At 49.9% G+C, this 57,671-nt stretch carries 27 protein-coding genes, 11 tRNA genes, 1 rRNA gene and 2 pseudogenes (1 of these 41 running past the window's edge); 6 read left to right on the top strand and 35 right to left on the bottom strand.

Going from position 1 to position 57,671, the window contains the following annotated elements; all coding sequences use genetic code 11:
• The 10 genes and pseudogenes from OIU26_RS18190 to OIU26_RS18145 all read right to left on the bottom strand — a co-directional run.
• Window positions 1–8,399, bottom strand: the 5' end (the start) of a protein-coding gene (locus tag OIU26_RS18190) for a non-ribosomal peptide synthetase (protein ID WP_264217589.1). It extends 10,540 nt beyond the left edge of the window; the window shows 8,399 of its 18,939 coding nt (coding positions 1–8,399); the start codon lies at window positions 8,397–8,399; its stop codon lies beyond the left edge, outside the window.
• A gap of 230 nt (window positions 8,400–8,629) precedes the next feature.
• Window positions 8,630–10,363: an ABC transporter ATP-binding protein gene (locus OIU26_RS18185; protein WP_264217588.1), complete on the bottom strand. Its 1,734-nt coding sequence runs from the start codon at window positions 10,361–10,363 to the stop codon at window positions 8,630–8,632.
• Entirely contained in the window at window positions 10,360–12,186 is a 1,827-nt protein-coding gene (locus OIU26_RS18180; RefSeq protein ID WP_264217587.1) for an ABC transporter ATP-binding protein, read from the bottom strand. The genes OIU26_RS18185 and OIU26_RS18180 overlap by 4 nt, the downstream gene beginning before the upstream one ends.
• Window positions 12,176–15,484, bottom strand: coding sequence for a non-ribosomal peptide synthetase (locus OIU26_RS18175; RefSeq protein WP_264217586.1), 3,309 nt, complete (start codon window positions 15,482–15,484; stop codon window positions 12,176–12,178). The genes OIU26_RS18180 and OIU26_RS18175 overlap by 11 nt, the downstream gene beginning before the upstream one ends.
• A gap of 154 nt (window positions 15,485–15,638) precedes the next feature.
• Complete coding sequence (locus tag OIU26_RS18170) at window positions 15,639–30,635, bottom strand: non-ribosomal peptide synthetase (protein WP_264217585.1); 14,997 nt, start codon at window positions 30,633–30,635, stop codon at window positions 15,639–15,641.
• Window positions 30,636–31,187: 552 nt separating this feature from the next.
• Window positions 31,188–31,382 (bottom strand): hypothetical protein, encoded by a 195-nt coding sequence (locus tag OIU26_RS18165; protein WP_025675942.1) that lies wholly within the window; start codon window positions 31,380–31,382, stop codon window positions 31,188–31,190.
• Between the two features lie 271 nt (window positions 31,383–31,653).
• Window positions 31,654–32,139: a TnsA endonuclease N-terminal domain-containing protein gene (locus OIU26_RS18160; protein ID WP_264217584.1), complete on the bottom strand. Its 486-nt coding sequence runs from the start codon at window positions 32,137–32,139 to the stop codon at window positions 31,654–31,656.
• A gap of 716 nt (window positions 32,140–32,855) precedes the next feature.
• Window positions 32,856–33,029, bottom strand: a pseudogene (locus OIU26_RS18155) (helix-turn-helix domain-containing protein); the annotation flags it as partial.
• Between the two features lie 381 nt (window positions 33,030–33,410).
• Window positions 33,411–34,742 (bottom strand): erythromycin esterase family protein, encoded by a 1,332-nt coding sequence (locus OIU26_RS18150; protein ID WP_165084616.1) that lies wholly within the window; start codon window positions 34,740–34,742, stop codon window positions 33,411–33,413.
• A 222-nt stretch (window positions 34,743–34,964) separates the two neighbouring features.
• Window positions 34,965–36,122, bottom strand: a complete 1,158-nt coding sequence (locus OIU26_RS18145) for a serine hydrolase domain-containing protein (RefSeq protein WP_264217583.1) — start codon at window positions 36,120–36,122, stop codon at window positions 34,965–34,967.
• 755 nt (window positions 36,123–36,877) lie between these two features.
• On the opposite strand from OIU26_RS18145, the gene OIU26_RS18140 reads away from it, so the two are divergent.
• Both OIU26_RS18140 and OIU26_RS18135 read left to right on the top strand, forming a co-directional pair.
• Entirely contained in the window at window positions 36,878–37,675 is a 798-nt protein-coding gene (locus OIU26_RS18140) for a radical SAM protein (RefSeq protein WP_264217582.1), read from the top strand.
• 170 nt (window positions 37,676–37,845) lie between these two features.
• Window positions 37,846–38,093: pseudogene (locus tag OIU26_RS18135) on the top strand (Tn3 family transposase); the annotation flags it as partial.
• Window positions 38,094–38,485: 392 nt separating this feature from the next.
• Here the strand turns inward: OIU26_RS18135 and OIU26_RS18130 are convergent.
• From OIU26_RS18130 to OIU26_RS18115, 4 genes are all read right to left on the bottom strand, one after another.
• The gene (locus OIU26_RS18130; protein ID WP_264217581.1) at window positions 38,486–38,923 is read right to left on the bottom strand and encodes a phosphatase domain-containing putative toxin; all 438 of its coding nucleotides are present in this window, start codon (window positions 38,921–38,923) and stop codon (window positions 38,486–38,488) included.
• 31 nt (window positions 38,924–38,954) lie between these two features.
• A complete protein-coding gene (arsC, locus tag OIU26_RS18125; protein WP_264217580.1) occupies window positions 38,955–39,374 on the bottom strand; it encodes an arsenate reductase (thioredoxin) in 420 nt (139 codons plus the stop codon).
• A gap of 25 nt (window positions 39,375–39,399) precedes the next feature.
• Window positions 39,400–40,689, bottom strand: coding sequence for an arsenic transporter (locus OIU26_RS18120; protein WP_165084441.1), 1,290 nt, complete (start codon window positions 40,687–40,689; stop codon window positions 39,400–39,402).
• 147 nt (window positions 40,690–40,836) lie between these two features.
• Window positions 40,837–41,187, bottom strand: a complete 351-nt coding sequence (locus OIU26_RS18115) for an ArsR/SmtB family transcription factor (RefSeq protein ID WP_165084439.1) — start codon at window positions 41,185–41,187, stop codon at window positions 40,837–40,839.
• A gap of 131 nt (window positions 41,188–41,318) precedes the next feature.
• Here OIU26_RS18115 and OIU26_RS18110 point away from each other — a divergent pair, with 131 nt between their 5' ends.
• The 4 genes from OIU26_RS18110 to OIU26_RS18095 all read left to right on the top strand — a co-directional run bounded on the left by OIU26_RS18110 (window position 41,319) and on the right by OIU26_RS18095 (window position 43,381).
• Window positions 41,319–41,768 carry a MarR family winged helix-turn-helix transcriptional regulator gene (locus OIU26_RS18110; RefSeq protein ID WP_058710339.1) on the top strand — a complete coding sequence of 150 codons (450 nt, stop codon included), beginning with the start codon at window positions 41,319–41,321 and terminating at the stop codon, window positions 41,766–41,768.
• Between the two features lie 61 nt (window positions 41,769–41,829).
• Entirely contained in the window at window positions 41,830–42,009 is a 180-nt protein-coding gene (locus OIU26_RS18105; protein ID WP_040103017.1) for a hypothetical protein, read from the top strand.
• A gap of 61 nt (window positions 42,010–42,070) precedes the next feature.
• Complete coding sequence (locus OIU26_RS18100) at window positions 42,071–42,862, top strand: arsenite methyltransferase (protein ID WP_165084436.1); 792 nt, start codon at window positions 42,071–42,073, stop codon at window positions 42,860–42,862.
• Between the two features lie 24 nt (window positions 42,863–42,886).
• Window positions 42,887–43,381 carry an arsinothricin resistance N-acetyltransferase ArsN1 family A gene (locus OIU26_RS18095; RefSeq protein ID WP_264217579.1) on the top strand — a complete coding sequence of 165 codons (495 nt, stop codon included), beginning with the start codon at window positions 42,887–42,889 and terminating at the stop codon, window positions 43,379–43,381.
• Between the two features lie 96 nt (window positions 43,382–43,477).
• Here the strand turns inward: OIU26_RS18095 and OIU26_RS18090 are convergent, their stop codons facing one another.
• The 21 genes from OIU26_RS18090 to rrf form a co-directional block, all read right to left on the bottom strand.
• On the bottom strand, window positions 43,478–44,212 hold the full coding sequence (locus OIU26_RS18090) for a hypothetical protein (protein WP_264217578.1): 735 nt from the start codon (window positions 44,210–44,212) through the stop codon (window positions 43,478–43,480).
• Between the two features lie 20 nt (window positions 44,213–44,232).
• Entirely contained in the window at window positions 44,233–44,796 is a 564-nt protein-coding gene (locus tag OIU26_RS18085; protein ID WP_264217577.1) for a hypothetical protein, read from the bottom strand.
• 292 nt (window positions 44,797–45,088) lie between these two features.
• The gene (glmS, locus tag OIU26_RS18080; protein WP_013373234.1) at window positions 45,089–46,921 is read right to left on the bottom strand and encodes a glutamine--fructose-6-phosphate transaminase (isomerizing); all 1,833 of its coding nucleotides are present in this window, start codon (window positions 46,919–46,921) and stop codon (window positions 45,089–45,091) included.
• 630 nt (window positions 46,922–47,551) lie between these two features.
• Window positions 47,552–48,892, bottom strand: a complete 1,341-nt coding sequence (glmM, locus tag OIU26_RS18075) for a phosphoglucosamine mutase (RefSeq protein ID WP_013373235.1) — start codon at window positions 48,890–48,892, stop codon at window positions 47,552–47,554.
• A 60-nt stretch (window positions 48,893–48,952) separates the two neighbouring features.
• Window positions 48,953–50,422, bottom strand: coding sequence for a CdaR family protein (locus tag OIU26_RS18070; RefSeq protein ID WP_264217576.1), 1,470 nt, complete (start codon window positions 50,420–50,422; stop codon window positions 48,953–48,955).
• Window positions 50,419–51,252, bottom strand: a complete 834-nt coding sequence (cdaA, locus tag OIU26_RS18065; protein WP_013373237.1) for a diadenylate cyclase CdaA — start codon at window positions 51,250–51,252, stop codon at window positions 50,419–50,421. The genes OIU26_RS18070 and cdaA overlap by 4 nt, the downstream gene beginning before the upstream one ends.
• 221 nt (window positions 51,253–51,473) lie before the next feature.
• Window positions 51,474–52,097, bottom strand: coding sequence for an anti-sigma factor (locus tag OIU26_RS18060; protein ID WP_013373238.1), 624 nt, complete (start codon window positions 52,095–52,097; stop codon window positions 51,474–51,476).
• Window positions 52,098–52,247: 150 nt separating this feature from the next.
• On the bottom strand, window positions 52,248–52,814 hold the full coding sequence (sigW, locus tag OIU26_RS18055) for an RNA polymerase sigma factor SigW (RefSeq protein ID WP_013373239.1): 567 nt from the start codon (window positions 52,812–52,814) through the stop codon (window positions 52,248–52,250).
• 190 nt (window positions 52,815–53,004) lie between these two features.
• Window positions 53,005–55,797 carry a phosphoenolpyruvate carboxylase gene (gene ppc / locus OIU26_RS18050; protein WP_025675905.1) on the bottom strand — a complete coding sequence of 931 codons (2,793 nt, stop codon included), beginning with the start codon at window positions 55,795–55,797 and terminating at the stop codon, window positions 53,005–53,007.
• A gap of 725 nt (window positions 55,798–56,522) precedes the next feature.
• Window positions 56,523–56,593: transfer RNA gene (locus OIU26_RS18045), tRNA-Gly, on the bottom strand.
• Between the two features lie 9 nt (window positions 56,594–56,602).
• A tRNA-Pro gene (locus OIU26_RS18040) sits at window positions 56,603–56,676 on the bottom strand.
• Between the two features lie 22 nt (window positions 56,677–56,698).
• Window positions 56,699–56,775: transfer RNA gene (locus tag OIU26_RS18035), tRNA-Arg, on the bottom strand.
• A gap of 5 nt (window positions 56,776–56,780) precedes the next feature.
• Window positions 56,781–56,855: transfer RNA gene (locus OIU26_RS18030), tRNA-Gly, on the bottom strand.
• A gap of 10 nt (window positions 56,856–56,865) precedes the next feature.
• Window positions 56,866–56,946: transfer RNA gene (locus tag OIU26_RS18025), tRNA-Leu, on the bottom strand.
• Between the two features lie 11 nt (window positions 56,947–56,957).
• Window positions 56,958–57,033: transfer RNA gene (locus OIU26_RS18020), tRNA-Lys, on the bottom strand.
• A 4-nt stretch (window positions 57,034–57,037) separates the two neighbouring features.
• Window positions 57,038–57,112 (bottom strand) — tRNA-Gln (locus tag OIU26_RS18015).
• A gap of 55 nt (window positions 57,113–57,167) precedes the next feature.
• Window positions 57,168–57,243 (bottom strand) — tRNA-Val (locus OIU26_RS18010).
• An 11-nt stretch (window positions 57,244–57,254) separates the two neighbouring features.
• Window positions 57,255–57,326 (bottom strand) — tRNA-Glu (locus tag OIU26_RS18005).
• Window positions 57,327–57,337: 11 nt separating this feature from the next.
• Window positions 57,338–57,410 (bottom strand) — tRNA-Thr (locus tag OIU26_RS18000).
• A gap of 3 nt (window positions 57,411–57,413) precedes the next feature.
• A tRNA-Asn gene (locus OIU26_RS17995) sits at window positions 57,414–57,489 on the bottom strand.
• 18 nt (window positions 57,490–57,507) lie between these two features.
• Window positions 57,508–57,624, bottom strand: a 5S ribosomal RNA gene (rrf, locus tag OIU26_RS17990).
• Window positions 57,625–57,671 lie beyond the last annotated feature (47 nt).

Below are 57,671 nucleotides of genomic sequence, written 5' to 3'. Positions count from 1 at the left end.
ACCAGGCTGCGGTGCTCGATCATCACGCCCTTCGGCTTGCCCGTCGTACCGGAGGTGTAGATGACGTAAGCCAAATCGCGCGGCTTGTTCACATTCGCCGGATTCGATGCGAGATCCGCCGCTAGTACGTTCTTCTCGGCTTCTGCCGTGGCGGACTTTTCGGCAGCAGCCGTTTCCGCTTGCGCCAAAGCCTCCGCCTCTGCGCCTGCTTCGCCCAAAGCTTGTACGCCCACAGCCGCTTCCGCCGCTCCGAGGCTGTACGTCGCGGCGTCGTCAAGCGCAAGCACCGTTTGCAGCACTAGAGCTCCGTCGCTGCGCCAAGCTTCCGCCTGCTCCAGCAGGCGGGTCTGCGTGAGCAGCACCGACGCCCCGCTGTCCGCGAGCATATACTCGATCCGCTCCGCCGGATAGTCCGGGTCGAGCGGCACATAAGCGCCACCCGCTTTCCATACGGCGAGCACCCCGATCAACAGCTCCGCCGAACGGCCGGCCAGAATGCCGACCACCTGCTCCGGCTTCACCCCGCGCTCCCGCAGTGCATACGCCAGACGATTCGCTTTGGCGTTCAGCTCCGCATACGTCAGCTTGCTGTCTTCGTAGACAACCGCCAGCGCTCCCGGAGTGCGCTCCGCCTGCTCCTCGAACAGCTCGTGGAACGTTCTCTCTCTCCACGACTCATCCGCTTCCAAACCTGTACCCTCTGCGGCGGGTTGCTTCGCAAAAGCCGAAGACGACACGTCAAACCCGACCAGCAAATCATGCTTTTCGCTGTCCGTCAAGATATCCAAATCCGAAATCCGCGCTCCCGGCTGAGCCAGGATCGACGCCAAAAGCTGCTCGTAATGACCCGCCAGCCGTACCATCGTTTCCTGTCTAAACAACGAGGTAGCGTACTCGATCTTGCAAACCAGCTTGTTATCGGCTTCCACGATATCAAGGCTAAGATCAAACTTTGCCGTCTTTTCCTCGATGTCGAACAGCGACCATTGCAAGCCTTCCAGGGTTAAATCCAAGCTTTCGTGCTTTTGCAAAGAAAACATGGTGTCAAACAGAGGATTCCGGCTTAAATCCCGGCTCACCTGAAGAGCTTCCACCAGCTCCTCGAACGGATAGTCCTGGTGCTCGTAAGCTCCAAGCGTCGTTTCCTTCACTTCCTGCAAGTAATCCAGGAACGTCCGCTCCGCCGCCGGACCAAAGCGAAGGGCCAGCGTATTGACGAACATGCCGATAATCGGCTGCAGGTCGGCGTGAGAACGGGCGGCAATCGGAGTGCCGACCACTATATCTTCCTGTCCCGCGTATTTATGAAGCAATACGGAGTACGCAGCCAGCAGAAGCATGTAGAGCGTCGCTCCCGAATCGCCGGCAAGCCGTTTCAGAGCTTCGCTTTTCTCCGCATCCAGCGTAAACGTGAGCGTTTGACCGTCAAACTGCTGAACGGCCGGGCGGGAGAAGTCGAGAGGCAGCTCAAGAACCGGAAGCTCGGAGCTGAATACCCCACGCCAGTATTCCTCCTGCCGTTTGATGCGCTGGCACTGCTCCTCGGATTGCTGCCAAACGGCGTAATCCTTGTATTGAATCCGCAGCTCCGGCAATTCCTCCCCATTGTAAAGCCGCACGAATTCGCGCAGCAGCACGTCCATGGAAAGGCCGTCGGAACCAATATGATGAATATCCAGCGCGAGCAGAAATTTCTCTTTCTCCAGTTCGATCAGCAGGGCGCGCAGCAAAGGCGGCTGGGTCAAGTCAAAAGGCTGAATGAAGCCTTCAAGAATGGCCGCAACCTGATCTTCGCTTGCTTGAAGCTTCTCGACTTTGAAAGCTACGAGCGGATGAATACGCTGAACCGGCTCCCCATTCACGATTTCAAAACCGGTGCGCAGCATATCGTGCCGGGCCACCAAAGTAGTCAGCGCCTTTTCCACTTTGGCCTCGTTCAAAGCCCCTTCCAATTGCAAGGCGCTTGGGAGGTTGTAATTCAGCTCCGAGCCATCCAGCTGGTGCAGGACGTACAGCCTTTTTTGCGCGGAGGAAACCGGATAGTACGCTTTCTCTTCCGCTTTCGGAATCGAGCTGTGCCGCGTTTCTTCCAAGCTGGCAATAGCCCCGGCCATCGACTCTACCGTCATACAGCGGAACACATCGCGCAACGGAAGTTCGACGTTCATTTCCTTCCGAATCTTGCTGACAAGGTTCGTCGCCCGCAAGGAGTGGCCGCCGAGCTCGAAGAAATTATCCAAGACTCCAATGCCGGAGTAGCCCAGCACTTCCTCCCAGATCTTCACAAGCTGGGACTCCGTCCGGTTACGCGGCGCTACGTATTCGACGCCCGTTTGTAAGCCACCTTGCGGCTCCGGCAGCGCTTTGCGGTCCACTTTGCCGTTGGTCGTCAGCGGCATGCGCTCCAACTGCACGAAGTACGAAGGGATCATGTATCCCGGCATTCCCTGGGCCAGCGAGGTTCTCATTTCACTGACCGTCAGCGTCCGGTCCGCCACAAAGTAGGCGACAAGCGCCTTCTCTCCCCCGCCGTCCTGACGGGCGAGCACCACCGCTTCTTCCACGCCCTCGACGTTCAGAAGCTGCGTCTCGATTTCGTCCAACTCGATCCGGTACCCGCGGATTTTCACCTGATGATCGATCCGGCCTAGGTATTCGATGTTGCCGTCCGGCAGCCAAGCTGCCAAGTCGCCCGAGCGGTACAGCTTCTCCCCCTCCGCAAACGGGGAATCGACGAACTTCTCCGCCGTCAGATCCGGACGGTTCAGGTATCCTCTCGCAAGGCCTTCCCCGGCCACGTACATTTCGCCCGCTACGCCAATCGGCACAGGGCGGCGGTTTTCATCAAGGACGTACACCCTCAGCGTCGGGATCGGCTTGCCGATATTGCTCTTCGCCGCCTCCATTTCGACCCACGTGATTTCCTTATACGTCACGTGAACCGTCGTCTCGGTAATGCCGTACATATTGATCAGCTTTGTCTCCGGGTACTTCGTCTTGAAGCCCTTGAGCAGCAGCGGACTCAGCGCTTCACCCCCGAAGATGACGTTGCGAATCCGCAGATCGTACGGATGGTCCGCCAAGACCTCACGCAGCAGCTGGTAGAAGTACGTTGGCGTCTGGTTCAAAATGGTAACCTGTTCGTGGCCCAGCAGCTCCAGGAAATCGGCTGGACTTTTTGCTATGAGCGGCGGTACGATGACCAGCTTGCCTCCGTACAGCAGTGCTCCGTACATTTCCCAGACGGAGAAATCGAAGCAGAACGAGTGGAACAGCGTCCACGTGTCGGACGGCCCGAAGTCGAACAGGTTCTTGTCATTGAACAGGAGCCGCACGACGTTCTTATGCTCGATCAGCGTTCCTTTCGGTCTGCCGGTCGTTCCCGACGTGTAGATGACATAGGCCAGATTGCCCGGCCCGGAAATCGGCTCCAGGTTCGAAGCGTCCAGTGCACCTTCGGAGTCCGCCCCTCTGTCGCCCCAAACGAAATCATCCAATTCGAGGCGCGTTCCTGCGAAGTCGGTCTTCTCGTGCAGATGCTTTTGAATCAGCAATAACGGCGCGCCCGAATCCTCGATCATGAAGCGAATGCGCTCCTCCGGGTAGTCGGGATCGACAGGCACGTATGCACCGCCCGCTTTGAGAATCGCCAGAATGCCGACAACCATATCGAGCGAGCGTTCGGCCAGAATCGCTACCAACTGGTCTGCTTCTACTCCCGTCTCCCGCAGCTTCCGCGCAAGGCGGTTGGATCGCTCGTTCAGCTCGCGGTAGGTCAGCTGCCGCTCGTTCATGACGGCAGCCACGTTGTCCGGGTAAAGCTCCGCCTGTTCTTCGAACAAGCCGTGAATCGTCTGCTGCCGCGGGTAGTCCGCCTCCGAATCGTTGAAACCGCCCACCAGCTCGCGGATTTCCTCCTCTGTGAGCATTTCCAGCGAGGCAATATCCCCGTCCGGCGCTGCTGCGATGGTTTCCAGCAGCTTGTCATAATGTCTGGCGAACCGCTCCGCGGTCTCCTGTTTATACAAAGCCGTAGCGTAATCCAACCGGCATTCGAGCTGACCGTCCAGCTCCGAAATGTCCAGGAGCAGCTCGAACTTGGATGTTCGGTTTTCCAGCGGATAAAACGATTGCTCCAGCCCCTCGATGACAATTTGCTCGTTTTCCGTGTTTTGCAGGGCGAAGAATGTATCAAAGAGCGGATTCCGGCCGGTCGCGCGTGGAATGTGAAGACTTTCCACCAAGTCTTCGAACAAATAATTTGGGTGTTCGAAAGCCCCGAGCGTGATGTCCTTGATTTCTTCCAGGTACGAAAGGTACGGCTTGGAACGCTCCGGACGGCTGCGAATGGCTAGCGTGTTGACAAACATCCCCACGATCGGCTGCACTTCTTCCTGCGTTCTTCCGGCAATCGGCGTTCCGACAATCAGATCTTCCTGACCCGAATATTTATGCATAAGGATGGAGTAAGCTGACAGCAGCACCATGTACAGGGTCGTTCCCGTCCGTGCCGCCAGCTCTTTCAGCTTCTCCGTCCGCTCTTTCCCGATATAAAACTTCACGGTCCGGCCGTCAAAGCTTTGTACTGCAGGCCGCGGGAAGTCCGTCGGCAGCTCCAAGACCGGCAGCTCGCCCGACAGCTGTTCCAGCCAGTACTCCTTCTGCGGCTGGAGCATCTGCCCGTAAGCTTCGGAATGCTGCCAAACGGCATAATCTTTGTATTGAATGCGTATCGGGGCCAGCTCCTCGCCCCGATACAGGCGGCTGAACTCGTCAAAGAGCAGCGCTGTCGAAATGCCGTCCGAGACGATATGGTGCATATCGAACAGCAGAATGTGGCGATCCTCGGCGACTTCGATCAGGCCGATGCGGAGAAGTGGCGGCTTGGTCAGATCAAACGGGTGATAGTAAGCTTCCACCACTTGCTCCACTTCCCGCTCGCTCGCCTGGAAATAATCGACAGCAAACTCCACCTCATCATAGATGCGCTGGACAAGCTCGCCTTGAACCTGCTCGATCCCGGTACGCAGCGTCTCATGGCGCTGAATCAGCGCCATGAACGCGTGTTCGACGCGCGTGCGGTCCAGCTTGCCTTCGAGAAGAAGCGCCGCCGACATATTGTAGCTGCGCTCGGCCCCGTCAAGCTGGCGCAGGACGTACAGACGCTTTTGCTCGGATGAAACCGGATAGTACTCGGCCTCAGCCGCCTTTGTAATCTCATACGTCTCCTGCTGCCTTAAACCGCCGATTCTTTGGGCCAGCTGTTCGATCGTGGTGTAGCGGAAAACTTCCCGCAGCGGAACCTCGACTTGCAGCTCTTTCCGAATCTTTGAAACCAGCGTGGAGGCCCGCAAGGAATGACCACCCAAGTCAAAGAAATCGTCTTGGACTCCAACTCGCGCAATACCCAGCACCTGCTGCCAAATGAGAGCAAGTCTTGTTTCAAGCGTTGTGCGAGGAGCTACATACTCACGGCCTGCTTCTACCTCCCCGGTCGGTTCAGGTAGCGCTTTACGGTCAATTTTGCCGTTCGGCGTGAGCGGAAGCTTATCAAGAGATACCAGCCGGGCCGGGACCATATGGGCCGGCAGCTCTTGCTTCAATTGGGACAACAGATCGCTCAGCTGTAAGGAAGCATCCGCCGCCACGTAGCCGCACAAATACTTTTGCCCCTGCTCATCCGTACGGTCGGTCACCACAGCCTGCTTGACGCCCGGGAAACGAAGCAGGGCCGTTTCAATTTCGCCGAGTTCGATCCGGAACCCGCGAATTTTCACCTGATAGTCGATCCGGCCGATGAAGTCGACGTTGCCGTCTTCCAGCCAGCGGGCCAAATCGCCTGTCCGGTACAGACGTTCGCCCAGCACAAACGGGCTGTCCACAAACTTCTCGGCGGTTAGGTCCGGACGGTTCCAGTACCCGCGCGCCACCCCGGCGCCGCCGATGACAAGCTCGCCCGGAACCCCTACAGGAACCGGCTTTAATGCGGCATCGACAATGTAAAACCGGGCGTTCAGCCAAGCTTTGCCGATCGGCACATGACCCGACGGCGGCAGCTTATCCAACGGCTCACTGTAAAAGCTGCTGTCAATGGCCGCTTCGGTAACGCCATAGCTGTTGATGATGCGGAATTGTCCGCCGAATCTTTCCTGCAGCAATCGGTAATCGGTGACACTGCAAGCATCCGAGCTGGTAATCAGCAACTGCATGGAGCTAACGTCCAGCCCTTCTTCATAAATATGCTGCATGAACGGCAGGATGAGCGCAGGCGTCGATTCGAATACCGTAATGTTTTGGTCCCGAATCCAACCGTATAAGAGGTTCGGATCAATCCGGTCATCCTTCGGCACAATCACCATCGTGCCTCCGTTATACAGCGTCCGCGCGATGTCTCCGACGAACACGTCAAACGAGAAGCTGGCCAGCTGCAGCAGCCGCACCGGAAACTGATCCAACCGGTACTCGCGACGGTACGCATCCGCCGTATTCACGAGACTACCGTGCTCGATCATGACGCCTTTCGGGCGTCCCGTCGTACCCGAGGTGTAAATCACATAAGCCAAGTCTTGCGGGGCGCTGCCGGCAGATTCAAATTCCACGGCTAAGGCATCCCCGTTATAAATCTGTTCATCGTCCATGGCATAGACAGCTTGAAGCTTCAGCCGGTCATCGGCCAACCAACCTCTGGCCCGCTCCAACAGATGACGCTGCGTAAGCAGCACCGATGCATCGCTATCGCTGAGCATGTACTCAATCCGCTCCGCCGGATAATCGGGGTCCAGCGGTACATAGGCTCCGCCGGCTTTCCAAACGGCGAGCACCCCGACCAGCAGTTCCACCGAACGCTCTGCCCAGATCCCCGTAATCGTCTCCCTTCCCACGCCCTGTTCGCGAAGGAGAGAAGCCAGCCGCTCAGCGCGTTCGTTCAATTCGCCGTAGGTCAGCTGTTTGTCCATGTAGACGACTGCCGGATGATCTGGAATTTCCCGGGCAAACTTTTCAACATACCGATGAAACGCTTCTCCCTCACTAAGCCCTGCCACCGGCGGGTTAAAAACGTTGAGAATGCGGTGTCTCTCCTCATCACTCAGCAGAGAAATCTCGCGTACCGGCAGTTCGGGAGTCTGAAGAAACTGGTCCAGAACGGTTACATACTGTTCCATAATCCGATCAATCTCGGCCGTCTCGAACAGGCCGGTACGATAGGAAGCATGGAGAATTACATGGCCTTCATTCAACATATGGTCGAAGCGCAGCAGCAAATCGTCCATCTCGTGCCTAGCGAAGTGAGCCTCCAGGCGTACCTTGATTTCTTCGTACTCCACGATTTTCAAAGGCAGATATTCCAGAGACGTACGGAACAGCCCCGAAAGATCGTTGCGGCCGTGTTGTTCGCGTAAATCCTGGATCAATTGGTTATAAGGGTATTTCTGATACCGCAGATCCGCCGTATTTTCCTTGGAAACCGTTTGGATCAAGGAAAGCACGTGCTTGTCTGGATTCAGACGAATCCGCGTAGCCACGGTGCTGACGAACATGCCGATCGTTTCTTTTTCCTTCTTGCTGGTGCGATTGGCGAAAACCGTGCCGACCGGAACATCGGTGCTGTCGGTCAGCTTGTACAATAAGACATACATAGCGGACAGAAATAACGTATATAAGCTGACCTGATATTGTTCGCTGAAGGCCAGAATGCGTTCATACCGGGAACCGTCCAAAGTGATGGCCAGTTTATTGGATTCGCTGCCGATCGAGAATGGCGGATACGATTTAATGCCAGTCGTTTCAGGCAAAGTGTTGTACTTCGTCAGCCAGTATTCCTTGCCTTTTTGATAACGCTGCGATTGCTCATATTCACGCTCCGCAGAAATATAATCCAGATAGGAAGGGGCCTGGTAACTGCTGTAGGTGCCTTTGCGCAGTTCCAGGTATTTTTCCATCACCGCATGCAGCAAAGCATTGACGGACAAGCCGTCGGCGATAATATGATTTACCGTCAAATTGAGCCATACTTGGCCGTTCGCAAAATGGATAATCGTAAATTGGTGGAGGTGTTCGTCGAACACGCTGGCCGGTTTTTCGCTTACTTCTTTCACCCAAGCATAGAATTGTTCGGTTGTGCCTATTTCGAGGCGGCTTATCCTAGCTTGGACATTCTCCGGCTCTTCGAACCACTGCGTTGGATTTTGCAAATCCCCGCTAATGCGGATTCGGAAAACGTCATAGGTTTTGACGATCTCTGCCGCCGCTTGCTCCAGAAGCTGTGTGTTGATCTCGCCCGTAATCTGGTAGGTCGCGGAAAGCATCGTGATGGACGTTCCCGGATTCATAATTTCCATGAACCATATTCGTCGCTGGGCTTGCGTTAATCCATATTGCTCGTTGGTATTCTCTCTCACATCGACACACTCCCGGTTTAGAGATTCTTTATAGATAGGCTTTGTACCTAGATGTCACTTAGTCACTCTTAGAAGAACCGCGCAGGCCACTCCCGGAACGGCTCCTTCGGACTCTTCCTCCTTTTTCGTGTCTACGTTTTCTGGTAACTACCGGTTATAAAGTCATACCTTGGATTACTAAAAGACTCTGTCGCATTCGCAAGCAGGAAGTCGCCCGCCGTAAAGCGGGTTTAGCCGTACAGCCGGGCGTAATAACCCCCGAGCGCCAGCAGGTCCTGATGGCTGCCCCGCTCGACGACCGTCCCGTGGTTCATGACGGTAATTAAATCCGCATGTTCCACGGTGCTGAGGCGGTGGGCGATCAGAATGGTGGTGCGCCCCTTCATCAATACGTTCAGGGCTTGCTGTACCCAATGCTGGGATTCGTTATCCAGTGCGGAAGTCGCTTCGTCCAGAAGCAGAATCGGGGCGTTTTTGAGAATCGCCCGGGCGATCGCAATTCGCTGCCTTTGTCCGCCCGACAACGACGCTCCTCTCTCTCCCACCGGCGTTTTATACTGTTCAGGAAGTTCCTGAATGAAATGGTGAGCGTACGCTGCTTTGGCCGCTTCGATCACTTCTTCATCCGTTGCATCCGGGTTGCCGTAGCGGATGTTTTCCTCAATCGTGCCGGTAAACAAGAACGGCTCCTGCGGAACGTATGCAATCTGCCTGCGGATTTCGTCCAGCGTGTAATGGCCGAACGGTTTACCTTGGAGCAGGATTTCTCCGCTGTCCACAGGATAAAAGCCGAGCAGCAGCTTGATCAGCGTACTTTTGCCGCTGCCGCTGGCCCCCACGATAGCGGCGACCTGGCCGGGAAACACCTGCATGGAGATGTCGACAAGCACCTTTTTATCCGCCTGATAGGAAAATTCCACATCGCGAAACTCCACCGCAGCCTCCGACACGAGCTCGCTGTGAGGAGATCCCAAACGCTCCGGTTCCTCTTCCTCTCTTAGTACCTCTTGAATCCGGTGAGCGCCCGCGAGCGAATTTTGGGTCATCGACAGAACCATCCCCAAGTTCAACAAGGCGTGCGTCAGATTCACTTGCAGAACCGCCAGGGCGGCGACACTTCCCATTCCCATCAGTCCGTAGGCATAAAGAAGACTGCCGATGACGATGATGCCGCAGAACGTGACGTAGCTGATAAAATGATTCACCGCAGCCTGCATGCCGTTCTTCTGCGCGGTTTGCCGAAGCGTCTGCGTCATTTGTTCGTTCAACGCCTCGTACTGGCCGTAAATCGTGCGGATGCGGAACAGCTTCACAATTTGAATGCCGCCCATAAAATCTTTGAATTTTTCGGTCATTTTACCGAGCGTTTGCAAGCCTTGTTCGGACAAAGCGCGAATATCCCGCGCAAATTTCAGACTGACCACGGAGGACAGCAGCAGAATGACGCAGGATACGCCGGCAAACCGCCAATCGATCAACACCATGGAGACAATGGAGCCGATGCAAAAGACAACTTGAAGCAGCAAAACGAAGTAAACCTGCGAGAATGTAAACTCAACGGTCGTTACGTCGTTGTTCACCCGCGACAGCAAGTCCCCATGGTGCGTCTGCTCCAGGAATCTCGGCCGCACCCGGCACAGCTTGTCATAAAGACGTTCGCGGATATTCAGCACAGTCAGCTCGACACTGCGCTGGTATAAGTAAATGAACCAGGGAGAAATCACATTTTCCAGGAACAAGGCCGCGCCCAAAATAATAAAGGCTTCCACCATCAGGGACGTATCTCGGGACACGGCGAAATCAACCAAGTTATGTACGACCAAGCTGAAGGCGATCAGGAACAATGTCTGGGTGAGCGCCGTCACGGCCAGGCCAATGGCGTACTGGGTTTTGCGCTTGCGGTTCATAAACATCAGCAAGTAGCCGAGTTCTTTCACTTGCGAGAGCCATCCGCCCTTTTTCATGTGTACGCCACCTCCCTGCGTTCGGCAGACTCGGTAAATTCCTGATAGTACGACTGGGCGTACAGTCCCTTCATCTTCAGCAATTGTTCATGAGTGCCCTTTTCAACAATACTCCCCTGTTCCATGACCCAAATTTCATCGGCGTTTTGTACTGTAGAAAGCCGGTGGGCAATAACCATCGTCGTTCTCTGCTTCATCAATACGCCCAGCGCTTCCTGAACCGCGCTTTCCGACTCCGGATCAAGAGCCGACGTTGGCTCGTCCAGCAGCAGAACGGGAGCATCTTTCAGAAAAGCCCGGGCCATTGCAATGCGCTGGCGCTGCCCGCCGGACAAAAAGCCTCCGCGCTCTCCGACATATGTCTGGTAGCCGTCGGGAAGCTGCAAAATGAAGGAATGCGCCTGAGCGGCTTTGGCGGCTTCGATAATCTCGTCCATCGACGCTACTTTCCGCCCGTAGCCGATATTTTCAGCGATCGTGCCGCTAAACAAATATGAATCCTGGGTTACCACGGAAAAATGCGACCGAAGCTGCTCCGGATCGGCGCCGTGGATCAGGCTGCCGAACACGCGGATCTCGCCCTGGTCCTCCGGAAGCGGATAAAAGCCGCATACAAGCTTAAACACCGTGCTCTTCCCTCCGCCGCTCGCTCCGACAAGCGCGATCGTCTTCCCTTCCGGCACCGAGAAGCTAACATTCCGTAGGATCGGGGAGCTCTCCTCATACCCGAAGGTTACGTTCTGAAACTCGATGGGGGCGGCGCTCGCTTTCGGAAGCGAACGGCCATTTTCCGTTTCGGTCGGCTGCTCGACGATTTCAGAGACCCTTCTCAGGGCACCGGCCATTTCGAACGTCCGCGTGATGAGCTCGGGAATATGCTCCAGCGGCTCCAGACACAGATTCAGCAAGTACAGGAAGGCGATCAGCTCTCCCGCGCCTAGCTGCCCTTTGTAGATCAAATAGCTTCCGTAACTGACGGCGAAAATGATCGGGCTGATCATCAGCGTCGAAAGCAGCGGGTTGACCCAGGCTTCCCGCTTTTTCACGGCCAGCTTTTTTTGGGCCGTCAATTGCAGCAGCACTTGGTAGGAGCGAGATAACATGCCGGATAGCAGGTAGCTTTTTACAATAGGCATACCCCCAAGCGTATCCTGGAGGTTGACGTTCATTCGGCCCATGTTCGCCTGGGCTTCCTCCGTCAACCGCTCCAACTGCTTGCCGATCCATTGGGAAACCAGCAGCGCTACAGGAAATAACAGCAGGCTGTACAGCATCAGCTCCCATTGGAGGTAGATCAAATAAGCGAAACAGCCGATGAACAACAGCGGATGATAAAACCACTGGGCGAGGTCCCGAATCATAAACTGCTGGATGAGCTGCAGGTCGTTGTTGATCCGCGACAATACGTCGCCAGAGTGCTGCTTTTCCAAATAGGAGACCGGGAGTTTGCCAATATGACGCATGACATGGTTGCGGATATCCTGCACCGCAGAGGCGCTGCTTCGCTCCACGCCGAAGCTCATGAAAAACTTCGCCGGCACACCGATCAAGATGACCACAAAGACCGCGTACACGATTTGCAGAACGATTGGCCCCGCCCCCTTCTCGGCCTGGGTGGTCAGCTGCTCGATCAAACTTCCCGTCCATATCTCAATAACGGCGGCGGCAATCGCGGACAAGACACCGACGATCATCCAGCCTTTGTGACGGCTTACATAGGACATCAGCCAGCGGAACGCTTTCCAGGCGGCGTAAGCGGTTTGGCGTTTGGAAGGCGCCGCTGTGCCTTGTTCTAGAACAGACGGCTGGCGGTCAGCTTCCATGCAGTACCCCGGCCTCCGCTTCGATCTGCCGCTTGACTTGCTCTAAGATGTCCCGGATGACGACGGCCGTTTCTTCCACGCGCGCGAGTTCCAGCAATTCCTCGTGCGCGCCCTCCAGCCGGTAATCGGCATAAGCTTGCGTCGTTGCCCCCCGCCAGGAAGGCAATTGGTGCTCCAGGCGGAACGCTTCGCTGTCCTTCGCAATCAGTTCGTAAATCCTGGCCGGGATCGTACCGGAATTAATAAGCTGCGCTTCGTACGCCAAGGTCGCTTTGACCTTCCGATGAACCCGCTCCCGCACGAGCGGGTTGCTCATTAATTCCTTCTCTTCTTCGTCGAAATCCGCAAGCATTTCTTCAAGCTCTTTCTCCGACGTTTCGGAAGGCGTCAGCGTGTCCTTAATCCACGAATCCACCATGAGCACGTCCGTTACGGAATACCCTCTTTTCTCCATCGTTTTGGCTACCTCGAACGTCAGGTTGCCTCCGAAGCAGTAGCCGAGCAGCACGTAAGATCCTTCCGGCTGGATGCGGACGATCTCGTCCACATAACGGTTCAGCATCGCCTCGTAATCGACGGCATCGTCGATAAAATCAATGCCGTAGAGCACGAACCGGCCGTCAAGCCTGCTTGCGAGCTCTCGGTAACCGATGCCGAAGCCGCTGCCCGGAGGGAAGCAGAACACGTTCAGATCTCCTGCTTTATTTAGCTTGATGAAGGAGTCTCCCCCTTTATCCAGGCCGAGATCCGACTCGCCGAAAGCCATGGCTTCAACTGTTACATTGTGGAATTGGCGGTTCAGAGGTATCTCGATGCCCGTTTCATCGTAAACGGCTTGAACGAGCCTCATCAGACTTAACGAATTGCCACCCAACTCAAAAAAGTTATCCTTTACGCCGACCTGCGGAACGCCAAGCGTATCCTGCCAGACGCGGGCGATCTTCATTTCGAGCAGCGTTCTCGGCGCGACATATTCCGCTCCTCCAGCCGCGGCTTCCTCCGGCGCGGGCAGCGCTTTGCGGTCGATTTTCCCGTTCGGGGTCAGCGGCATCCGCGAAAGCTGCACGAGGTGCGAAGGAATCATATACCCCGGAAGCTGCTTGGCGAGCTCCTCCTTGAGTTCATTCGCCGCCAGCCTCGTTTCCGCGACGTAATAAGCGACAAGCTGCTTATGGCCGTTCGCGTCGTGGCGGTCGAGCACCTTGGCTTCTTGCACGGCGGCGATCTTCAGCAGCTGCGTCTCGATTTCGTCCAGCTCGATCCGGTACCCGCGGATTTTCACCTGATGATCGATCCGGCCTAGGTATTCGATGTTGCCGTCCGGCAGCCAAGCTGCCAAGTCGCCCGAGCGGTACAGCTTCTCCCCCTCCGCAAACGGGGAATCGACGAACTTCTCCGCCGTCAGATCCGGACGGTTCAGGTATCCTCTCGCAAGGCCTTCCCCGGCCACGTACATTTCGCCCGCTACTCCAATCGGCACAGGGCGGCGGTTTTCATCCAGGACGTACACCCTCAGTGTCGGGATCGGCTTGCCGATATTGCTCTTCGCCGTCTCCATTTCGACCCACGTGATTTCCTTATACGTCACGTGAACCGTCGTCTCGGTAATGCCGTACATATTGATCAGCTTCGTCTCCGGGTACTTCGTCTTGAAGCCCTTGAGCTGCAGCGGACTCAGCGCTTCGCCCCCGAAGATGACGTTGCGAATCCGCAGATCGTACGGATGGTCCGCCAAGACCTTACGCAGCAGCTGATAGAAGTACGTTGGTGTCTGGTTCAAAATCGTGACCTGTTCGCGGCCCAGCAGCGCCAGGAAATCGGCCGGATTTTTCGCCGTGAGCGGCGGTACGATGACCAGCTTGCCTCCGTACAGCAGCGCTCCGTACATTTCCCAGACGGAGAAATCGAAGCAGAACGAGTGGAACAGCGTCCACGTGTCGGACGGCCCAAAGTCGAACAGGTTCTTGTCGTTGAACAGGAGCCGCACGACGTTCTTATGCTCGATCAGCGTTCCTTTCGGTCTGCCGGTCGTTCCCGACGTGTAGATGACATAGGCCAGGTTGCCCGGCCCGGAAATCGGCTCCAGGTTCGAAGCGTCCAGCGCATCGGCGGAGTCCGCCCCTCTGTCGCCCCAAACGAAATCGTCCAATTCGAGGCGCGTTCCTGCGAAGTCGGTCTTCTCGTGCAGATGCTTTTGAATCAGCAATAACGGCGCGCCCGAATCCTCGATCATGAAGCGGATGCGCTCCTCCGGGTAGTCAGGATCGACAGGCACGTATGCTCCGCCCGCTTTGAGAATCGCCAGAATGCCAACGACCATATCGAGCGAGCGTTCGGCCAGAATCGCTACCAACTGGTCCGCTTCTACTCCCGTCTCCCGCAGCTTTCGCGCAAGGCGGTTGGATCGCTCGTTCAGCTCGCGGTATGTCAGCTGCCGCTCGTTCATGACGGCGGCCACGTTGTCCGGGTAAAGCTCCGCCTGTTCTTCGAACAAGCCGTAAATCGTTTTCCCCCGCTCGAACTCGGTTTCGGTGTCATTAAATCGCTTCAGCAGCGTCTCCCTCTCGTCTGGGGACAGCACATCGGCTTGTCCGAGCTCCAGATCCGGCTGAAATAAAAGCACGGACAGCAGCCGAACAAGATGGTCGGCCGCCTGTTCCACAAATGCCCGCTCGTACCGCTGCCCATCAAAGCTTATTTCCAGCTCGATGGAGTGGTTTTGGCGGTCGAAGCGAAAAACCGTATCGGCCGCCACCCGGTTAACCAGCGGTTCCGGATGAATCGGGGCGAAGGATGCGACGGTGTTGACGACCGGGAGGCCGTCCCCCGTATAGTCCAGATGGAGCGGCTCCACCATTTTCCGAAAAGGCAGGTGCTGATGCTCCAGCGCCTCGCCGATGGAGGCTTTGATGCCCCCGAGCAGCGTTTTCAGCGTAGTCTGGCGGCTTACGGACGTCTTGATCACCAAGATGTCATGCGGCGGCGGAGTCCCGTCGGGGTCTGCGCTATAAGAAGGCATACCGATCAGCACTTGGTCCCGCCCGGTATATTTGAACAGCAGGCTTTTTACTCCTGCCAAAACAATCATGTACAAAGCCAAATCCGAACCGTTGGCGAGGCAAATGATTCTCTCCGAGAGTTCACTCGGCAGAGTACGGTGAAGCAAGCCCGGCTCGGCCGCAGCTTCCCCGTCGGCGGATAATTTGGAGGATTGACTGTAGGGAAGGAAGCTCAGGCTGTCATCGGCGTCAAACTTGCCGCTCCAGTATCGTTCTTCCTTTTCAAACAAAGATTTCATTCGTATCTCCCCTAAAAATGAAGTGACCGCATGCCCCGGCGCAGGTCCGAAAAAGCTTGCTTTCGGCCTGCGCGTTTACGGGCTTGGACGTTGTTCGCCGTCTTCCTTGGGATGCGCGCCGCTTTCATTTGACGGCGGAGGCGCGCTTGTAGGATTAGAACGCGAATTCGATCGTATCGACGGCACTTTTTGCGCCTGCCGCCGGTTTATGACATTCAATCCGGCTTAGCTCGAGTTGTGGATTTTCCGCAATTTGAGACAGTACCCGCAGGTAATCCTCGGTCAAGGTGCGGATCATCGCTTTTTTGAACAGCTTGGTGGCGTAGAAGAAGCCCCCGCTCAGCGCCCCGTTGTTTTCATACATAAACAGCGTCAGATCGAACTTCGCTTCTTCCAAATGGTCAAGCTCGTAAGTCTTCAGGCTGACCCCTTCCAGCTCGGCGTCTCGTTCTTCGATATTTTGCAAGTCGAAAACGGCATCGAACAGCGGGAAGCGGCCCGGCTCCCGCTTCACATTCAAACGCTCCACCAGCTCCTCGAATGGATAATCCTGGTTCTCGAAAGCACCCAAAGCCGTTTCCTTCACTTCTTCCAGGTAGGACAAGAACGTTTTGTCGCCCGACGGGCGATTGCGGATCGCCAGCGTATTGACAAACATCCCGATGACCGGTTCCAAATCGGCGTTCGTTCTTCCCGCCACCGGGGTGCCCACGACCAAGTCCTCCTGCCCGCTGTACTTGGACAGCAGCACGGTATAAGCCGCAAGCAGCACCATGAACAGCGTGCTTTCACGCTCGGCCGCCAATTCGCGCAGCCGCGTAGAGAGAGAAGCTTCGACGTCGAACTCCAGATGCGCACCTTCGTAGCTGCGAGCCGCAGACCGTTCGTAGTCCATCGGCAGGTCCGCCGTCGGCAGCTCGCCTTCGAAGGTTTGCAGCCAGTAAGCTTCCTGCCGCCCGATCCGCTCTCGGTGGGCCTTCGACTGCTGCCAAACGGCATAATCCTTGTATTGAATGCGCAGTGGCGGCAGTTCTTCCCCGGCGTAGAAACTCGAGAACTCATCGATCACAATCGCCATTGATACGCCGTCGGACACCATATGGTGCATGTCGAAAAGGAGAATATGCAGGTTCGGCTCCAGTTCGATGACCCCGGCGCGCAGCAGCGGCGGCTTGCCGAGATCAAATGGACGAACGAAGCTGCGGACGATCTGCTCGATTTGAGCCGCATCCTCTTTATCCGCTTGATGATGCTCGATAGCAAAATCGACCTGCGGGTAAATCCGCTGAACCGCTTCGCCCTTCACGATTTCAAAACCGGTGCGCAGCGATTCATGCCGTGTTATCAATTTCCGCAAGGCGGCTTCCAACCGGTCTAAATCAAACTCGCCTTCCACCTGCACCAACTCCGGCATGTTGTAAAGCTGATCCGCTCCATCCAGCGTGTGCTGAATGAACAGCCGTTTCTGCGCGGAGGACAGAGGGTAGTACTCTCTCTCCTCCGCTTGAGGAATGGCCTCATGCTCCCGCCGTTCCATCCGGGCGATCGCCTCGGCCATCGCCGCAATCGTCGAGTGACGGAATACGTCGCGCAGCGGCAGGTTGACGTTTAATTCCTTAAATACCTTGCCCGCCAGCGTCGTCGCTCGCAGGGAGTGGCCGCCGATGTCGAAGAAGTTGTCGTGAACGCCAATCTCCTTCGCAAGCCCCAGCACCTCCTGCCAAATCGCCGCCAGCTTCGTTTCCAGCTCATTGCGCGGTGCGACGTACTCCGTTCCACTTCCCGCTTCCCCTTCTGGCGCCGGCAGCGCCTTCCGGTCAATCTTTCCGTTCGGCGTCAGAGGCAGGCGCTCCATCTCCACAAAGTACGACGGGATCATGTAGCCCGGCAGCTCCTGCGCCAGCGCGCCGCGCAGATCGTTCACTGCCAGCTCCGCTCCGGTATCCGGCGTGTAATACGCGCATAGCGCCTTCTGCCCGTTCGCGTCACTTCGAACCAGCACCACCGCTTCGCGCACGCCTTCCACCCGCAGCAGCTGCGACTCGATCTCGCCCGTCTCGATCCGGTACCCCCGGATTTTCGCCTGGTTGTCGATCCGGCCGATGAAGTCCACGTTCCCGTCCTCCATCCACCGCGCCAAGTCTCCCGTGCGATACAGCCGCTCGCCCGCGGCGAACGGGCTGTCTACGAACTTCTCTTCCGTCAGCTCCGGACGGTTCAAGTACCCGCGCGCCACTCCGACTCCGCCGATGACCAGCTCGCCCAGCACCCCAACCGGCACCGGGTTCAGGTGCGCATCCACGATGTAGAATTTCGCATTCAGCCACGCTTTGCCGATCGGCACATTGCCTGTCTGCGGCAGCTTCGCCAGCTCCTCGTCGTAGAAGCTGGAGTCGATCGCCGCTTCCGTCACGCCGTATGCGTTGATGATCCGGAACAACGAGCCGAAGCGTTCCTGCAAGGTCCGGTAATCCGCCACGCTGCAGCTGTCCGAGCTCGTGATCAACAGCTCCATCCAGCTCATATCCAGCCGCTGCTCGTGCACGTACTCCAGGAACGGCACGATCAGCGCCGGCGTCGATTCGAAGATGGTGACCCGTTCCCGCTCAATCCAGTGGTGCAGACGAGACGGATCAATCCGGTCGTCCTTCGGCACGATCACCATCGTGCCTCCGTTGTACAGCGTCCGCGCGATATCTCCCACGAACACGTCGAACGAGAAGCTTGCAAGCTGCAGCAGCCGCACCGGGAACTGATCCAACCGGTATTCCCGCCGGTAGCCCGCCGCCGTGTTCACCAGGCTGCGGTGCTCGATCATCACGCCCTTCGGCTTGCCCGTCGTTCCCGACGTGTAGATCACGTACGCCAGGTCCTCTGGACGGGCTTCATGGAAGCTGTCGGTGCCAACATGCTGATGGCTCTCATCGCCATCGTCCACAGCATCCGTCAGCTTGCCGGAGACCATGCCCGAGCCAATCGGCGCATTCGCCCGCTCCTCGCTGTACGACGCTTCGTCGTCCAGGTACAGCACCGCCGCCAGCGCCAGCTCCTCTTCGTCAAGCCAGGCTTCAGTACGCTCTCGCAGCGCCGTTTGCGTCAGCAGCACCTTCGCTCCGCTGTCTTCGAGCATGAACCGCACGCGCTCCGCCGGATAATCCGGGTCGAGCGGCACATACGCCCCGCCCGCTTTCCAGACGGCCAGCACGGCCACCAGCAAGTCTACCGAACGCTCGGCGAGAATGCCGACGATCGTCTCCCGACCGATGCCGCTTGCGCGCAGCGTAGCCGCCAAGCGGTTTGCCCGCTCGTTCAGCTCCGCATACGTCAGCCGATCGTTCTCGTACACGACGGCTGCCTCTTCCGGCGTGCGCTCCACCTGTTCCTCAAACAGCCGGTGGAACGCGGCCGCAGGAGCCGCTTCCGGCTGCGCCGGGTTGAACGCGCCGAGAATTTGCTCTTTTTCCTCTGCCGTCAGCAAGTTCAGCTCGGCAATCTTCGCACCTGGACGGCTTACGATCGTTTCGAGCAGCTGCTCGTAATGTTTCGCCAGCCGTTCGATCGTCTCCCTTTTGTAGAGAGCCGTCGCATATTCGAAGCTGTAATCCAAGCCGCCGTTCTCCTCGCCCACATCCAAGCTGATATCAAACTTCGCGGTATCCAATGCGCTCGGATAAGGAATCAGGCGAAGCCCTTCCAGCTCAAATTCCTCGTTTTCCGTATTCTGCATCGTAAACAGCGTGTCGAAGAGCGGATTGCGGCTTAAATCACGGGTGACTTGCACCTTGTCCACCAATTCTTCGAACGGATAGTTTTGATGCTCGAAGGCATGGAGGGTCGTTTCTTTGACTTCGTTCAGGTATGACAGGAATGTCTTCTCCGAAGCCGGATAACTGCGGATAGCCAGCGTGTTTAAGAAAATCCCGATCAACGGCTGCACATCTCCATGATTCCTTCCGGCAATCGGCGTACCGACGATCACGTCTTCCTGACCTGAATATTTATGCAGAAGGACGTTATACGCCGCAAGCAGCACCATAAACAGCGTCGTGCCCGTTTCCGAGGCCAGCTGCTTCAGTCCGTCGGTTTTCGAAGCGTCGAAGAAAAACTCCAGCGTTTGGCCTTCGTAGCTCTGCACGGCCTGACGCGGATAATCGGTCGGCATTTCCAGCACCGGCAGCTCGCCTTGGAACATGTCCAGCCAGTACGCCTCCTGACGCTGAAGCCGTTCCTTCTGCTCCTGCGAATGCTGCCAAACGGTGTAGTCTTTGTACTGAATGCGCAGAGGCTCCAATTGCTCGCCTCCGTACAAGCGGACGAATTCTTCAACAAAGATTTCCATCGAGACGCCATCGGAAATAATATGATGCATGTCGTACATTAGAATATGACGTTCTGGAGCCAGCTCGACAAGGCCTACCCTCAGCAGCGGAGGCTTCGCCAAGTCAAACGGACGGACGAAACGGCGAACCATCTCTTCGGCCTCTTGCTCATCCACTCGATAGAACTCCACGGCAAAATTCACGTCTTGGTAAATCCGCTGCGATGCTTCGCCATCCACCATTTCGAACCCGGTGCGCAGCGTTTCATGCCGCGCCACGAGCTTACGGAACGCTTCTTCGAACCTTGCCCGGTCCAAAGCACCCTCCAGCAGCATCGCTTCCGGCATGTTGTAGCTAAGCTCCGCGCCTTCCAGTTGATTCAGGATAAAGAGACGTTTTTGAGCAAAAGATTGCGGGTACACCTCTCGGTCATCCGCCACCGGAATGGCAACGAATGTCTGCTCATCCAGCCTGGAAATGGCGGCCGCCATGCTCTCGATGGTGGAATGGCGGAACACGTCGCGCAGCGGCAGATCCACGTTCAACTCTTTATGAATCTTGCTGACCAGCGTCGTCGCCCGCAGGGAGTGGCCGCCGATGTCGAAGAAGTTGTCGTGAACGCCAATCTCCTTCGCAAGCCCCAGCACCTCCTGCCAAATCGCTGCCAGCTTCGTTTCCAGCTCATTGCGCGGTGCGACGTACTCCGTTCCGCTTCCCGCTTCCCCTTCCGGCGCCGGCAGCGCCTTCCGGTCAATCTTTCCGTTCGGCGTCAGAGGCAGGCGCTCCATCTCCACGAAGTACGACGGGATCATGTACCCCGGCAGCTCCTGCGCCAGCGCGCTGCGCAGATCGTTCACTGCCAGCTCCGCTCCTGTATCCGGCGTGTAATACGCGCATAGCGCCTTCTGCCCGTTCGCGTCACTTCGAACCAGCACCACCGCTTCGCGCACGCCTTCCACCCGCAGCAGCTGCGACTCGATCTCGCCCGTCTCGATCCGGTACCCCCGGATTTTCGCCTGGTTGTCGATCCGGCCGATGAAGTCCACGTTCCCGTCCTCCATCCACCGCGCCAAGTCTCCCGTGCGGTACAGCCGCTCGCCCGCGGCGAACGGACTGTCTACGAACTTCTCTTCCGTCAGCTCCGGACGGTTCAAGTACCCGCGCGCCACTCCGACTCCGCCGATGACCAGCTCGCCCAGCACCCCGACCGGCATCGGGTTCAGATGCGCGTCCACGATGTAGAATTTCGCATTCAGCCACGCTTTGCCGATCGGCACATTGCCTGTCTGCGGCAGCTTCGTCAGCTCCTCGTCGTAGAAACTTGAGTCGATTCCCGCTTCCGTCACACCGTATGCGTTGATGATCCGGAACAACGAGCCGAAGCGTTCCTGCAAGGTCCGGTAATCCGCCACGCTGCAGCTGTCCGAGCTCGTGATCAACAGCTCCATCCAGCTCATATCCAGTTGCTGCTCGTGCACGTACTCTAGGAACGGCACAATCAGCGCTGGCGTCGATTCGAAGATGGTGACCCGCTCCCGCTCAATCCAGTAGTGCAGACGAGACGGATCGATCCGGTCGTCCTTCGGCACAATCACCATCGTGCCTCCGTTGTACAGCGTCCGCGCGATATCTCCCACGAACACGTCAAACGAGAAGCTTGCAAGCTGCAGCAGCCGCACCGGGAACTGATCCAACCGGTATTCCCGCCGGTAGCCCGCCGCCGTGTTCACCAGGCTGCGGTGCTCGATCATCACGCCCTTCGGCTTGCCCGTCGTTCCCGACGTATAGATCACGTACGCCAGATCCTCCGGACGGGCTTCATGGAAGCTGTCGGTGCCAATATTCTGATGGCTCTCATCGCCGTCGTCCACAGCATCCGTCAGCTTGCCGGAGACCATGCCGGAGCCAATCGGCGCATTCGCCCGCTCCTCGCTGTACGACGCTTCGTCGTTCAGGTACAGCACCGCCGCCAGCGCTAGCTCCTCTTCGCCGAGCCAGGCTTCGGCGCGCTCTCGCAGCGCCGTTTGCGTCAGCAGCACCTTCGCTCCGCTGTCTTCGAGCATGAACCGCACGCGCTCCGCCGGGTAATCCGGGTCCAGCGGCACATACGCCCCGCCCGCTTTCCAGACGGCCAGCACGGCTACCAGCAAGTCCACCGAACGCTCGGCGAGAATGCCGACGATCGTCTCCCGGCCGATGCCGCTTGCGCGCAGCGTAGCCGCCAAGCGGTTCGCCCGCTCGTTCAGCTCCGCATACGTCAGCCGATCGTTTTCGTACACGACGGCTGCCTCTTCCGGCGTGCGCTCCGCCTGTTCCTCAAACAGCCGGTGGAACGCGGCCGCAGGAGCCGCTTCCGGCTGTGCCGGGTTGAACGCGCCGAGAATTTGTTCTTTTTCCTCTGCCGTCAGCAAGTTCAGCTCGGCAATCTTCGCATCTGGACGGCTTACGATCGCCGCAAGCAAATGTCCGAAATGAGTCGACAGCCGCCGGATCGTGCTTTCTTTATAAAGAGCCGTTGCGAATTCAAAGCTGCACTCCAGGCCGCCGTTTTCTTCCGTAACATCCACACTCAGGTCGAACTTGGCCGTGCCGTATTCGCTAGGGTACGGGGACAATTTCAGCCCTTCCAGCTCAAACTCTTTATCCTCCAAGTTTTGCAGGGAGAACATCGTGTCAAACAGCGGGTTGCGGCTCAAATCCCGGCTGACCTGCACTTTATCGACGAGCTCTTCGAACGGATAATTCTGATGCTCGTAAGCGCCTAAGGTCGTTTCTTTCACTTCTTCCAGATACGACAGGAAGGTCTTCTCCGAAGCCGGATAATTGCGGAGCGCCAGCGTATTGACGAACATTCCGATCAAAGGCTGCGTGTCTCCGTGCGTTCTGCCCGCAATCGACGTTCCGACGATCAAATCGTCCTGACCTGTGTATTTATGCAAAAGCACGGTATATGCCGCAAGCAGCACCATATACAGCGTCGTTCCTCTTTGAGCGGCCAGCTGCTTCAAGCCTTCGTTCGTTGCCTCGTCCACGAAGGACGTCAGCGTTTGTCCCTCAAAGCTCTGCACGGCAGGACGCGGATAGTCCGTCGGCATTTCCAGAACCGGAAGCTCGCCCCGGCAACGATCCAGCCAGTAAGCTTCCTCGCGTTTCAACTGCACTTTTTGCTCGTCCGACTGCTGCCATACCGCATAGTCCTTGTATTGAATGCGCAAAGGCTCTAATGATTCGCCGCCGTACAGACGAACGAGTTCCTCGACTAACACGTCCATCGAAACCCCGTCGGAGACGATATGGTGCATGTCGAACATTAGCAAATAACGTTCGGCTGCCAGCTCTACGAGCTCCGCCCGCAGCAGCGGAGGCTTCGCCAAGTCGAAAGGCCGGATGAAGGCCTGCACGACTTCGGGCGCTTCTTCCTCGCTCGCATGACGGTACTCAACGGCAAAGTCGACGCTCTCGTAAATGCGCTGTACAGCTTCGCCTTGTACGATCTCAAAGCCAGTTCGCAGCGTTTCGTGCCGTGCGATCAGTCCGCGGAAAGCCTTCTCCAGCAGGCTCCGGTCAATCGATCCTTCCAGCAGCAGCACGCCCGGCATGTTGTAGCTCTGATCGGCCCCTTCCAGCTGATTCAGAATAAACAGCCGCTTCTGAGCTGAGGAAAGCGGATAATATGCTCTTGCGCCTGCCAGCGGAATCGACGAGAACGACTGCTCTCCGATCCGGGAGATGGCCAGAGCCATCTCTTCGATCGTCGAGTAGCGAAATACGTCGCGCAGAGGCAGCTCGACGTTCAGCTCCTGATGCACCTTGCTCACCAGTGTCGTCGCCCGCAGGGAATGGCCGCCCAGGTCGAAGAAGTTGTCATGAACCCCGATGTGCTCCAATCCGAGCACGCTTTTCCAAATTCCGGCCAAACTGGCTTCCAGCGGAGTCCGAGGCGGAGTACGTCCTTCGCCCGGCTGCAAGCTCTCCTCCGGCGCCGGAAGGGACCGGCGGTCGACCTTGCCGTTCGCCGTCAGCGGGAGCCGCTCCAACTGGATCAGGTACGCCGGGATCATGTAGGCCGGCAGTTCCTGGGAAAGCGCGCTCTTCAGCTCGGCCGCCGGAAGCTCGCGGTCCGCTTCATAATAGGCGCAAAGCTGCTTCTCGCCGGAGGCGTTTTTCCTCGCGAATACCGTCGTTTTCCGAATTCCCTCCACTTTCTGAAGCTGAGCTTCGATCTCGCCCAGCTCAATGCGGAAGCCGCGGATTTTCACTTGGTCGTCCGTCCGTCCTACGTATTCGATCGTGCCGTCCGGCAGCCATTTCGCCAAATCCCCCGTCCGGTACATGCGCTCTCCCGGCACAAACGGATTGTCCACAAATTTCTCCGCCGTCAGCTCCGGCCGGTTATTGTAGCCCCGTACCAAGCCTTCTCCGCCGACGCAAAGCTCCCCGGCCACGCCGATCGGCAGAAGCTTATTCCGGCTGTCGACGATATACACCGTCGTATTGCTGATCGGCCGTCCGATGGGTACGGTAACCGCCGACTCATCGACGAAGTCGACCGGAAGGTACGTGGTATAAACCGTGCTTTCCGACGGGCCGTACAGATGGTTGAGCCTGCCCGGTCCGATATAGGCGAGCGCTTTACGCACATGGCCGACCGACACGCGCTCTCCTCCGAACAAAATCGCCCGGACATCCCGCAGGCAGTCGACGTTCACATCTACAAGGATGTTGAAGAAAGCCGTCGTAATCAGCATGACCGAGATGCGCTCGCGCTGGATGAGATCCGCCAGCCGGCCGATTTCCAGCAAAGTCTCGCGAAGAACCAGCACCAGCCGCGCCCCGTTGGTCAAAGCGCCGAAAATATCGAAAATCGCTCCGTCGAACGAATAGCTCGAAAGCTGGAGGACATGATCCCGCTCGGTGATGTCGATATAATTCGTATTTCGCACGATCCGCACGATGTTGCGGTGCGAAACAAGGTTGCCTTTCGGCTTGCCCGTCGTCCCTGACGTATAGATGACGCAAGCCAGATCAGTCGCTTCGGTGCCTGGATTTAGATTTGTGCCGTCCTCGTGATAGAAGGACTCGTCATCCAGTAAGATCACGGAGTCTGAACCCGCCAGGCGCTCGCGCAAGCGGCTTTGCGTCAGCATGACCTGCGCTCCCGAATCCTCGATCAAGAAACGGATACGCTCCTCGGGATATTCCGAGTCAATCGGTACGTAAGCCGCTCCGGCTTTGTGTGCCGCCAGCATGCCCACCACCATTTCAATGGAACGCTCAGCCATAATGGCGACCAGACGGCCTTTGGATATCCCGTGGCTACGCAAGGTACGGGCAAGGCGGTTGACGCGTTCGTTCAGCTCGCGGTAGGTCAGCTCTTGCTCATTCAAGGAGATGGCGGCTGCATCCGGGATGCGCTCCGCCTGCTCTTCGAACAATTGAATGAGCGTCTTCCCGCGCGGAAATTCCGTGATGGTGTCGTTAAAACGTCCGAGAAGGTCGGTTTTTTCCGCCTCCGTCACAAGTTCCAGCTCGCCCACTGTAATTTCCGGGTTATCCGTCACCTGCTCCAGCAGATGGACGAGATGCCCCTTGAGCCGCTCGATGCTGTCTTTATCGAACACTTCGGCGTTAAAGTCGAACCGAATTTCGATCTCGACTCCCGGCACCACGGTCACGTTGAAGTTATAGTTCGTCTGCTCCTCCATCTGAACGTCAGCGATCGTCAGGTCGCCGTGCTGCTGGTCGCCCGCCTGCTCCATCTGCTCGTCCACTGGATAGTTCTCGAAAGCGATGATATGGTTGATTAGGTTCTGCTTTTGCACGCTGCGGGCTTGAATTTCATACAACGGATAGTAATCATAACGCCCGGACTCCAGCGCCCGCTCTTGGAGCTTCGCCATCAGGTCGGCGAACACGGTGTCCGCTTCGCTCGTGACGCGGACCGGCACCGTATTGATGAACAGCCCGATCATGGACTCGATACCCGGGATTTCTGCCGGTCTTCCGGCCACGACGCTGCCGAATACGGCATCGTTTGTCCCGTTATATTTTTGCAGCATCACGCCCCAAGCGGCTTGCAGCAGCGTATTGACCGTAACCAGGCGCTGTTTCGCCACCTGGTCCATCCGCTCGCTCAAGTCTTTGCCCAGCTCGGCCGTGACGTGATCAGCCGTAAATCTGCCGTTCGGCGCCGGTTCCTTTTGTCCCGGGAGTACGGTTTGCCCTTCATAACCTGCCAGGAATGCCGTCCAATAGCCGGATGCCGCCTGATCGTCCTGTTTCTCCAACCATTCGATATAGGCGCCATAATCCGATCCATTATCTCCCGCTGGCTGCTTGCCGGATGCCAAGGCCGAGTACGTCTCAAACAGCTCTTGCGTCAGCTGCGGTAGGCACCAGCCATCCATCAAAATATGCTGGAAACTCCACAGCACATGATAGCTTTGCTCTTCGGTGCGCAGGATCGTAACCCGAACGAGCGCGTCATGTTCCAGGTCGAAGCCGCGAAGCTTGTCATCCTCGGCTTTTTTATCCAAGTACGCTTGTTTCTCGTCCGACTGCAAATGAAGCAGCTCTTCATATTCAAAGCCGACCGGCTTGTCGCGGTATATGATTTGCAGCGGCTCGCCCGCCGGTCCTTTCACAAAATTTGCCCGCAGCACCAGATGACGTTTCGCAAGCTCCATCCAGCTCCTCTCGAAAAGCTGGACGTCGAGCGCTCCCCGCATCGTAAACTGCGTCTGCTCGAAGTAAGCTGCCGTTTGCTGGTCAAGCGCACTGTGGAACCACATGCCCTTCTGCATCGGCGTAAGTGAGTAAATATTTTCGATTTCCCCGAGATGGCCCGAGCGCTGGGCGATTTGCTCCAATTCCGCGATGGTCAAGCCTTTAAATTGCACGTCGCTCGGCGTCAATTCGGTGTTTTCTTTGCCTGCACAGTGGGTAATGAGCTCTCGGAGACTTTGCTCAAGCCGCTGAGCGAAGGCTTCCATCGTTTCCTTGCGATACTGCTTCCGGCTGTAGCTGAGATCGAGCGATAAAGCGCCTTCCAGCACCATGCCGTTGATATCCAGCACAAAGCTGCGGGCCTGCCGGTCGCTGGCCGAGCTGCCGCTGGAATAAGAAGATATGCCGATCTCGTCCTGATTGACATCATCGTCGAACTGGCCGAGGTAGTTAAAATTAATTTCCGGCTCTGCGCCCCAAACAAAGCCATCCTCCGATTTGGAGAGATAGCGGCATACGCCGTACCCAAGCCCCTTGTTCGGAATGCGGCGCAAGCTTTCCTTGACCTGTTTAATCTGATAGGCCAAATCCCGGTCGGTTTCCGGCTCCAGGACGACCGGAAACTTGGTCGTAAACCAGCCGACTGTGCGCGTGATGTCGATATCCGTTCCGATCGATTCGCGTCCGTGTCCTTCGAGATTGATCCGCACCCGTTCGTGTCCCGTCCACTTGCGAACGGCTATGCCGAGCGCCGTTACCAAAATATCGTTCATTTCGGTGTTGTAGGCCCGGTGAACCCGCTTCAGCAGCAGCTCCGTTTCTTCGGGAGTCAAACGGACGAACAGCGATTCGCTGTCCTGCTGCGTCGTAACGTCCGCCTCCAGATCCTTCGGCAAGGCCGGAACCGCAATTTGTTCCACGGCTTGCCAATAGGCCCGTTCCTTCGCCATCTCCGGGCTTTGCGCGTAAGCGGCCAGCTGCTCGGACCAAGTGCGGTACGCATCCGTTTTCGCTGGGAAACGAATTTCCTCGCTTTTGCCGGCCTGCTCGTAACCCAGAGCGAAATCCTCCATCAAAATGCGCCAAGACACGCCGTCCACCACGGCATGATGAACCGCGAGCAGCAAATGATCGCCGTCCGCGCACCGGAACAGTCCCGCCTTCACGAGGGGCCCGTTCTCCAGATCGATACCCGCTTGAATGTCCGTTGCCTTCGCTTCCACAGCCTGCGCGGTATTCTCCGCATCCTTGAAGTCGAACACGTCCAGCGTGAACAGCCCGCCTTCCTGAATCGCGCGATTCCGCGCACTAAACCCGTGTTCCGTCTTACGGAACACCATCCGCAAGGCGTCATGATGCTCGGCCAGCTTTTGCAGCACCTGACGCACCGTCTCTTCGTCAAAGCGTTCCTTCCGGTACAGCATCACCGACTGGTTGAAATGATGCGGGTCCGCAAAGGAGCTCTCGAAAAACCAATGCTGAATCGGCGTCAGCGCCGTTTCACCCGTTATTTCGCCTTGATCGATGGTACGTCCGATCGGTTTCACATGCAGGCTGAGCTGTGAGATAGTCGGATATTTGAACAAATCCCGGATTTCCAGCTTGTACCCGGCTTGATGAAGCCGCGAAGATACTTGAATGGACTTGATCGAGTCTCCGCCCAGCTCGAAGAAATGATCCGTTACCCCAACGCGATCGGCGTTCAATACCGCCTGCCACACATCGGCAAGCGTCCGCTCGGCTTCATTGCGAGGAGCTACGTACGCGCCGCCGGTCAGCGCATTTCCTTCCGGAGCAGGCAAAGCCTTGCGGTCGATTTTGTCGTTCGGCGTGAGCGGCATCCGCGGAAGCTGAACAAAATGCGCCGGAATCATGTAATTCGGCAATTTTTGCGCCAGCGCGCTTCTCAGCTCGCCGAGCGTAAGCGGGCGGCACGCGACCAGGTAAGCGCACAGTTCTTGCCCGTTTTTGCCTTCCCGCGCGATTACGATCGTCTCCTGCACGGAGTCGATCTGCAGAAGCTGCTCTTCAATCTCGCCGATCTCGATCCGGAATCCACGGATTTTCACCTGATGGTCAATCCGGCCCAAGTACTCAATATTTCCGTCCGGCAGCCAGCGGGCCAAGTCGCCCGTCCGGTACAGTCTCTCTCCGGGCTCAAACGGGTGTTCGATGAATTTCTCCGCCGTCAGATCCGGCCGGTTCCAATATCCCCGGGCGAGGCCGACGCCCGCGATGCACAATTCCCCTTCCACTCCGATAGGCGCCAGTTGATTCTGTGCGCCCAGTATATACAAGCGATGGTTCCAGATCGGACGTCCGATCGGTATCGCTCTGCGTTCGGTGTCATACGTAGACGCCGACCACACGGATGTGGCGATCGAGGCTTCCGTCGGACCGTACGCGTTATAGTACTGTACCTTGTCTTTCCACTGCTGCACGAATTCGGCTGAAACGGCGGAGCCCGCCGTGATGAGCCTGCTCAGACTCGGCAGGCGGTCTGAATTCAAATAAGCCGCATAAGTTGGCGGCAAAGTGGCGATCGTAATTGCATGCTCGTTCATGAAACGTTCGAACAGCTGATCATCCAAAATCGTCTCGGTTGACGGTATATATAAGGTCGCCCCGAAATATAGAGCGTTGAACATCTCCCAGCACGACGCATCGAACGATAGGCTGGCGAATTGCAGCACTCGATCCTGTTCGGTCGTGTGAAGCGTATGGGCAAACGTCAGTTTCAGGCTGACCAGCCCGCGATGCTCCAGCATGACCCCTTTGGGTTTGCCCGTCGTACCTGATGTATAGATGACATAAGCCAGATCGTTCGGACCGCTGACCGGCTCTAGGTTCGAGCCATCGTCGCTGTAGGCCTGCTCGTCATCCAGCGCCACCACGGTCCCTTCGAACGGCACCTGCTGCTGCAGCTCCCTTTGAGTCAGCAGCAGCTGCGCGTTCGAGTTCTCCAGAATGTAGCGGATGCGTTCTTCCGGGTATTCCGGGTCGATCGGCACGTAGGCACCGCCAGCTTTCAGAACCGCTAGAATGCCAACGACCGTCTCCAGCGATCTCCTAGCCATCAAGCCTACCAGCTGATTGGGCAGCACGCCGACCGATCGCAGCGTCCGCGCCAGCCGGTTCGCCCGTTCGTTCAGCTCCGCGTACGAAAGCCGGCGCCCCTCAAAGACAACCGCCGTCGCTTCGGGCACCCGCTTCGCCTGCTCCTCCACGAGCTGATGAATCGTCCGATCACGGGGATAGTCCTTCTCGGTATCGTTAAAGCTTTGCAGCAATTGAAATTTCTCGTCCTCCGACAGCATGTCCGCCCGCACAATGTCCAGCTCCAACTCGTGAAGCCCCACGGCCAGCAGGCGATTCAGATGGCCGACGACCCGCGTCATGAACTCGGAGTCATATAAGTGCTCGTTATATGACAGCGCTAGCTGTATCGTCCCGCCGGTTAAGCTAAATTCAAAGGAACAATCCGTGACCACGTTTTGCCCGATTTCGTCCAGATGCAGCTCCTTAAGGGATACTAGCGTATGGACGACGGGTATCCCGTTTGCATATTGCAGGTCCAACTTCTCTGTCATTTTTAAGAATGGAATATGTTGATGCTGAATCGCTTCCGGCAAGGAAGTCCTCAGCTCGCTCAGAAGCGTTTTAAAAGTCGCACCCGCCGAAAGCGAGTTTTTCAAAATGGCCGTATGATTAACGGATCGGCGCGTCTCCGTCGGTTTCCGTACAACCGGCATGCCGACCAGAATGTCAGAAGCGCCTGTATATTTATGCAAGAGCGACTGAACACCTGCGAGCAAAATCATAAAAGTGGCCAGCGGAGCGCCCTTGCTCATTTGAAGGACGCGCTGCGCCACTTCCTCCGGAAGCGTCCCGCCGACGGTTGTCATAATGGGCGCCAGGGAGCTTGGAGCTTTGCTGTAAGGCAGCCGCGTCAGGGTATAATCGTCGCTACCGAATTTTTCGTTCCAAAACAACGTTTCTTTTTCAAAAGCCATCTGGATCGTTCCCCTCTCTTCATCGGTAAAAGCAATCCGGCGGAGCATATGCCGCAGCAACGCTTCAGCCTCGCTCCCCGCCTTTTCAAACATGTGACAAGAATGTCAATGGCTTTCGCCAGGTCACCGCTTTGCTTGCCCGGTTGATCGCATGCGGCAATCCTCTGCCTAGCAGCTGTCCCGCTCGGCTCCTATGCGTGAAAGACAACTAAGAGCATCGTTCTACGCAAGAGATGCGGCTGCTTCCGGCTCCTCCGCTTCAATATGCTTGCTGCGGACGAGCCGCCCGAAGACGGGCTTTGGTTTAACATTGGGTTCGGAATTGGAATTGGGGGTGGACAAGGGATGTTCCTCCCATCGATGTAAGGCTTGCTGTAGGGTTCCGGCCGGCCAGCAGGAAGTCGGCCGTACCTCCGGATTCGGCACCGGAGCTGCCTTTGTCGAAGCCTATGTTTAAGGGATATTGATACACTCTATGTACGATTTGTGTATTCCCCCGTCTGGTGTGGATAAGTAAAGATACGGCTGCGGGGTACTGAGCTTTTCCTGACGATTAGATGTGACGATGGGTCTGTATGAGGCTCAAAGAATGCTCCGTATGGCATGAACGGGACAGTCTTTATTTTGGAAGTAAATTACATCTTTTCAAAAATGATCACGCGCTTCATCCTCCATTGGAATTGGGATAAGGTTGGCTTCATCCTTTCTGAACCTTCTGACGTCATGGAGCAACATATTCTCGGCTGTCATTTTCCACAATTGTCGGTCTCCGCATGCCTGCTTGCTGGGTAGCCAGTGGATTGGTTTCTCGCGCACAGCTTGCATAGATATAAAAACCATCTAATTCTATTTTCTATCATAATTGGAAAGGTAACCTAGGTAGAATTATATCAAAATTTCCAAGAATGTATAGTAAAACTTTAGTTAAATTTGGTCTGTCCAACATAAAGTGTTAATATTTTGCCTAAAAAAAGCGAATGGAGAAGAAACGCTGGGAATGGTTTGCCATCAATCGAGGAATTCGACGCGTGTCGACATTCAGGCGGGGTGCCGGCCGATTTGGGAGATCTTCCCTGGAGACATTCTCTGCCGGTGCTCCGAATCCTTGCGCTTACCCACTTGGTAAACCAAATAATTCATCTTGTTCTCTTGTAACTTTCGCAAGTGGTTTTTCACTTTGTTGAATAGCACAATAGAGATTATCTTCGAGACTATTTATATGGTGATTTAACAATTTATCGTTGTTTTTAGCATTATGAAGCCATTCGACATTCCTAACCAAATTGTAGTTTATCTGTCTTTCCGTAATAAGTGCCCACTCTATCTTTTGGTCTTTAAAGGACTCTTTTTCAATCTGTAATTTCTCTACAACTCGTTTTGTCAACTTGTTAGAAGGTTTGATAGAATGTGCAATAAATTTTATACTTTCTTCTAGTATTACTGTAAGTAACATATCTGTAGTCATAATGATGGGAAGCTTATTCTTGGGGTCAGTTGGATGTTTAATGCCTAACTTTTGTGCAATATAGAGGGTTTTATCTAGAGGTAATAAAGGAAATTGTTCGCGAATATCAATCACTTGCTCTGACCACTCCATTTAGTAATGATGTGCCAATTCAAAGTGTTCAGACAAATAATGGTGAAGTCGACCACTTTTCCAACCAAGAATTCGAGTAACTATCCCTATTGAAGGTACATCATGTATAGTTAACCAAGGTTTATATTCCGAAAAGTGGCCTTGACCTCTTCCATCTTTGATTTTCCGTTGAATAGATGCTATAGAGTTACTTGATCGAATTTTGCTCATTATTCACCTTCTTTTTAGAACTACTAAATCAAAGTAAAGTTCAGTTATCCTTTTCTACTCCTAAGATATATTTTAGTTTTACTTCAAAATACAAATGTAGAATATAACAACTCACAGCTTTATACAATAGCAAAGTAATATTTTTTAGCTATATTTTACTTCGTATCCTATTCATAGGCTACTCGTAGGGTACAGTAGGGCATGGATAAGCTATAATATGGGCTATAAGTAGGTATAATTAGTAAGCAGATGGGTCGGGTAAAACCTATTTGATTTAATAGAGATGAATTCATGAATACTTTGAAACAGTAATGTAAAAATTTTATACCAATCCATAAATGTACATAAAAGGATATTTATAATAAGATCAGGGTAACTAAACAGGTTGTTTCTAATTGGGAGTGAAACGTAGCACGGCCTGAAATTAATCATTTAATATCTTTAGCAAAGGTTTTTGACGTTACAACTGATTATTTACTTTGTATTGCTAATCGAATGACATTCCCCTACTGTGTGGGCTCAATTGCTACAGGCGTATCTCCAAAGATTAACCACTCTATATGGGAATTTAAGTTTTCTTTAATTGCTATAAGTATATCAAAAGAGAGTCTGTATTTATCTTGCTCCAGCTCACTCAACGTTCCTTGAGAAATTCCAATTATATTTGCAAACTTTATTTGATTTAAGTTGTTTGTTTTTTACTAGTTCCACACTTTTTTATCACCAGACATCTGTTTACAGACAATAAAGTTGTATACCTAACTCCATTTTTTTGTAATAAACCATCCATAAAACAGAAGCCGCCCTCAAAGGCTATTTTCGAACTTCCTTTGAGGGCGGCTATTGTCCATCTACCTATGTTAAATCTCTAAGAGTTACAGCATTCCAACACAAACGGATTGCACTACTAACGCTCTCACTGCTTAACTCGAAGATTCCATGTAGATGGGCCTTCAGCATATAAACAAATGTCCCAAGTTCGATAACCCGATTCCAACCAAATTCAAACTTTTCACGAATCGTTGTGCCCTTAAGTAAGCCTTCTCGCACATTATTACAAATTATTGATGTAGTTGAGATGGACTGACTTTTTGAATTTGAACAAGTATATCAAACGTTTTACCTAATGATATATCAACAGTTTTTGGTATAGCAGGGCCTTCTTTAGTTATTCCAGCGAAAATTTGATGTTGTTCGTTTAACCAAGTTTTTGTCACTCCGTTCGCCTTACGTAAATCAATAAAAAATTGATCTTTTTTGACCTGTCCAAAAATGTAATTATAACTGTTTGGATCATCTGATTTTAATATTCCATATGGGCCAAATTCACCATCATTATTATAGACATTATATTGTCCTTTATAAACAGATGTTCCAATAGATACATACCGTTTTCCATAATATTCTGCTAAATGCTGCCCAGCTACTTTAGGGTATATAAATGGAATCATATTTGTTTTCGAAACGTGTCCATTATGTCCCCAAACTATGGTTTTCCCTAAATGTTCTTCAGTCCACTTCGCATTTTCATACATTGCAATATCATGTTTCAAAAAAAGGTCCGATGGTTTATCAGGTGGTGACGCTAACATTGTAGTAAATTGTTCAATAATACGGGCATTTTGTTTTATCCATGCGAACTCTTTGGATTTTCCATTTAGATAGCTTTTATTTTGTTCTAATAAAGCTCTGATTTGTTTAGCATCTGAAATATACTTTTCTTTTTCTTCTTTCGTAAGGCTCTCAAAAGTATTCATATCCTTTGTTACAGGAATAAGACCTTTTATCTTCTCTTCTACTCTAGGCACAAGATCTGAATTGTTTCTTTTTATATATTCTATTATATTATTATAAACATTCTCGTTTACTGATTGAATGTCCATCCCAATGATACGCACTTTAGATTTATGTTTTGGATTAGCATTATATTGTCGAATCCAACTAAGTAGATCTAACATTTCTTTTGTGTTAAATACTGGTGATAGATGTTGGCTTGGGTTTCCCTTACCAGTAAGAACATATCGATCAAGCTCCAAAGCTCTGTCCCATCCCTCTTCTAAAACTAAGTTGGTGAATCCCTTTTCAGATACTAAATAATTAACAATGCGTTGTTTCATTGTAAAAATTTCATGAGCCCCATGCGTAGCTTCACCTAAACCTACAATTGAAGCTGAACCTACCATATTCTTAAGTGGTTTTAAATCATTAAAAGATGCAGTTGGATTAGTTGTTTTTAAAGGCTTTGCATGCATTTCTAACCATTCCGCTATTTGATTTGTATTGTAGGGAGCTGTAACAGAAACTCCTGTTTTCGAGTCTGCATAAGTACTTCCTACAAAATTAGTCAGTATTATAGCAGAAACACCAAGTGCAATAATCATTTTCTTTTTCATAAAACCCTCCTAAAATACTTATTTGTTAGTTTTTTGACATGCTCTAAGGACCAGGGGATACTTCAAGACCCTAGTTTGATGGCGACGTGGCGGGACCTCATGCCTATCAACTTAAGAACTTGCTTTATTCAAATTTTTTTAGAGTAAGTTGTTTTTTGAACCAGAAAGGCATATTTTTAACTATAAAAACTATGACAAAATTTATCCGGTTTTCCTTTTTGCCTACTTGCTAAATTCAGCAAGTAAAATATTTTTAAATGGATCAGGACTATCAGCTTTAAAGCTGTTCAAATTGACGACCAATGTATGCTTGCCTCCAAGTGTGCCACCAGCAAAAGTGGTAAACCCTAGAACTCTACCTTTGTGTCCCCATATCGAGACACCGTTTGGAAGCTTAGTTTCAAAGATCCCAAGACCATATCCGGTTCCTTCTCTATCTGTAGGAACTGTAGTAAGCATTTGTTTTAGTTGCTGTTCCTTCAGTAATTTACCACTGAGTAAGTAAGAGAAGAATTTGTTTAAATCGTCAGCAGTAGAAATCATATCTCCATCCGAGCTACCTGGGTTAATATAAGTAACGTCTTTTAGCTCACTTGCTCCGTCTAGTTGGAAATAGCCACGGGCATGCTTGGTGCCTGGAATCACGCTTGAATTGCCAGGTAGGAATGTATTTGACAAATCAAGCGGTTCAATAATCCGATTTTCAACCTCTTCCGCATAGCTGTTTCCAGTTACTTTTTCAATAAGGATCCCCAGTAGTACGTATCCTGTGTTTGAATAAGACCAACCCTTTCCTGGGGCAAAGTCTGGGGGAAGAGAAATCCCCATCTTTACGAATTCTTCAGCCGTATACGATTTTTTTGTATCCGTATAATCAAAGTCTTTTGAATTTACATAGTCAGCGATACCACTTGTATGATTCAATATCTGCCGGATAGTAATTTGGTTACCATCATATCCGTTTCCTTGAATGACACCAGGCAACCATTTTTCAATGGGGTCGTCTAGATTCAAGCGGTTCTCTTCAGATAATTGAAGTAGAACTGTTGCAATGAATGTCTTCGTCACACTGCCAATGCGAAAACGAAAATCTGTTTTCATCGGTTTCTTGGCTCTCAGATCCGCTATCCCAGCAGCATAACTCCATGTTTTTCCACTCTTATAAATTTCAGCAAGTATCCCAGGGTATCCAAGTTGTAGTGTATCCCGCATTGCTTGCTTAGCAGAAGTACAATCTCGTTGGGTACTTGTTTGTAACAAACTAGATACATTTTGAGTGGGCTCTGCTTTTACAATTGAGGTTGGTGTTGTGTATAACAGAAAACTTCCAATCATTAAAAGAACTAAACCTGTAGATGTAATTTGACAATGCTTTTTCATAAAGATATTCTTCTCCTCTATTCATATTGTATCGGTAATTATCTGCTGTTTTAGGGCAAGAGTGGATTTGCAATTATCTTTACTCATTATTATTTTCACAAACGCTATTGTGTCCTAACAAACGGTAAATTCCTTTTTTTCCACATGTATGTTAACCCTAGAAATTACTTATTTTCCTTAAAACACTCTTGTTACTGGTTTGTTTTTCATAAATAGGTCATACCTGTTTCCCCTTTCACGCCTCGTTAAATTTTTATCATACACAATGAAAATCCCCTCCTCATTTATTGTTAATGTGTTAAAACTACCTCTGTGATTCTAGGTGTTTTTCTGTCACATACGGTAGTGTCAAAATGTCACGCTATATAAATCCTAATATTGTTCGGAGTTAATAACTCAATTCAGATGTCGCTGTCAGTGAAGCTGGTGATTTGGCTGTGTTGAGTTATAATTTATACAATTACGTAGCAGGAGAAGATGGATTAGAAAAACTTCAAAAATGTTGGAATACTACTGAAGTTTTTCGCTTAATTAATGGCGAATAGCGTATAGTACATTCCCATTGGTCTTTTGTCCGCCATCCTGGGATTATATCAGTTCTTGATGCGTTCTAATTTTACTATAATTAATTAAAACTCCCTTTATCAGTTGAACTGGTAGAGGGAGTTTCTGTTCATTCGGAATTTCATTTACGTAAATATTTAAAATGAAGGGGTATCTAACATGTAGATTGATAGTACGGTGGCAAAAAAATTTTGAGTGAAACCAAAGGAGCATCTACTGTTGGATTTACTCACTCTTTGAATCCTTACAGTGGTTATGCTTTTGGATGTAGTTATTGCTATGTTAGAGAAATGCCCATTCAAAAATATAAAGATATTCCTTGGAGAGAATGGAATGATATTAAAATAAATGCTGTTGAAAACTATAGTAAAGAAATTAATAGTCTCCGCCGAAGAAATAAACCTATCAATATATTCATGTCTACTGCTACAGATCCATACCAACCCATCGAGCGTAAGGTTGAGATCACAAGAAAGATATTAAGGGAGATGATTGAATCTCCACCAGATTTCCTTCAAATCCAAACAAGAAGTCCTCTGGTGGTCAGAGACCTCGATATACTATCAGAATTGCAGCAACGTTGTGAATTATTAGTTTCTATGACTATTGAAACAGACCGAGAAGATGTAAAGCGACTTTTTGCACCTTTAGCTCCAGGGATCAACCAGCCCTTAAAGGCTCTTAGAAATGTCCATGCAGCAGGAATTAATACACAGGCAGCCATTTCTCCTCTTTTGCCCTTCACGCCAGATTTCCCCAAAAGATTACAGAGGATTGTTGATCGAATATATATTGATTCGCTGAACATTGGAGATGGTTTAAAGGGGAAGCGATCCGTGCAATTGGGTATGCCTTTGTTGTTTCAGCGAAATGGGTTTTCTAAATGGTATCAGCCTGATATTCATTTAAAAATGAACAACTATTTTAATAAATATTTTGACGAAAAGATTATATTCTTATCTTCTAGTAGAGTATCCTTTAAGAGGTAAAATATGTATAATTAATTAATCTACAGGAAATGGGACAGTCATATCCTCTACTCCAATCTGGACGGTAATTCTATCAGTTACATTCTTATACATACAAAAAGAGCAGCCTGTTTAGCTGCTCTTTTTGTATGTATAAGATATTGAGTTTTCATCAGTTGAATCTCCTAATAGTTTCGACGCTTCACGTAGATGCGAAGTCCCATTACGGGACGGGAAAAGGAGCTACGATTTATCGGTTCGTGAGCGACCAATTTTCCATTTTCTACACGAAAGTCATCAATACGAACACTCGGGATGCCGTACACGTCATCGACGATTTGCTCCACCATGAAACGGACTTGGCCATCGAGGTGCATTATACGGATACAGCCGGTTACACCAACAAGTCTTTGGTTTAACGCATTTGCTCGGATTTCGCTAACAGGAAAGGATTCAAAAACTTTTGACTTGTTATGCAATTTATATTCGCTCTGATTGAAACCTAAGCAGTCACCCTCTGAATTTAATAAAAACCCGATGATACGTGCTCATCGGGCTTTTTATTAAATACTTATCAAGAAGATATATTCTTGTTATCCGTCATTAATAATTAGTATACAACTTTATTGTCTGTACACAACATTAATGTGTACAGACAATAAAGTTGAGTTCCGAGACAACAAAATCATCGATTACAATTCTGAACATATACAATAAAGTGAGTTATCAAATCATATTGGATGCTCTCCTTTCTACTAATAAAAATCTTATTATTTGAAAAAAATAAAGACTATCTCCCGAAGGAAGTAGTCCCATGTTATATCGATTTAATTATTTGGAAGGATAAAATCCCTTCAACACATCACGCATTTCTTGCTTTATATTGATATCTGGACGTTTTTCTTTGGCCAAGGCTTCCGCCTCTTCCACTGTGGTAGCTAAACCCAACTCAAGTAACACTCCAGTTGCTACGGTTCCTGTACGATTCCGTCCGCCGGCGCAATGAAAATACACGGTCTTCCCACTGTTCACCGCTTCTTTAACCGCCTGAATAGCAGCTTGCACAGAATCCTCCTGTCCAGTCTCATGTTCCACAATCGGATAATGATGACGCGTTACCTTTACCGGAAATCCTTCTGCCTCAGTACCGTTATCTCGCAGATCAAAAACATCTGTGATCTCTTGCTCCCGAAGAACTTGAAGCAATGCACTCTCTCCACCAATATATACTTTGTTCTCAACAAGCGCGTGATAATTCACCTGAATCATTCTCCCTCTATCGAATTCATAGCAGGAACTGCTATTCTCCGGTTTCTGCAAATTGTTTAATGCGTTCTCCTACCTGGTCACGAACCCGCTGAAAGACGCCCCATTTCTCTTCTTCCAATCCTTCAGCTTTGGCCGGATCATCAAATCCCCAATGCTCACGGCGAACTTGTGGAGGAGTGATAGGACATTTATCAGCCGCGTCCCCGCACAACGTCACCACCAGATCGGCGCTGTTCAGCAAGAGAGGATCAATAATATCAGAAGTTTGACCAGAGATATCGATACCTACTTCACTCATCGCTTGCACTGCTTTAGGATTAAGGCCGTGCGCCTCAATGCCTGCACTATATACGTTCCAATTGTCTCCTAGATATTTCTTAGCCCATCCTTCTGCCATTTGACTCCGGCAAGAATTACCAGTACACAAAAAGTAAATTGTCTTTTTCTCCATGGGAAACGTCTCCTTTAATATTCAATTATGAAATGACTAACCACAGATACAAGCCTAATAGCGTAATAAAAAGAGTAGGGATCGTTAAAACAATGCCTGTTTTAAAATAAGTTCCCCAAGATATTTTCACACCTTTAGAGCTAAGCACATGTAGCCATAGCAATGTCGCCAATGAACCAATCGGGGTTATTTTCGGACCCAAATCCGATCCAATGACATTAGCGTAAATCAGCGCTTCTTTCACCATTCCAGTCGTATGGGTGGCATTAATGGCAAGCGCATCAATCATGACCGTAGGCATGTTATTCATCAACGATGAGATAACCGCCGCGATAAAACCCATGCCCATGGTGCCTACAAACATACCTTGATCGGCAGCCGCTTGAATCACATGAGCCAGCAGATCCGTCAAACCGGCATTACGCAGACCATACACCACTACATACATGCCGATAGAGAAAAATACGATAGCCCATGGAGCACCCTTGATGACTTCTTTCAATGGTACCGCAGGACTTGTTCTCGCCAGCAGTAAGAAAAAGATGGCTATGATACCGGCTACGACTGAGACAGGAATACTAAAAAATTCGCATGCAAAGTAGCCAACCAACAGCACCACAAGAACAATCCAGGACATTCGGAACATTTTTGGATCTTTAATCGCTTCTGTAGGTGCTATTAATTGTGCGTCATCAAACGTTTTTGGAATCCTTTTGCGGAAAAAGAGATACAGAACTACAATACTAGCCAATAAGGAAAATAAATTAGGTACGACCATACGACCCGCATATTCCATAAACGTGATGCCAAAAAAATCGGCCGATACAATGTTCACCAGGTTGCTGACTACAAGCGGAAGCGACGTCGTATCTGCAATAAAGCCACTCGCTATGATGAACGGAAAAACCATTTTCTCATCCAATTTAAGTGCTCGAACCATCGCTAGAACAATGGGTGTCAGAATTAAGGCCGCACCGTCATTTGCAAAAAAAGCAGCGACAACAGCTCCAAGAATGGTCACGTACACGAACATCCGAGTTCCGCTTCCCTGTGCAGCTCTGGCCATGTGAAGCGCCGCCCATTCGAAAAATCCGATTTTATCAAGCACCAACGAAATCAGAATGATGGCCACAAAAGCTAGGGTTGCATTCCAGACAATCTGAGTCACTTCCCAAACATCATGCAAATCGACGACACCTACCAGTAGAGCAAGTACAGCTCCTCCGCAGGCGGACCAGCCAATAGACAAATTTTTAGGCTGCCAGATCACCAACACTAAAGTGGCTAGAAATATAATGCAAGCTAACCAAACCAATGTTCAAAACCTCCATTACCCGTGATATCCATAGTCCTCATCTTCACGTTTAGCTGATTCCTCCTCTTTGTAATCTATAACCTTATAATCATATACTTATATTGAAGACAACATTTATCCCCTGCAAGGAGATAAACTGAACAACCTTTAGGAAGAGCAGCCTGAGGAATCCGGCCCACAAGTTGCTATAGGTCCTTCTTTATTCAGCCATTTTAAAATCCGTTTTGAATCCGGCATACAATCAAGAACAGCTTGAATATGTGGTTTGTCGTCTACATTCAAGGAATAGTATACCCACTGACTTCGTCTTTCTTCTTTAACCATCCCTTGCGACTTTAATTTTCTCAAATGTTGGCTAATGGCTGGTTGCGACATATCAAAGATATCTACAAATTCGCAGACACACCATTCTCTCTCTCTCAATAGAGAAATCATCGCCAGCCGGGTTTTATCCCCCAATAGCTTTAAATGATCGGCTACATAACCAAGTTGCTCCAATGAGTTACCTCCTTCCATTCATATAACTGTATGCTTATATGCTAATTCAAATTCATTTTGAAATCAATAAAGAATATTACTTGCAATTTGCAAATTAATAATATATAACTAAAGCATGAGGTGAAACATACATGGAAAATACACGAGAGTTATTTCAAAACATGACCCGTCGTTTAGGCTTACTGAACAAAAACTGTTGTACGGTGGGTGGGCACGACATTTCTCCGGTTCAAAGCCATATTCTTTATGAGATTGATCGCCAGCATAAACCTTCCATGCAGCAAATTGCTGAAACCCTTGGAACCGATATCACCACCTTTAGTAGACAGGTTCAGAGCTTAACCAAGATGAATCTGGTTGAGAAAACGCCGGACCCTAGTGATCGAAGAGTCTATACCTTATCCCTCACCGTGGAAGGTAAATATGTAGCGACCACCATTGACACACAGATGAATGACTACTTAAACGAAGTTTTTTCGTATTTGACCGACTTTGAACGAGAAACGGTGATTCGGTCCGTAAAACTCTTTAATGATGCTATGGCTCGATCCAGCAAATGCTGTTTTCCGGTGAAAGGATAATACTCACTCCTTATAGTTGCAAATTACAATTATCGAATTCATATCGTTGGAGGTATTAAAAATGAATGAAAATATCTATGTTGCAGAATACCTGATGAAAGCTCATGAACTGGAAAAGCAGCACCGATCTCAATCTGTTTGGAAATGGTCAAATGCAAATTCTAAAAAAAGCCGGTTGTCTTTTGACTTTTTTCTTCCTAAGCCAGTGCAAACCTCCATCTGCTGCGCGCCTTGCTGCTAACTAAAGCATAATAGCCGTTAAAATTCTGTTCCATCTATCCAATTTAAAGGAGTGTTTTGCGATGAATAAACCTACGAATGATGAAATCCGCCAAAATGTACGGAAGCATTACCAACAAATTGCCGTTAAGGAAGTCAATCGCCCCGCAGCAGGTAGCTGCTGTGGGGCCCCGTCCGATGCGGATGCCCTCTCATCACAAATAGGTTATTCCACAGAGGAGTTAACAGCTGTTCCCCAAGGAGCAAATCTCGGGCTTGGCTGTGGTAACCCGCAAGCTATTGCTGAATTAAAAGTCGGTGAAATCGTCTTGGATTTGGGCAGCGGCGGCGGATTTGACTGCTTTTTGGCCTCACGACAAGTAGGAGGGAACGGTAAAGTCATCGGAGTCGATATGACCCCAGATATGGTCAGCCGGGCCCGCAGTAACGCAGTTAAAGGGAATTTCACAAACACTGATTTTCGTTTAGGAGAAATCGAACATCTGCCAGTAGCAGATGGCACAGTAGATGTGATTATCTCAAATTGTGTGATCAACCTTTCACCGGATAAACAGCAGGTCTTCAACGAAGCTTTTCGTGTTCTGAAATCGGGCGGCAGACTAGCAATTTCCGATATTATTACTACTGCTGAGCTTCCTTCTGAAATAAAAAATGACCTGAGCGAGTTGTATTCCGGCTGTATTTCCGGCGCCTCTTCATTGGAAGAAGTGAAGTCCATGCTTCTGCAGAGTGGATTTACGAGTATTAGCATCGAGCCTAAAGATGAGTCTAAATCATTCATCAAAGATTGGGTACCTGGTGCAAACGTGGATAATTACATTGTTTCTGCGATCATAAAGGCCAAGAAAGCCTAATGTGCTTATGGGTGGGGGATCAGCATGCCGATATTGAACGTTCGAACAGCAACCTCAGAAGATCTGGATCGTATTCTAGACATTTACAATCAGGGGATTGAAGATCGGATAGCTACACTAGAGACGGAAGCAAAAGACTTCGACTATATAGTTGACTGGTTTAGGGAACATCAAAATCGCTACACCATTTTGGTCGCAGAAGCAGACGGAATTGTGGTTGGCTGGGCTTCCTTGAATCGTTATTCTCATCGTTGTGCTTATGATGGTGTAGCAGACCTATCGATTTACGTAGACCGAACCTTCCGAAGTAGAGGCGTTGGTAGTACGCTTCATGCGGAATTAGAGAAAGAGGCCAAGAAAAACAATTTTTATAAGATCGTCCTATTCACCTTTCCCTTCAATGAAAACGGTCAGAGGCTTTATCGGAAGATTGGTTACCGTGAAGTCGGCATTTTTGAAAAACAAGGGGTTATGGACGGTCAGTATATAGACGTTATGATTATGGAAAAATTGATCTAAACCATATGGATAGCAGGACCTGTCCAAAAGGTCTTGCTATCTTTACTTTAACAACCATATGCGTGAAATGTAGCAAACAAGTAAAGGAAAGGCCCCTCACTTTGAGTTCATCGTGACTTTTAGATTCTTATCCATATTTGACCAACTCGTAACTTTACCATTTAAATCGAATTGAACCGTCGAAAAACCATATCCCCACGAATCCCCAATCACGGATGTAGGGGTACCCATGGCATGAATCACTTGCTGTTTGGAGGACCCTTTCGTAAAAGGAGCCGCAGTTTTTATTCGTGGACCCATAAATACATTTAAGTTATCACTAATGTTTGACCAACCAATAACCTCTTCACTACTTGAATTAAGCTGTACTGCCGAATAATCGTAGCCCCATGAGTCACCAATGATAGACGTCGGGGTACCCATGGCATCAATTACATCCTGGACAGAAGATCCTATCGTAAAGGGGGCGGCCCCCTTCTTTTTTGTCCCAATAGATACTTTCAAAGTATGGTTGATCGACGTCGAAGTTCCCATAACATCGATCACCTTTTCCTTTGGAGAACCTAGAGTGAAAAAATTAGTATTTTCTACTATAACCATGCTTATCTCGGAAGAAGCTGTCAACTCCGTCTCATTGCTTACCACATCTGAAGATGCAATCTTATTACTACCATCATTATTGATCTTTTGAGATTCGTTAACAGTACTCGGAGAATCATGCCCGCTGTCTCCTTCATTTCCAAAGCCGGTTTGACTCGAATCATCGATTACTTGTGGCGTATCTGAAACTGGCTTTTCATCTGGGTTACCTATATTTGTACTTTCATTCACCTCAAAAGTAGGCCCATTTCCTAATGAAGAATGCCCCCCTTTGAAAATCCAGAATGTGAAGGTGTATAGGATGGTGAAGAATTAAAATATATCAATAGACCAAATCCCACTAGAAGTGGAATCCCCCGATAATCATAAATTATGCTAAAGACGACACCTAACCCATTTAAAAATGCTCCCCATATCTTTGATAATTTCGGTTGCTCCGGTAATACTTCATCGAGGAAATGTCTCTTTCTTTTATAATCAGCATGCGTGTAATCCAGAAACAATTGATGCTCCGCTTTTACTTTCACATGATGAGCATAGCTGGTAGCACCTATTTTGTACATCAAATGATGATATGCTTCGCTCATTGGGAGGTCGGATTTTAAACTGTTCGGAGTCTGCATGGAGGTATCCAGATTGAGAAAATGGCGAAGAACTTCGTTACGTGCCATAGCCGTAAACACTTGAATTTTAAACAGTCGCGGTGAATTACGGTAAACGACGCTATTTTCGACAAACAATTGGTTCATTTGTAGTTCTTTTCTCATCGCTTCACGTACATCTGTTTTAGTAAGTTCCAATATAGCTCCGTCCAACTTTCTCTCTCCCGTCCTCATTCAAGTATATATTCGTTTCGCTTACCCATTTTCAATTATTATACAAGACTATTCCTAACTTAAATAAAAACCCGATGAAACTTACTCATCGGGTTTTTTTACAAATAATCACTTAATTAATTTTAATATGATATTTTACTATTTTTTATAAACTTCATAACTTTAGTACATCGATACAACAATAAATAAGCTTGAATTTTTAGAACTCAACTTTATTGTTCAGAACTCATCTTTATTGTGTTTGATCATTAATTTAGAATTTTACTAATGCTTATTCTACAGTAACACTTTTCGCCAGGTTACGTGGTTTGTCAACGTCATGACCCAGTGCAAGCGATGCGTAGTAAGCCAATAGTTGGAGAGCTATAACTGAAATGGCAGCGGACAGAATCGGAAGTGTTTTTGGAATTGCAAATACTTGATCCACGGATTTCAGTAGCTCAACAGCGTGCTCTTCATACGTGATTGCAAGCACGTCACCGCCACGAGCTTTGACTTCCTTAATGTTGCTCACGGTTTTTTCCAACACGGATTCCTGAGTTACCAAAGCAATAACTGGAATTCCCTCTTCGATCAATGCCAGTGTACCATGCTTCAACTCACCCGCAGCATATGCCTCGGAATGAATGTAGGAGATTTCCTTGAGTTTCAGGGAACCTTCCTGTACTACAGCATAGTCCTGACCACGACCAATAAAGAACAGGTGCTTGTTGCTAGCGATTTGCTCAGCATAGGCTTTGATCGCATCTGCTTTACTCAACATCTCTTCTACTTGCTCTGGCAGTGATTCCATAGCAGCCAGCACATGAGCTACTTGCTCATCCGTTTGTGTGCCGCGTACTTGAGCCAGATACAGACCCAACAGATAAAACGCAATCAACTGGGAAGAATACGCTTTGGTGGAGGCTACGGCAATTTCCGGTCCTGCCAGTGTAACCAACACATCATCTGCATCACGGGCGATGGAACTACCAACTACGTTTGTAATCGCCAGTACATGCGCTCCGTTTGCTTGTGCTTCACGTAGTGCTGCCAAGGTATCAGCAGTTTCACCGGATTGACTCACCACGATCACCAATGTCTCAGGTGTTACGATAGGAGAACGGTAGCGATACTCGGAAGCTACATCGTTTTCTACCGGAATACGAGCCATACTTTCAATAACCGTACGACCAATCAAACCAGCATTGTAAGCTGTACCACACGCTACAATTTGAATGTTGCGGATATTTTTAATTTGTTCTTCTGTTAGCTTCAGCTCTGGAAGAACAACTTTTTTAGTATCTTTATCGATACGGCCCAACATTGTATCACGATAAGCCTTAGGCTGTTCGTGGATTTCTTTCAACATGAAATGCTCATATCCGCCTTTTTCCGCTGTCACAGCATCCCATTCGACATGAATCATTTCCCGAGAAATAAATTGGCCTTCGATTGTCATTAATTCGACAGCATCACTAGTCAGAACAGCCATTTCGCCATCGTTCAAAATAAATACATTGCGTGTATATTTCAGAATAGCCGGAATATCGGAACCGATAAAGTTCTCGCCTTCTCCCACACCAATAACCAGCGGGCTGGCTTGGCGAACAGCTACCAGCTTATTAGGCTCGTGCTCGGTCAGCACTCCCAGTGCAAAAGCACCGCGCATAAAGGTAATTGCTTTTTGTACTGCTTTAACAATATCTCCTTCATACTCACGCGCTACCAGATGGGAAATAACTTCTGTGTCCGTTTCGGAAATAAAGGTATGACCTTCTCCGATCAGCTGTTCCTTCAGTTCCAGATAGTTCTCAATAATTCCGTTGTGAACTACAGAAAACTTTTGGCTCTCATCCAAATGTGGATGGGAGTTTTCATCAGAAGGTTTACCGTGTGTTGCCCAACGTGTATGTCCGATGCCTGCATGGCCTACCAACGGTGTACCATCCAGTTTAGCTTCCAGATTCGCCAGACGACCTTTTGCCTTGGCTACTTGCAGTCCTGAATCTGTAAACACAGCAATACCCGCAGAATCATACCCGCGATATTCCAGCTTCTTCAGTCCGTCAATCAATACCTCTTGCGTATTCTGATTACCAATATATCCTACAATGCCACACATATTCGTTATCCTCCCGATCATCATTTCACAAGACGACTCATCACAGGACTAACGTGTGCGGTAGATTGTGGAATAAAGTTCATTCATCTATGAAGTTGTCAATGATAACTATAGAATTTACAGGCATCTCTTCACGAATGTAACGAAATTCCCAAACCGCGCACGCCAATGATGATGGCCGCACATTCATGAAATGAATCTTATAATTTAGGTTATAAAATAATTTGGGCATCTACCGGTGCGTTGTGTAAACAGTTGCCTGTTCATTTTCCGCTGCCGGTTTACGGGTTGATGCTTCACCGGAAGGTCCCCGCCGAATGTTTCGAACACCTTCACCTCGTCAGCTTGCTTTGTCGTGAACCGATGCGAGCAATATCATCTCAACGGAATCTATTGCTTCTCCACCAAGTTCCCCCGCACAAAATCAAGCTCTGGCGCTTGTATTACGTTACCTCACAACCCTCGCTTTCTCTATTTGAGTCACAACATCCCTATATTATATTCAGCAGAGCATCATTTGGCAATGACACTTTATTCATAATTACACCCTAAAGGCGTTAAATCATTAGTGAATAACCGTAAATGCGGTTGCCTGCTTATGTTTAACAGGCAACCTACGTTTACAAAATTTTAAACTAATTCTTTTTTCACGACATCTACGATCTGTCCGACAAACTGCTCCAGCTCGTCCTTATCCGGGCCTTCGGCCATTACACGAATAAGCGACTCTGTACCTGAAGCACGGACCAATACACGCCCATTATCGCCCAATTGTTGTTCCACCTGTTCAATCGCTTCTGCAATCGCAGGATTCCCCTCGTAATTGCGTTTGTCCTGCACACGTACATTCACAAGCACTTGCGGATATTGTTTCATAAGCGATTTTAGCTCGCTCATCTTCTTGCCAGAAGCTTTCAGGGTATCTACCAGTTGAATCCCTGTCAGCATGCCATCACCTGTCGTATTGTGATCCAGGAAAATAACATGACCAGACTGCTCACCGCCCAGATTAAATCCACCCCGACGCATTTCTTCCATCACATAACGGTCTCCGACCGCAGTTTTTGCAGTCTTGAGAGCCAGCTTTTCAGTAGCTTTATAAAAACCGATATTACTCATTACTGTCGATACAATGGTGCTGTCCTTGAGTTTTCCAGCGCGGTTCATTGCATCTCCGCAAATACAGAGAATGTAGTCTCCATCTACCTCTTCCCCGTTCTCATCAATTGCGATCAGGCGATCAGCATCGCCGTCAAAGGCAAGCCCAATATCCGCTTTCAAGCGGCGCACTTCCTCTTTCAGCTTTTCAGGATGAGTCGAGCCACAATGATCATTGATATTCAATCCGTTTGGCTCCGCTCCGATCGTGTGCACTTCAGCTCCCAAATCCGCAAAAAGCTTCGGCGCCAGCTCATAAGCTGCTCCGTTTGCACAGTCCAATACAATTTTTAGACCTTCAAAAGAATGACTAATTGTTGTTTTCAAAAACTCCAGATAATCGTAGCGGGAATGCTCGTCTACAACAACCGTGCCCAACCCGCTGCCAATCGGACGAGGCAATTGGTCTTCTTTTGCATCCATAAGCTCTTCAATTTTCAATTCCGTTTCATCGGTTAATTTAAACCCATCGCCGCCAAAAAACTTAATCCCGTTGTCCTCAACAGGATTGTGAGATGCCGAGATCATTACACCAGCGTCCGCTTTCAATTGCCGTGTGAGATATGCCACCCCAGGCGTGGAAACAATACCTAGGCGAACCACATTAGCCCCAATGGACAACAACCCGGCTACCAGTGCCGATTCCAACATCAGCCCGGATATCCGTGTATCCATACCAATCACAACTGTCGGTTTCTCTACATTACCTGCTAAGACATATCCGCCGCAGCGGCCAATGCTATATGCCAGTTCGGCTGTTAGTTCCTGATTAGCAATGCCTCGTACACCATCTGTACCAAAATATTTCCCCATGTAAAATGACTCCCTTTTTTTGTCTAATAAATCTTGATCATTTACTACAGATAAAACATGTTATGGCTGACTGTTCTCCGAGGTTCCATTCGCAGAAGATTCTGCGCCGTTATGAGGATTTGTTTTATCCTCCGCAGCTGCGTTGTCCCCGGTATTAGCGTCAGAGTTGCCACCTTGATTGCCTTGCCCCTCCTGTGGCCTCTCCTGCCCCTTATCACCACTACCAGAGGGGTTTGATTCATTCTCACTATTCGGATTCGTTACAGCAGGCGTAGAAGGGCTCTCAATGTTTACCGTTGCCTTTAGTTGGCCGGCATTCCCGGCTTGTGTAATGTATTTAGGCAAGCCTACTTTCAAAGTAACCTCGTGTTGACCAGCCGAGAGGCCACTTACATTTGCCACCAAACTAACGTCATCATTGGTTAAATTGTTTACCAAATCCTGAGGACCCTTCACAGTAACATCCATCGTCTTGCCTGTGGGCGCTATGACAGTCGCATTAGCTCCATCTCCTGCACCTTGTAAAACGATTGGGATGCCTGACAGCGTCCGTTCCGTATCTGTAACTTCATTGGAAGGAACGACAGTCACCTGAATTTGTATTGACCCTGGCTCGATTTTATCAGAACCTGAGGGAGCTGCCAAATTAGCTTGAACCGTACGGGTCCCCGCTTCCGTAAATTGACTCAGATCGAGTGTAACCGTGACATAAGAGCTGAGCCTGCTTAATACATCCTGTGATGCATATACCGCTGCTTCCTTCACGTTTGCGTTTACTTTAGAAAGCGCCAATCCGTCTGGCAGCTCTCCGGAATAAACTATCTTGACAGGCACAGACTTCGCCTGCTGAGTGACCGGGATTTCAACGGACACCGTGGATGGCTCAATGACCGCACCTGTGAGTTCCTGTCCCTTTTTGTTATAAGCCTTCAGTTTTACACGTTTCTGTTCAAACTTTTCTGAGATGCCATCCGTATTAACAGCCCCTTGCACCGCAGTAACGGTATTCAACTGGCTTTTGGGTAAAGTAACCTTTACCGTTTGAGGAGCAATCACAGGCTTGCCGAGCTGTAGCCCCGCATCTGGACTACCCTTAGGTACTATAGATACATTGAATGATTTCGTTTGTTTTTCCTCAATTGTTACTGTAACACGGTTAGGAGTCATCGATACCAATTCCACCCCATCCGGCAAATCCGGTTCAAGTGACAATGTTTTAGTACCTGCTCCTAAGCCGCTTAAGTTTAGTTTTGCCTGATAATTATCCGCGAAAAAAGTAGTCAGGACAGAGCGCTGTCCTCTGACCTCCATCTTTACATGATCCGTGTCCATAGTAGACAGCACATATTTTGAATCATCCAGACCACTGGCCTGAATGGCCACATTATCAATTATTTTATTATTATAGGAAACGGTCAACGTAGACGAAGGTGTACCTGTATCCAGATGAACCATTCCCCACAGCATTATAGCAACCGCAAGCGCCAATATCTTGGAAATCGTATTATTGTTAATCCATTTGTCCATCATGAATTTCCACGGCCTCCCCTCCGATTCCAGAATGAGCCGCGTTTTTCCTTCAGTGACGGTGTTGGCCGCAACTCCTCATACAGCTTGGAGATTAGGGATTCTTCCTTAATGTCTCGTACGACCTGACCATTGATAGCCAACGAAATTTGCCCTGTTTCCTCCGATACCACGACAGTTACGGCATCAGTTACCTCACTCACGCCAATTGCAGCCCGATGACGGGTTCCCAACTCCTTGCTAATGAAGGGATTTTCCGATAATGGCAAATAGCAGGCCGCAGAAGCAATCTGTTTATTTTGTATAATCACCGCACCATCATGCAAAGGCGTATTGGGAATGAAGATGTTAATTAGCAGTTCAGAACTAACTACGGCCTGTGTCTTGATACCAGACTCCGTATATTCGTTCAGTCCTGTCTCGCGCTCGAATACGACCAATGCTCCTATTTTTCTACGTGATAAATAATTCAGCGCCTTAATCATTTCTCCAATTAACTTATTGATTTCTTCATCATCTACCGACGAACGCCCAAATAATTTACCACGCCCCAACTGCTCTAGAGCACGACGCAACTCAGGTTGAAAAATAATAAAAATAGCCACTACACCAAAGGTGAACATCTGATTCATCAACCACTTGAGCGTGTACAAATCAAACCAGGTACTAACCGCCCAAATAACGACCAGGAACAGAATTCCTTTTAACAATTGAACTGCTCGCGTTCCGCGAACAAGTAAAATAAGCTGATACATAATATAGGTTACGATTAAAATGTCGATAATATCTTTAATGGACTCTTTCCAAGTCAGGTCCGCAAAATAATCCAACATGCGCATGCCCCCGCAATTTTCTGTAGTGAGTGGGTGTAATATGTACACAGTATGCTCTCTCTATCTAGGTTATAACGATCAGGCTCACGTTGCAAGCTGTGCGACAAAAGAATCACCAAAATCAGTAAAATACAGTACGATTCGCCAGATTCATATACAAAAAAACGCCTTTTCCAGCGGAAAAAGGCGCTCGATATCGTTCTTGCCATTTCAAGCTTCTTTTATGGAGAAGACGGTCCCCCGAACAAATCGGTAACCTTGTACCAAATCCAGTCCAAGGTTTGATCGATACTTTTAACCTGTCCTGCAATATGGGCGGTTGAAGCTTGATAGTAAGAGCCGTCAATCACAGTAAGATTTCCTTCCACATCACCGTATACACGGGCCTCACCATTTTGTACTGTTAAATCTCCGGCAATGGATTTCCCTTCAGGTACAATTACAGTATCGCCCTGAATAACAACTTGATCTAGATTGCTTCCTTTGACTACCAATTGATGGTCCGTGCTAGAAAAGCTGGCCATACTTGAGCATATCACAATAAGGAAGAAGGCGGCAGCTGTTACAGCGGGATGCCTCTTCACCCAAGTTAGCATAGGCACCGCAGGCTGTCTTTTATGCGGCGGCAAAGCATTCATAATGCGAAATGTCAGCTCATCCGATACACACGGCACTTGATGATAGCGTGTACCGTAAAGCATCGCATCCGTCCGCTCCAGCTCTTTAAAACGCATGCGGCATTCCGGGCAGTCTAACAAGTGTTGTTCCAACTCATGTTTGTCCTGCTCAGACAGGTCGCCATCTAGATAGTCATGCATAAAAGAGACGGCTTGTTTGCAATCCATATGAGCCAATCCTTTCTAATATTCTTCCGTGTTTCTCAACATAACATGCTCCGGCTTAGAAACTTTGCTCATCTTACATACGTTACAACGAGCATTATGTTTCATAAAAACATCTACGTAGGCTCTTTTCCTAGAATGTATGCACATCATTTATAGCTTGTGCTCCAATTTTTTGCGTAGAAAATCCCGTCCCCTGTGTACTCTTGTCTTAATTGTGGTAACTGGGAGATTGAGCACATCGCTAATTTCCTGCAAGGAAAGCTCCTGCAAGTACCGTAAAACCATAATCGTCTTGTATTTATCCGGAAGGCTGTCAATGGCGTCATGAATTAAAGCTTGCGTTTCTGACAACAGCGTACTCCCTTCAGGGGTAAGCTCTTCACTAGCAAGCATGGCGTACCCATCAACACCTTCCTGATCATTCATTTCAGCATCAAGTGAGTATGTAGGTTTTCTCCTTCGCAGACGATCAATGCACAGATTTGTAGCAATCCGATAAATCCAGGTTGAGAACTTCTGTCCATGGTCATACTTTTCCAAGTTGCGATACACACGCAAAAAAGTTTCCTGCACCAAATCCTCCGCCTCATGACGATTACCTAGCATCCGGTAGGAAAGATGAAAAATCCGATCTTTATATAACTCGACTAACTCCGCAAAAGCTCGCTGATCACCTTTTTGCACCAGCCTAACCAAGCGGCTTTCCATATTATCCACTCTATACTCCCCCAGACTTGCTGATGGGTTACTTATTATATGTTTATGATTATTCATCGTAGTTTAATTTTATCCAGAAATCAACTGAAGTATGGACACAAGTAACAAACTCGTGCGTCATTACTATAAACACAGCACAATCGGGCACTCCATGAGTACCCGATTGCCTGTATCATACAGCCAAACTATATCAGCCTGTGTTTCTCAAGCCTGCGGCAATTCCGTTAATCGTCAACAGTACCTCACGCAGCATTTCAGCATCATCACCGTTCTGATTACGCAACTCGCGCAGCTCACTTAGCAATTGAACCTGCAAATAACTTAACGGATCGACATAAGGATTACGCAACCGGATAGATTCCTGAATAACAGGTACATCGTCCAAAATCTCAGATTGTCCGGTTATTTTCAAAATCAACTCAGATGTCAGCTTGAACTCTGCAGAAATCTGTCCAAATATACGTTGTCGTGCTTCTTCATTATCCGACATCCCAGCGTACTCCTCTGCAATCAGCAAATCCGCTTTAGCGATTGCCATTTGCAGTGTATCAATAAGCGACCGGAAGAAAGCAGAGTCTCTAAACATCGTTTGCAGCACTTTAAGGTTATCTTCATTGTTTTGATAGTAGCTTTGCAAACCAGTTCCTGCCGCATACCAAGCGGGTAGCAAGTAACGACTTTGTGTCCACGCAAAAACCCACGGAATGGCGCGCAAGTCCTCAAAACGTTCGCTATTCTTACGCTTGGACGGGCGAGATCCAATATTCAGCTCGCCTACCTCAGGCAACGGTGTAGATTCTTTGAAGAAACTGAAGAAATCCGGGTCTCGGAAAATCAAATCTTGATACTTCTCCAGTGATACCTCGGAAATACGGGCAATAATCTCCTCCCAGCTTTCCTCGAACACTTCTTTCTTTCCCGAGCGATGATAGGCAGCAGCCGTAATTAACGCCGATGTCGCCTGCTCCAAGCTCCGATATGCAATCCCCTTGAGCGAATAGCGGGATGATAGCACTTCGCCTTGCTCCGTAATCTTAATTCCTCCACCAATGGTATGAGGAGGCTGAGCCAGAATACTGCGATTAAGTGGCATTCCTCCACGCCCCAGCGCTCCTCCACGTCCGTGGAAAAACTTCACTTTTGCACCATACTCGTTTACTACTTCCGTAATGCTATTCATAGCGACCCGAAGTTCCCAGTTCGCTGTAACCACACCGCCATCCTTATTACTATCCGAGTAGCCAAGCATGATCTCCTGAAGCTCATCCATGGCGGCTACAGATTGTCGATATACAGGCAGGTTCATCAATCTTCTCATAATATCAGGTGCAGCGTGCAAATCATCTATCGTTTCGAACAAAGGAACGGATTGCAGCGTACAGATGACAGTGCCATCCTTCTCGATGCGGAACAGGCCCACCTCTTTGGCTAATACCATGACCTCAAGCAAATCACTGGCCCCTTGGGTCATACTGATCAAGTAGCTTGTAATGGATTGCTTGCCAAATTCCTCCTGAGCCAAATAAATCGTACGATATACATCAAGACATTCCTGTGTGCTATCACTATATTTTAAATACGGCGAAGTAATCGGACGCGGTTCATTCAGCAGCTGTTCCAGCAGATCTATTTTTTCTTCCTCTGACAGCTTACTGTAATCTGACACAATATTCATTTTTGAAAGAATTTCAGTCATCGCATTTTCATGTTCCTGACTATGCTGACGCACATCCAGCGTAGCCGTATGAAACCCGAATAGCTCTACCTGACGAATCATCTTTTGGATATACGTGTCTGCCACATAATCAGCAAAATGATGGCGCAAGCTGTTGTCAATAACATTCAGGTCTGCAATAAGTTCTTCCGCGGAGCTGTAGCGCTCCTTGGTACCCTGTTTGCTTTCATCCAAAACGTTATTCACCTTAGCAATCATATATGCCAGTTTGATGCGATAAGGCTCTTTTTCGTTATGCCATACTTCCATTTTTTTAAGTGTGATGTGGGCGCGATCTTCTTCAATAGAAGCCAACAAATCATCAGAAACTCGAACAATGCTGGTACTGAAGCTCAAGTAACCCATGAGTTCTTTCAGCGTGTGCTGATATTCTCTCAAAGCCAACTTGCGCTGCATACGTAATGTTTCCCAAGTCACATGAGATGTAACAGATGGATTCCCGTCTCGGTCTCCACCGATCCAAGAACCAAATCTCAAATAAGTTGGAATGTGCCATTTTTGCTCAGGATAATATTTGACCAAACATCGTTCCAGTTCTTGGTATACATCCGGCAATACATGAAACAAGGTCTCATGAAAATAATACATTCCATTTCTTACTTCATCTAATACAGTTGGCTTTCGATCACGCAGCTCATCGGTCTGCCACAGTGTAATTACTTCATTAAGCAGATTTTCCCGTACCTGTTCTCGCTCACGCAAGGTAAGCATCGGATTATCCAGCAGCATGACGTCTTCGGAAATACGTTTGTGGATATCCAGGATTACTCGTCGTGTTGCTTCTGTAGGATGTGCAGTCATGACCAGCTCCAAAGAGAGTTCATTCAGCATGTTGCTAACGTCCTCTGCGGAGAAGCCTCCTTGTTTAAGCTCCTGAACGGAACTTTCGATAGAACCGGGTTGAACCTCTTCACCAGCGGAATGCTCATAATCCCGCTTACGACGAATACGATGGTTCTGCTCAGCGATATTCACCAACTGAAAGTAAATCGCAAACGCGCGAATAACCTGGTGACGAATATCCGTATCCAGTCCACTGACCATTTGTTTGAAATTCTCGTATAACTCCGGCTGATACCCGGCACGTAACGATTTACTTGCCTCACGTATTTTCTCCACGATATCCAAAAGTTCGTTGCCACCCTGATGAACCAAAACCTCACCAAGAATATTTCCTAGAAAACGAACGTCCCGCCGTAGCAGATTATTGGATTGGTTTTTGTTAGCGGTTAACGTAAGCTCAGTCATGCTTTTCCCCCCATCTGATCTGTTCCACACCTATTCAGTTGTAGCAAAGGTACGTATACACACGAAATTTGACACTTTCTTAACATCATACAATAAAAACGTATGAAAAGCTGCAAAATTTACAGGAAAAAATCATGCTTTTGAAATACTTTTTTGGAGAATATATTGGTTATATATACATAATAATGAAATTTAAAAATTAAACCTGATTTTATAGCTATTGATGTGCGAAACTTTATGCACAGTCTCTTTTAAAAGGCGCGTTTTCAAAGGTACAAATTCTTGTGTCATGATGTGTATATGTTCATTATTTGTTGACAAAGTGAAATTCATTGCGCTCTATCCACAAAGATATACACAAAAAAGCCATAATCTCAGTATTCTAAATCTGTTTACTCATTAATCTCTACGTGTTACCCACATAAATAAAGAAGAGTGTGCACAACAAAAGGAGCAGATGTAGAGTTATCACCATGAATTTCGCAACATAATAATTATAGGATTCCTATTTTCAATGGATTTGATCACGAATTTAGCCTTACTACAGGAAAAAGGGGGCCGTAAGAGGGGAAATCCGGGTCTAGGTGATAAAAGCCTATGTAGGATATGCACAAGTCATCCCCAACCGTGCACGACAAGAGGCATCATTTAATGCTCTATATACATAGAAGTTAATGTATTGTGACAAAATAAAAAGAAGCCTTTCGGCTTCTAGGTAATCGGTAAGCGGGTGATGGGAATCGAACCCACGCTATCAGCTTGGAAGGCTGAAGTTCTACCATTGAACTACACCCGCAAATCAGTATCGGGATGACACGATTTGAACATGCGACCCCCTGGTCCCAAACCAGGTGCTCTACCAAGCTGAGCTACATCCCGATATTATATTATTTTAAAAAGATGGCGCGCCCTGAGAGATTCGAACTCCCGGCCTTTTGATTCGTAGTCAAACGCTCTATCCAGCTGAGCTAAGGGCGCAAATATGGAGCGGACGACGGGAATCGAACCCGCGACCCTCGCCTTGGCAAGGCGATGCTCTACCGCTGAGCCACGTCCGCAATAACAGGATGCGCGTGGAGGGACTTGAACCCCCACGTCAAAGACGCTAGATCCTAAGTCTAGTGCGTCTGCCAATTCCGCCACACGCGCATGTAATACAATGGTGAGCCATGAAGGACTCGAACCTTCGACACCCTGATTAAAAGTCAGGTGCTCTACCAACTGAGCTAATGGCTCTTAATGGCTGGGGATATAGGATTTGAACCTATGCATGACGGAGTCAAAGTCCGTTGCCTTACCGCTTGGCTAATCCCCAATATGCATATGATTCACAATTCCCCTATATTTCATCCATGTAAGAGAATAAAATATGGTGGAGGCTGAGGGGATCGAACCCCCGACCCTCTGCTTGTAAGGCAGATGCTCTCCCAGCTGAGCTAAGCCTCCATACTATCCTATGACCCGTAGGGGATTCGAACCCCTGTTACCTCCGTGAAAGGGAGGTGTCTTAACCCCTTGACCAACGGGCCATCCTGTAACAAGCTCTCAACCGGGATCGAACCGGTGACCTCATCCTTACCATGGATGCACTCTACCTACTGAGCTATGAGAGCAAATGGCTCCCCGAACAGGACTCGAACCTGTGACAACTCGATTAACAGTCGAGTGCTCTACCAACTGAGCTATCAGGGAATAATAAATATAAAGTTCGCTTGGCGGCGTCCTACTCTCCCAGGACCCTGCGGTCCAAGTACTATCGGCGCTGGAGGGCTTAACGGTCGTGTTCGGGATGGGTACGTGTGGAACCCCTCCGCTATCGCCACCAAACATGAATTTGCCTCGCAAATTCTAACTTCAAGGTTACACCCTGAAAA

Source organism: Paenibacillus sp. BT-177, assembly GCF_025846815.2.
GTDB classification, from domain to species: Bacteria; Bacillota; Bacilli; order Paenibacillales; family Paenibacillaceae; genus Paenibacillus; species Paenibacillus polymyxa_C.
The sequence above is the reverse complement of the archived record's forward strand: the minus strand, read 5'-3'. Positions and strand labels throughout refer to the sequence as shown.

Excerpts from the sequence above, each read along its gene's own strand:
- OIU26_RS18185 (WP_264217588.1), bottom strand. The coding sequence starts at position 10,363 with ATGAAAAAGGGCGGATGGCTCTCGCAAGTGAAAGAACTCGGCTACTTG.
- OIU26_RS18180 (WP_264217587.1), bottom strand. The coding sequence starts at position 12,186 with ATGGAAGCTGACCGCCAGCCGTCTGTTCTAGAACAAGGCACAGCGGCG.
- OIU26_RS18175 (WP_264217586.1), bottom strand. The coding sequence starts at position 15,484 with ATGAAATCTTTGTTTGAAAAGGAAGAACGATACTGGAGCGGCAAGTTT.
- OIU26_RS18170 (WP_264217585.1), bottom strand. The coding sequence starts at position 30,635 with ATGTTTGAAAAGGCGGGGAGCGAGGCTGAAGCGTTGCTGCGGCATATG.
- OIU26_RS18165 (WP_025675942.1), bottom strand. The coding sequence starts at position 31,382 with ATGGTTTTTATATCTATGCAAGCTGTGCGCGAGAAACCAATCCACTGG.
- OIU26_RS18160 (WP_264217584.1), bottom strand. The coding sequence starts at position 32,139 with ATGGAGTGGTCAGAGCAAGTGATTGATATTCGCGAACAATTTCCTTTA.
- OIU26_RS18150 (WP_165084616.1), bottom strand. The coding sequence starts at position 34,742 with ATGAAAAAGAAAATGATTATTGCACTTGGTGTTTCTGCTATAATACTG.
- OIU26_RS18145 (WP_264217583.1), bottom strand. The coding sequence starts at position 36,122 with ATGAAAAAGCATTGTCAAATTACATCTACAGGTTTAGTTCTTTTAATG.
- OIU26_RS18130 (WP_264217581.1), bottom strand. The coding sequence starts at position 38,923 with ATGATTCAGGTGAATTATCACGCGCTTGTTGAGAACAAAGTATATATT.
- arsC (WP_264217580.1), bottom strand. The coding sequence starts at position 39,374 with ATGGAGAAAAAGACAATTTACTTTTTGTGTACTGGTAATTCTTGCCGG.
- OIU26_RS18110 (WP_058710339.1), top strand. The coding sequence starts at position 41,319 with ATGGAAAATACACGAGAGTTATTTCAAAACATGACCCGTCGTTTAGGC.
- OIU26_RS18105 (WP_040103017.1), top strand. The coding sequence starts at position 41,830 with ATGAATGAAAATATCTATGTTGCAGAATACCTGATGAAAGCTCATGAA.
- OIU26_RS18100 (WP_165084436.1), top strand. The coding sequence starts at position 42,071 with ATGAATAAACCTACGAATGATGAAATCCGCCAAAATGTACGGAAGCAT.
- OIU26_RS18095 (WP_264217579.1), top strand. The coding sequence starts at position 42,887 with ATGCCGATATTGAACGTTCGAACAGCAACCTCAGAAGATCTGGATCGT.
- glmS (WP_013373234.1), bottom strand. The coding sequence starts at position 46,921 with ATGTGTGGCATTGTAGGATATATTGGTAATCAGAATACGCAAGAGGTA.
- glmM (WP_013373235.1), bottom strand. The coding sequence starts at position 48,892 with ATGGGGAAATATTTTGGTACAGATGGTGTACGAGGCATTGCTAATCAG.
- OIU26_RS18070 (WP_264217576.1), bottom strand. The coding sequence starts at position 50,422 with ATGATGGACAAATGGATTAACAATAATACGATTTCCAAGATATTGGCG.
- cdaA (WP_013373237.1), bottom strand. The coding sequence starts at position 51,252 with ATGTTGGATTATTTTGCGGACCTGACTTGGAAAGAGTCCATTAAAGAT.
- OIU26_RS18060 (WP_013373238.1), bottom strand. The coding sequence starts at position 52,097 with ATGGATTGCAAACAAGCCGTCTCTTTTATGCATGACTATCTAGATGGC.
- ppc (WP_025675905.1), bottom strand. The coding sequence starts at position 55,797 with ATGACTGAGCTTACGTTAACCGCTAACAAAAACCAATCCAATAATCTG.